We start from the raw sequence: 55,736 nt of genomic DNA on the forward strand, positions 1-55,736 counted from the left end.
GGGCGGCGGGGAACGCCACAACGAGCGTCTTCAGGTTCAGCATATGCGTTTCCTCCAGGCTTGTTATTGGGATGCGCTTTCAGGTCCGCCGCCGGCCGATCATGTCGAGCCAGACCGCGAGGACGACGATCACGCCCGTCACCAAGGGCTGCCAGCTCGCATTCACAGCGAGCAGGTTCATACCGTTGAGCACGAGCGTGAGGATCAGGGCGCCGACGAACGTGCCGAACACGGTTCCGACACCACCGAACAGGGATGCGCCGCCGATCAGCACCGCGGCGACGGCGGGCAGCGTCAGCGCCTCGCCGATATCGCCCTCGGCTGAGTTCAGGCGGGCGAGGAAGACGAGCGAGGCCACGCCGGCCATGGCGCCGGAGAAGGCATAGACCAGGATCAGCCGGCGATCGACCGGGATGCCGCATAGGCGGGCCGCCACGGGGTTCGCGCCGATGGCGTAGATCTGCTGGCCCCACACCGTGCGCTGGGCGAAGAAGGTTCCGGCGGCGAGGAAGCCGAGCATCAGGTAGACCGGGATCGGGATGCCGAGGAAATAGCCCGAGCCGATCTGCCGGAAGCCCGGCGGGAAGCCGTGAATGGTCTCGCCGCCCATGTAATAATAGGTCAGGCCGTGCAGCACCCAGAGCATGCCGTAAGTGGCGATGAAGGAGGGGATGCGCAGCTTCGCCACCATCAGCCCGTTGCAGACGCCCACCAGCGTGCCGCTTCCTAGCCCCGCCAGCGTGCCGAGGACGGGCGAGCCGGTGGCCTTGATGACGGTGGCGGCCAGGCAGGCGGAGAGGCCGATATTGGCGCCGACCGACAAGTCCAGCCCCCCGCTCAGGATCACCAGGGTGAGGCCGGAGGCGAGGAAGAACAAAAGGCTCGCCTGCCGCAGCACGTTCAGGATGTTGTTCGTGCTGAGGAACGAGTCGGTGACCACCGCCAGCACCACACACAGCAGCCCTGCGGCGAGCAGCCGGTAGATGACCTGGACCACGTCCTTCGAGAGATGCAGGCGGGGCGTGGCCCCCGCCGTCTGGCTGCTCATGCTCATGGCTTGCGGCTCCTCAGGCCATCGAGGAAAAGGGCGACGATGACCAGCGCGCCGGTGGCGGCCACCTGCGCGGAGGACGGCACCGCCATGAGGTTCAGGCCGTTGCGCAGCACGCCGACGGTCAGCACGCCGAGCAGCGTGCCGAAGATCCAGCCGTTGCCGCGTTCGAAGGAGGTGCCGCCCAGCGCCACGGCGGCGATGGCGTCGAATTCCATGCCGATGGCGGCGGTGGGGTGACCGGCATTGATGCGCGCGGTCAGGAGCAGCGCCGCGACGCCCGCCATGGCGCCGCCCAGCATGTAGACGGCGACCAGCATGCGCTGCCACTTCACGCCGGCCAGCGTCAGCGCATCCCGGTTGCCGCCGAGTGCGCGGATATAGACGCCGAACTTCGTGTGGTAGAGCAGCACATGGAACAGGGCATAGAAGGCCGCGCCGATAAGGATGGGGTTCGGAATGCCCGCCGTCTCGCCGGAATAGACCTGCCGCAAGAAGCGCGGGATGCCCACCACGCTCTGCCCGTCGCTGACGATGAGCGCGAGCCCCTGCGCCACACCCAGCGTGCCCAGGGTCGCGACGAAGGGCGGGATGCGCAGCGAAGAGACCAGCCAGCCGTTCACGAAGCCGAAGGCGAGGCCGACGCCCACCGCGCCGGCAAGGCCCAGCACGAGGGACTGGGTGGACACCACCGTGAGCGCCAGAACGAGGGAGGCCAGCGTCAGCACCGCGCCCATGGAGAGGTCGAGGCCCTCCGTCATGATGATCAGCGTCATGGGCATGGCCAGGAGCAGCAGGATCACCGACTGGACGAGGATGTTGGAAAGGTTGCCGGTGGAGAGAAAATTCGGGCTGATGGCCGCGAACACCAAAGCCAGCGCCACGAGGACGATGGCGACGCCGGGGATCGCGGGAAGGCGCGGGCGCGGCTGCGCGGCGCTGAGGGCATGATCACTCATCGTGCATCCCCATTCTGACGATGTTCTCTTCGGAGAGTTCGGAGCGGGAAAGCTCGCCCACGATGCGGCGCCCGCGCATGACATAGGCGCGGTCGCACACATGGACGATCTCGGCCTGCTCGGAGGAGATCATGAGCACGGCGGCTCCCTCCGCCACGAGTTGGTCGATGAGCGCGAAGATTTCGGATTTCGCGCCCACGTCGATGCCGCGGGTCGGCTCGTCGAAGATGAAGAGCCGGGCGCCGGCGGCGAGCCACTTGCCGATGACCACCTTCTGCTGGTTGCCGCCGGAGAGGAGGCCCACGCTCTGGTTCGGCGAGGGGGTGGCGATGCGCAGGCGCTTGATCAGCGCTTCGGCGGAGCGCCGCGCGCGGCCGGGGCTGAACAGGTGGTTCGGGAACAGCTTGGGTAGGCCGGCGACGGCAAGGTTGTCGCTCACCGTTCGGATCAGCGCGAGCCCTTCCGTCTTGCGGCTTTCCGGGATGAGGGCGATGCCCTCGGTCGCCGCCACATCCGGCCCGCCTTGCTTGATGCGACCAAACACGCGCACCTCGCCGGAGGTGATCGCATCGGCGCCAAACACGGCGCGGGCCACCTCCGTGCGGCCGGAGCCCACGAGCCCGCACAGGCCGACAATCTCGCCGGCGCGGACCACGAGGTTGATATCGGCAATGCCGGTGGTGGCGGAGATGTCTTTCAGTTCCAGCACCACATCGCCGGGCGCGCGGAAGTTGCGCGGATAGCTCATATCCACGGTGCGGCCGACCATCATGCGCACGAGCTGGTCGGGGCTGGTCTCGCCGGGAACGGCGTGGCCCACATTCTTGCCGTCGCGCAGCACGGTGATGCGGTCGCCGAGCGCGAACACCTCGGCCATGCGGTGGGAGATGTAGACGATGGCGGTGCCCTTGGCCTGGAGCTGGCGCATCACCGCAAACAGACGCTCGGTCTCGCGGTCGGAGAGCGCGGCGGTGGGTTCGTCCATGACCAGGATCGAGGCATCCTGCGAGAGGGCCTTGGCGATCTCCACCATCTGCTGCTGGGCGACGCCCAGCGTGTGGACCTTGGTGCGCGGGTCCACCTCGAGGCCGATGCGGTCGAGCACCTTCTGCGCCTCGGCATAAAGCCGCCTGCGGTCGAGGAGGCCGGGGATTTTGGACTTGAACTCGCGCCCCAGGAAGATGTTCTGGGCGACGTCCAGATAGGGGACGAGAGAGAATTCCTGGAAGATCACGGCGATCCCGAGCTTCTTCGCATCGGTGGGCGTGCGGATCTCCACCTTTTCGCCCATGTGGAAATACGCGCCCGTATCCGCCTGGTAGGCGCCGCAAAGGCACTTCATGAGGGAGGACTTGCCGGCCCCGTTCTCGCCGAGGAGCATGTGCACCTCGCCGGGCCAGATGGCGAAGGAGACATCGTCCAACGCCTTCACGCCGGGGAACTGCTTGGAGATGCCCTTCAGCTCCAGGAGCGGGGTTCCGAGGTCGGGCTTTTCTTCCACCACCTCCGGCGCGGGCGGGCTCTTCACGGCGGCCCTCATGGGTGCCCTCCTTCCTGTCCCGGCGCCTTGAAGATCTTGCCGGGATTCATGATGCCGAGCGGGTCGAGCGCCAGCTTGACGGCGCGCATGACATCCACGGCCTCGCCCAGCTCCTTTTCGAGGAACTCGATCTTGCCGAAGCCGATGCCGTGCTCGCCGGTGCAGGTGCCCTCCAGCGACAGCGCGCGGTCCACGAGGCGTTCGTTGAACGCCTTGGCGCGGGGCAATTCCTCCGGCTTCTCGGGGTCCATGAGCACGAGGAGGTGGAAATTGCCGTCGCCCACATGGCCCACCACGGGGCAGATGAGCCCGGTCTCCGCGATGTCTTTCGCCGTCTCCACCAGGCATTCCGCAAGCCGCGAGATGGGCACGCAGACATCGGTGATCATGGCCTTGGCGCCGGGGCGCAGCGCAAGGCCCGCATAGAGCGTATTGTCGCGCGCCTGCCAGAGGCGGCTGCGCTCCTCGGGCGTCGAGGCCCATTCGAAGCCGAGGCCGCCATTCTCCCCGGCCAGCGCCTGCGCCGTCTCCGCCTGCTCGGCCACATAGGCTTTCGAGCCGTGGAACTCGAAGAAGAGGTGCGGCAGCTCCGGCAGGCCGAGCTTCGCGTGCAAATTCATGCCCCGCATCATCACCGCATCCAGCAGCTCGATGCGTGCCACCGGCACGCCGGACTGGATGACCGAGATGGCCGTGTCCACCGCCGCCTTCAAATCGGGGAAGGCGCAGACGGCCGAGGAAATGGCCTCCGGCTGCGGGTGCAGCTTCAGCGTCACTTCGGTGATGACGCCGAGGGTTCCTTCCGCCCCCACGAACAGGCGGGTGAGGTCGTAGCCCGCCGCCGACTTGCGGGCGCGCCTGGCGGTGCGGATTACGCGCCCGTCCGCCAGCACCACTTCCAGCGAGAGAACATTGTCCTTCATGGTGCCGTAGCGCACCGCCATCGTGCCGGAGGCGCGGGTGGACGCCATGCCGCCGATGGAGGCGTCCGCGCCGGGATCGATGGGAAAGAACAGGCCGGTGTCGCGCAGATGCGCGTTGAGCTGCTTGCGGGTGATCCCGGGCTGGACACGCACGTCCATGTCCTCGCCATTCACCGCGAGCACCGTGTTCATGCGGCTGATGTCGAGGCAGACCCCGCCTTCGAGCGAAGCCGCATTGCCCTCCAGCGAGGTGCCGGCGCCGAAGGGCACGATCGGCATCCTCAAATCGCGGCAGAGGCCGACAATGGCCTTCACCTCGGCCGTGCTCTCGGGGAACACCACCACGTCCGGCGGGCGCGCGGCATGGTAGGCCTCGCTGCGGCCGTGGCCGTCCAGGATACCGGGGACGCGGGTCGCCCGCTCGCCGACGATCTGCGTCAGGCAGGCCATGGCCTTCTCTATGCGCATGTGCGCCGTCATCTTTTCCTCCCTCCGCAACAGGCCCGTTTTCCGGGCTCTCCGCGTCTGCGGTCTTTCTGGTCCTCAGGCCGCCCGCGAGGCGGTCTTCGTGCTCGGCTTCAGGTGAAAGTCGTAATTGAGGTGGCAATAGTCCCGGTCTACCTGCCGGCCGTCCGGGGCCTGCCCCGCGGGCTCAACCTGGAAGTCGCGGATGAGTGAATCCTTCACCCCGAACACCGCGTCGGAATCCAGATACTGGTCGCCGGAAACGAAGACGTGGGTGACGAGGACCTCATAGCCGGGCGCCTCGATCATGAAATGCACATGGGCCGGCCGCCAGGGATGACGCCCCTGCGCCTGAAGCATCTTGCCCACGGGGCCATCGTGCGGAATGGGATAGGCGGCGGGCTTGATGCTCCAGAAATGGAACTTGCCGTAGGCGTCCGTGCGGAACCGCGCGCGGCCCGCAAGGCCCGCATCGTCCGCCGTGCTCTGCACGTCGTAATAGCCGTCATCGTCCGAGTGCCAGACATCGACGATGGCGTCTTCCAGCGGCATGCCGTCCGGCGCGCTGACCGAGCCCGTCACCAGCATGGGCTGGCCCACAAGCCCGCCGGAAATGTCGGCGCCGGCCGAAAACTCCGGCGGCTCCGGCACATAGAAGGGGCCGAGCACCGTGCTTTCGGTAATGGTGCCGCCGGCCTCGTGGTTGATGGCATCCACCAGCATGGAGACGCCCAGTGTGTCCGAGAGCAGGATGAATTCCTGCCGCGATCCGGTGCACATGTGTCCGGTGGCGGTGAGGAAATCGATCCCCGCCGCCCATTCCTCCTGGGTGGGGCGCACCTCGCGCACGAAGGCGTGCAGGTGGCGCACCAGCGCCTCGCTGATCTCTTTGATCCGCGGGTCCGGCGCGCCGGAGATGCGCTCCAGGACGGCGTCGGTGATGGTGAACTGGTTGAAGTTCCGCATCATAGCCTCCTATTTGCCGAGGTCCGGCTCGCCGAGCCCGGCCATCCATTCCGAGAGCCGCACCGTGGCGCTGAAATCCGCCTCGCCTTCGCCGCGTCCGATGAGGGCGCCGTAGAGTTCCCGGGTCATGCTGGCGAGCGGCATGGACATCTCCGCCGCCTGCCCGGCCCCGACGATGAGGTCGAGATCCTTCGCCATCTGGCGGCAGGAGAAGGAGGAATTGAAATCGCGCTTGGCCAGGGTCGCGGCCTTGTAATGGACCATGGGCGAGCCCACGGCGCTGTCCTTCAGCACGTCGAGAATATCCTGCCAGCCGATATTGCCCTTGCGGCCGAGCACGATGCTCTCGCCCATCATGGCGGCGGAGACCGCGATCATGAGGTTCACCGAGAGCTTGGCGTAGCGGGCCTCCTCCGCCTCGCCGAGATATTTTTGCGCCCGCGTATAGGCGGTGAAGACCGGCAGCAGCGTGTCGAACGCCGCGCGCGGGCCGGAGACGAAGCAGGTGAGGTTGCCGGTATGGGCAATGGAGGCATTGCCCGAGACCGGCGCGCGCAGATAGGCGATGCCGCGCCCCTCCGCCGCCCGGCCCACCTGCGCGGAGATTTCCGGGCTCACGGTGGAGGTCTCCACCAGGATGGCACCGCGCCGCAAGGCGGAAAGCAGTCCGCCCTCCGCCATGGTCACGGCAGCGAGGGCCTTGTCGTCGGGCAGCGAGGTGAAGACGATGTCGCTCTTGGCGGCGTCGGCCAGCGTCGCCACGGGCGAGACGCCCTTGCCGGCGGCGGTGGAGATGGCGCCCTGGTCGCGGTCAAAGCCGGAAAGGCGGAGCCCCTGCTCCACCATGCGCCCGGTAATGGGAAGGCCCATCTTGCCGAGGCCGACCCAGCTTATGCTTGGCGTCTCACCCATCTTCATCTCCCTACGCGGCCGTTTGGCGAAGGCCGAGATCGTGCACGATGCGCGCGCCCGAGGCGGCCAGCTCGGCCAGCTTGGTGTCGAGGCCCGGATAATCGAGGCGCCCCGCCCGCTTTCTGAACCGGCCCGCGATCATCACCGCTTCGATGTCGCCGCGCCCGGCCTGCATGACCACGGTGGCCACCGGGTCGTGCACCGGCTGGAGGTGCAGCGACCGCGCATCGACCAGCACGATGTCCGCCTGCTTGCCCGGCGTGAGCGAGCCGATGCGGTGTTCCTGGCGCAGCATGCGCGCACCCTCAACGGTGATCCAGGAAAGAGCCTGACGCACACGCACCGTTGACGTCGCCGGGATGGCGCCCGTCGCGGCGCGGCTTTTGGCATTGTCCAGCGCCCGCTGGGTGGCAAGCGCAATGCGCGCGACACCCAGCATGTCGCCGGCCAGAACAGATTCGATGTCGACGCCCACCGAAGGCGCGGCGCCCAACGCCAAGAGGCGGCCGGTGACCGGGAAGCCGTGGCCCTGGCTCATCTCATTTTCCGGCGTCGCGGAGAAACTGGCGCCGCAGGCGACCAGCCGGGCGAACAGGTCGTCGGACAGGTCGTTGCCATGGACGATATTGATCGAGCGATCCACCAGCCCCTCGTCCAGCAGCGTCTCCCAGGCGCCCGGCGTCTTCGCCGGCCCGCCGCCCTGGTGCATGGAGGTGACAAGGCCGAACTCCTGCGCGAGGCGGAAATCGGAGAGCGCCACGGGCAGCGTGGAATAATGCGGGCCGAGAATGGCGAGGCCGAGGGTCATCAGCCCCTCATCGCTGGAGAAACGCCCGCGCCGCAGGCGCTCCACCTCGTGGCGGGGGTGCGGCACCTCGGAGAAATGCGGCTCGCCGGGCTTGGGATCAGGCTTGGGCGAGCCGTGGAAGAAGGCGGCGCGGATGCCGCTTTCCGCGAGGGCCTCCACGGCCGCATCCGTGTGGTCCGGCGTCGGGTTGTTGTGGCACCAGTCCACCAGGGTCGTGGCGCCGGCATCGATCTGGCCGAGCGCGCCCACCAGGGTCGCGATGCCGATATCCTCGGGCCGGAAGCGGGTGGCGAGGCCCGCATGCACCCAGCGGAAATATTCCAGCAGCGTCCAGTCCGCCGCGAGCCCGCGCAGGCCGGTCTGCCATGTGTGCATATGCGCGTTGATGAGTCCCGGAATGGCGATGCGCCCCGCCGCATCCACGCGCTCGGCGTCTGGCGCCGCGATATGCGGCGCGATGGCGGCGATGCGCTCGCCCACCACCAGGATGTCGCCGCGCGCGAGATCGCCGACCGTGTCGTCCATGGAGACGATGGTGGCGCCGGAGATGAGGATGGGGCGCACCATGGCTCAGGCCGCCCGTTGCGCGGGGGCGCCGGGCCGCTCGCCGGCATAGGCGCGGGCGATCAGGTCGCGGACGGCGTCGCGCGCGATGGGGCGCGGGTTCCAATACGGCTTCTCGACGGCGATGTCTGCCGCCCGCTCGATGCCGTCCGCCGGCATGCCGATCTGCGAAAGGGCTTGCGGCACGCCCAAGGCCCGCACCAGATCGAACAGGCCCCGTGCCGCGTCCGGAGCACCCAGCGCGCGGGTGATGGCCGCCATGGCCTCGGGCGCCGCGGCGGCGTTGTAGGCCACCGCGTGGGGGAGGACGATGGTGTGGGTTTCGGCATGGGGCAGGTTGAACGAGCCGCCGAGCGCGTGGCAGAGCTTGTGGTGCAGCGCCATGCCCACCGCCCCCAGCACGCAGCCGCACAGCCACGCTCCGTAAAGCGCCTTGGTGCGCGCCTCCACATTGTGGGGCTCGTGGACCAGGATGGGCAGCGCATCCGCCAGCGTCCGGATGCCATCCTCGGCCATCAGCGAGATGACCGGGTTCCGGTCCTGCGCATAGAGCCCCTCCACCGCATGGGCGATGGCGTTGACGCCGGAGGTGGCGGAGAGCGCCGGCGGCAAAGTCAGGGTGAGGTCGACGTCGTAGATGACGGATTCGGGCAGCACATCCAGGGACCTGATGGTGGTCTTCAGCCCGTCCTTGGTTTCGCCGAGGATGGGGGTCATCTCCGAGCCCGCATAGGTGGTGGGGATACACACCTGCTTCACTCCGGTGCGCAGCGCGAGTGCCTTGCCGAGCCCCGTGGTGGAGCCCCCGCCCAGCGCCACCACGCAGGTGGCATCGGAGGATTTCAGCGCGTCCAGCGCCGCGTCGGTCACATCCGTCGGCGTGTGCATGGCCGCGCCGGGGAAGACGCCCGCGAATGCGCTGCCCAGCAACGCGCCGATGCGCCGGCCTTCGGTCTCCTGCTGGGGCGTGGTGAGCACCAGCGCGCGGGTCGCGCCCAGATGCGCCACTTCGGCGCCGACCGCCGAGACCATGCCGCGCCCGAACCGGACCCGGATGGGCAGCGCCTCATAAATGAATGTGTCCATCATCCGTTCGTCCCCGTGGCGGGTGCGGCCCGAAGGCCGCGCCGAGGAAAATCAGCCGCGCACGCTTGCCTCGATGGCGTAGTCCACCTGAAACCGCGCGGTGCGCAGGTCGCCCAGCTCCTGGCGCACCCGCAAATGCTCGGGATGGGTGGCATAGGCTTGGAGATGGGCGGCGTCCGTGAACTCGGTCACCAGCACCACGTCGCAGGCATAGTCCACGTCGGAGACGTCCACGCCCACCTCGATATGGTTCAGCCCGTCGATGCGGCCCTTCAGCCCCTCGAACGCGGTCTTGACCTTGAGGCGTGCCGCAGCGCGCTCCTCTGCGGTTTCACCACGCAGGCGCCACATGACGATATGCCTGACGGGACCGGACATCCGGCGTTCCTCACCCAAATTGGTTCTTTGTTGGCGAAGAGTTTTGGCTTGCGGGACGCGGAAATAAACACGTATTTTTGCAACGGTCTTTTCCACTAGGCGGAAAAATTGGATCGCCTCACCCAAATCGAGGTCTTCGTGAAGACCGCAGAACTCGGCAGCCTGTCGCGCGCCGCCGAAGTGCTGGGCATGTCCAACGCCGCGGCGAGCCGTCACCTCGCCGCACTCGAGGAACGCCTCTCCGCCCGCCTCATCGAGCGCAACACCCGCCGCCTCTGGCTGACCGAGGCGGGGCAGGAATTTCTCCAGCGCAGCAGCGCTGTCTTGAACGAACTGACCGACGCGGAAGAGGCCATCAATGCGCGCACCCTCTCCCCCACGGGCCTGCTGCGGGTGACGAGCTCGCTCTCTTTCGCACTGATCTATCTCGCGCCCATGCTTCCGGCGTTCCGCGCCCTCTATCCCAAGCTGAACGTTCATATCGCGGCGGCGAACCGCTATCCCGATTTCATCGAGGCGGGCATAGACGTCGCCATTCGCACCCGCCTGCACGAGCCGGACACCAACATCATCGTGCGGCGCCTCGGCCGCATGCGCCGCGTGCTTGCCGCCTCTCCCGCTTATCTCGAACGTTGCGGCATGCCCAAGGAGCCCGCCGACCTTACCCGCCACGACATGCTGGTCTACAACCTCGCCGCCGATCCCTTCTCGCTGCGCCTCACCAAGGGCGACATCGAGCGCATCGTGCGCATCTCCGGCGCGCTCGACAGCAATGACGGGCAGATCATCCGCGAGGCGGCGCTCCACGGCCTCGGCATCCTCATCCAGCCGCTCTACATCGTGCAGGGAGACATCGAGGCGGGAACCCTCGTGCCGGTGCTGCTGGACTGGGACCTGCCCATGCTCACCATGAACATCGCGTACCAGAACCGGGTGCAGCTCCCCGCCAAGATCCGCGTGTTCACGGACTTCCTGGTGAACTATGTGCGGAAGAATTCGAGCAGCCAGATCTGGGCGGGATAGGCGGCAGCATTTCCGCCGAAGACCCGGCGTCGGAGGACGGTCATGCCTCGGCTAAGATCTCTCCCTTTTCCTTCAATACGTTCCGCCTGAAGAGCCGGTTTGCAAACTCACGGGCGGGCGTTTCTGCGGGCGAGATTGCCGCCATGGCAACGAGGATCACGTGTCGTAATATTCATTCTAAAATTTTGTTTTGATGTATTGATTTATACGAAATCAAGTTTAGCCCCAAAGGGGGTGCCGCGGTGTGAGAAAGTCGTCGGTGAACTCTCCGCGAGAAATCTTGACGGGAATTTCTCCCTCCACGCCGAGTTCGAAGATATCCGAGCCTGAGCGGTTCGTCGGCGCGGTGAGGGCCTCCAGGCGCAAGGCGATCTGCGTCGCCTGCCACGCATTGAGCCGCCATTCGAAGCCGTCCGCTCCCTGGCGCAGGCCGTATCGCCGATCGTCGTCGCTTTCGGGAACAAGAACCAGCGGCGACCGCCCCATAGCTCCCGCGATGCGCTCGTGCACGGTGATGGGTTTCAGTTCCCGAGAGAAGACCCGAAGCAGGCCGGCCAGCGCCGTAAGATCCTTCACGTCTCCTAGCACCAGGAAGACCGGATGAAAATCGCTGGGCATGTGGGCGAAGCGCAGCATGTCGTCCTCTCGCGGGCTCGGGAATGAAGGTGGGCGTCAGCCGGCGGGCGTGAGCAGGCGCACGATGTCCTGGGCATGGCAGAGCTGCGGCTCCTCAGAGGGATCGGGCTCCGCCGTCGCGGTCTCAAGCGTGCGCACCTCCACCCACATGCCGTCTTCCATGTTCGCCACCACCTGCGCGAATTCCCCTTCGCGCAGCTGCAGCCGGTCTCCCGGCTTGAGATCGAGCATGTTGATCATGGACTGTCCTCCCGGCTGGTTGTTCTTGCGCGTCAGAAGAAAATGGTGAGGTTCTTTGCCAGAAGGATATTCTGGTCGAGGATAATCTCACGGCGTGCCACCTTGAAGCCGTTCGCCGTCCGGCGCAGCGTGTCGTAGCGTTTGCCGACGAAGAAATAGGTCTCGTACTCGACCCGGTTCTGATAGACGAGGAAGCGCGAGCGCACCTCCACCTCTTCGCCCGTCGGCGCATCGGGCCGCACGCCGACCACCTGCACGTTGCTTACCATATGGCAGACCCGCGAGAGCGGTTCTTCCGCGTAGTGCACGCCGGTGAGAATCTGCTCTACGCGTTTGGTCAACGTCCATTTGTCCTCGTCGAACCAGCTTATGCCGACACCGAGCTTGGTGTTTTCACGCTCGGCGTGCTGGCCGAACTTCACGTTGCGGCGGATGGGCATGAAATAGACGATGTCCTCCGCCAGGAGGTTGAGCCAATCCTTGAACCGACGCTCGTCGAGCAGATCCGCCTCCATGTAGAGGAAATCCTCCACGTCGGCTTTCAGACGATAATAGTCGGCGTTGCGGGCGAGCGGGGCTGGCGTCTCGACGGGAGCCGGCGCCTCGGCGCTGGTGATGGTCATGGTTGGGTTCTCCTTGGCTGGCGCGACATCAGGATTGCGCGGGCTTGGCCGGGACGGGCCCGCCCTGGTGGGCGAAGCAGCCCACGTCGATCACGGTGCCGGAGAGGGTTTCCGCCTCCGGGCTCAGCAGGAAGGCGCAGACATTGGCGACGTCATCCCCGGTCACGGGCCGGCCGGCGGCTGATCCCACCGCCCCCTTGCCGAACAGATGGGCGTTCTCTCCCATGCGGCCGAGGCTCATGCCGGTGATGATGCCGCCGCCGCCGGGAACGACCGTGTTCACCCGTACCCGCTGATGCAGATGGTCGTAGGCGAGCGCGGCGCTCAGGGCGAGGAGGCCGCCTTTGCTGGTGCTGTAGGCGGCCATGTTGGGCTTTCCCCAGCCGGCGCCGGAGCCGATATTGACGATGGCGCCGCCGCCCGCCGCGATCATGTGCGGCAGCACCGCGCGCGCGGTGAGATAGGGCCCGCGCAGGTTCACGGCGCAGATGCGATCGAACATGGCCTCGTCGGTGTCCAGTACCGTGCCCAAGGGGCCAATGGCGGCGTTGTTGACGAGCCCGTGGATGGTGCCGAAGCGCGCCAGCGCCCGCTCGGTCACACGGGCCACGTCGCCAGCGCAGGAGACGTCCGCCTCCATGAGCTCGGCATCCAGGCCCTCGCCGTCCATCACCGCGCGTAGCTCGGCGATGCCGCTCGCCGCGGTGCTTGAGACCTGTGGCGCCTCAAGGCCGAAGGCCACCACGCCGTAACCGCGGCGCGCCAGCCCCAGCGTGATAGCGCGCCCGATGCCGAAGGTGCCGCCGGTGACGATGACGGCCTTGTGCTTGTCGTTCATTCAGCGGCGTGCCGCGCGGCACCCTTCCGATCTCCGCCGGTAATCTCGTCCCACGAGGCATTGCGCATGAAGGCGGCCCAGCCGTTGTAATAGCCGCGCGCGATCTGCTCGGTGACCTGGAGGCTCACGTCGCCGCCCAGCGGGTGGTCGCTGGTATAGGCACCGAGCGACTGCTGATAGTTGAAAGGATAGCGCCGCGCCACGGTGCCCATGCTGGCGGAGGTGGCGTAGAGCCAGTTCTCCAGGTCGTCCTGCTCGGTCATGCCGGCGGGGCCGGAATAGCGCATGTAGTAATGGCGTAGATAATCCTTCACCTCCTGGGGCGCGTCCTTGTCGACCAGGAAGAAGCGCCAAGCCTCCGTGGAGGTGGGGCTGTGGGGATGCCAGGCGCACAAGCCCCGTGGCTGGCGGCCGTGATACGACGTGTTGGGGAAGATGGTGCCCACGAAGGGCAGAAGTCGCGCGCCGTCCCCCAGGCGACGCTTTCGCTCCTCGTAGCAGTGGCGGAAGTATTCCTCCAGCACAGGATTGTCGAGGAAGGATTCCACGTATTGGTTCTGCTCCGGCTGGATGGCGCTATGCACGCCATGACCGACCGGGAAGCTCACCCATACGTGCTGGGCGACGGCCAGCTCATCGTCGCGCCGGCCCTTCTTGCCGGAGGCCGCGCTCGGGCCGATGCCGATGAGGTCCACCGAGCGGTGGCTGGGATTGTGATAGGTGTCGCCCAGGAAGTTCTCCGAGGCGAACTTCCAGTTGGCGGGGAAGATCCATTTGTGAACCCCGATGACTTCGGAGCCCCCCTCGCGCCCGTCGCGGCAGTCGAGCGCCTGGTCGAGGTGGATCTTGGCATCGCCCAGATAGGTGAGAAAATCCGGTGCTTCCGGATCCCAGGTGGCCCAGATGGTGCCCTTGTAGTTGGCGAGTTTGGCTACCGAGACCAGGGAGTTGGCTTCCCGATCCAGCACCCCGTCATAGAGGGACTTGTAGAGCGGCACGCCCTGGAGCCGGCCGTCCGTGGTGTAGGTCCAGGAATGGTAGGGGCAGGTGAAGAGCGAGGTGTTGCCGGATTCGTAGCGGCACACTTTCATGCCGCGGTGGCGGCAGGAATTCAGGAATACATGGATGATGCCGGCCTTGTCCCGGCACAGGATCACCGATTCCTCGCCCATGCGGGAGGTGTAGAAATCGCCCGGATTGGGCACGAGGCTCTCGTGGCCCACCATGAGCCAGGCTCGGGTGAAGATCTTCTCCAGCTCGGCCTTGTAGATGTCGGAATCGACGAAGAGCTCGCGGCTGATAAAGCCGTCCTGGGTGTTGACCAGTTTGTCGATGGAGTCGAAGCGATATCCACTCATCGGGCGTTCCTCCAAAGGTTCTTGAATTCTTGGGTCTGCGGTTGCGCCTCACGCCGCCGTCGGCAAAGCGGCGACGAAGGCTTTCAGATCGAAGCCGGGCGTGGCGACGACCTCCATGGAAGGGGTGCCGCCGCTCTGCAGCAGTTTGCGCATGGCCATGTGGTCGGCTGCCCGGTTGACGGATTCAACACAAGCCAGTCGCCCCCTGTGGAAGCGGCAGACGGAGAAGCGCCCCGTGCTGGGATCGCCCAGCACCAGTGTTTCGTCGTCCGGCCGGCCGAGGCCGGCGATCTGCAATTTGTGGGCGCCTTGGTCACTCCAGAACCACGGCACCGCACCATAGGGCGCCGGCCGGCCGCACAAGCGCCGGGCCACCGCTCGGGCCTGATCGGTGGCGTTCTGCACGCTCTCGATGCGCACCGGCCCATCGGCGAACGGGCTGGGGGATGAGGCGCAATCGCCGATGGCCGAAATGGACGGATCGGACGTGAGGAGGTCGGCGTCGGTGCATATGCCGTTGCCGGTGGCGAGCCCCGCCGCCTCGGCCAATTCCACGTTGGGGATCACGCCTATGCCCACAACCACGAGGTCCGCCGCCACGCGCCGGCCGCTGGTGGTGTGGACCTCGGCCGCCTCGCCGTCCGCGCCGGTGATCGCAAGGACGCCTTCCGCGAAATGGAAGACGACGCCCATGTCGCGATGTGCCTGCGCGAAGAACACGGACATGAAGGGCGAGACCGCTCGCGCCATGACACGCTCCGCCGCCTCGATCACCTCCACCGCACATCCGCTCTTGGCGGCCACCGCGGCAAATTCCAGGCCGATGAAGCCGGCGCCCACCACCACCGCCCGGCGGGCGGTGGTGAGGCGCGCGCGCAGGCGGCGGGCATCCTCCAGGGTGCGCAGCATGAAGACGCCGTCGAGATCCGCGCCGCGCACCGGAAGCGCACGGTTGCGCGCGCCCGTGGCGAGGATGAGGTGGTCGTAAGCCAGCTCCCCTCCGCAGGCGAGCGACACGCGGCGCGAGGCACGGTCGATGGCCTCTACCCGCTCGCCGGTCACCACGCGGATGTCCTGGGCCGCATAAAGGTCCGGCTGACGCACGCGCAGGGCGGCTTCGTCTGCCTTGCCCAGCATGTAAGCCTTGGACAGAGGTGGGCGCTGATAGGGCTGCTCGGACTCTTCCCCGACCAGGGTGACGGGGGCCTGATACCCTCCGTCTCTCAGGCTCAGCGCGGCCTGCGCCGCCGCCTGGCCCGCCCCGACGATGACGACGCCGCTCATGCCTGCGCCTCCGGCAGGTGCACGATGAGGCCATCCAGTTCGTCAGACATCTCGATCTGGCAGCTCAGCCGGCTGAGGGAGGTGCGCGCGGAGGCCGTGCAGTCGAGCATGGCGTCCTCATCCTCGCCGCACGGCCCGACGCGCTCGCTGAAGGCAGCATCCACATAGACGTGGCAGGTGGCGCAGGAAGCGGCGCCGCCGCATTCGGCGAGGATTCCGGACACCCCGCTTGCGAGCGCCGCGTGCATGACGCTGACGCCATCAGCCACCTCGACGCACTGCTCGGTGCCATCCGGCTGGATGTACGTGATCCTTGGCATTCCTTCCCCTGACCGTGTCTTGCGAAGAAAGCCCGATGAGGCGGGCCGTCGATCTATGTCCATCAGGTGGACTCAATTCTCATTAAATGAAATAAAAGAAGATCCCGGGTTCGGTTGTCAAGCGGCCGAATCCCAATCGAGGAAGAAAATGTGGGTCGACGCCGTCTGTTCGCCGATCGCTGAAGCAGCCAAAAGAAAAGGACATGAGCAACGCGGACGCGCGACGAGAGAGCGGCGCCCGAATGCATCGCCATGTCGCGCACATTTGAGCAAGCCGGCGGTGAGGCCGAGGACGCGAGAGGCGGCATTCACCTCCGGAGAAGGTGACGAAGCGGGTTTTATCGTGCGGCCCACAAGGACAGTGCGCGCGATGTGTGGTGCGCGCTACGTCCGCTTTTAGGTCCCATTAGACAAGGATCTTCCCCGGATTGAGTAGGCCTGCGGGATCCAACGTGCTCTTCAGGGCGCGCATCAACTCCAGCTCCACCGCGCTTTTCTGGTGCACCAGCTCTGCCCGGTGGAGTTGGCCGATGCCGTGCTCGGCGCTGATGCTGCCGCCCAGTGCCCATACCACCGCGTTCACCGCCTCCTCGATGGCTCCGCGCCGCATGGCAAGTTCCGCCGCTGCCATGCCAGGCGGCTGGCAGGCGCTGAAATGCAGGTTACCGTCACCCAGATGCCCGAAGCCGAACGGCACGAAACCTGGCGCAAGAGGCATGATCGCCGCGCACAATCTGGTGTAGAGCTCCCCCACGTGCGCCAGCGGCACCGAGAGGTCGAAGCGGAAGGAGAGGCCCAGATGGCGATGCACGTCCGAGAACGCGTCGCGGATGGCCCACAGCTCCTCCTCCTGCGCCTTGGAGCGCGTGAGCACAGCATCCAGCGCCCACCCGTCCTGCACGGCGCGCGCGGCGAGCACCTCCAGCGCTTCGTCCACTGGATCAGCGCCAGCCATGCGCACCAGCAGATACCAGTCGGCCTCCAACGCCATGGGTGGCCGGCACCGCACCACATGGGTGCACGCCTGTTCGATCCCCATGCGCGGCATGAGCTCGAGGGCGCAGATGCGCCCGCCGCCCGCCACCAGCACCTCTTCCGCTATGGCCGTACACGCCTCGAGCGAGGCCATGGCGAGGAGCGCCGATCCACTTTCCCGCTCCAGGGGATGAAGCCGCAGCGTCGCGGCGGTGATGATGCCCAGCGTGCCTTCCGAGCCGATGAAGAGATGCTTGAGGTCGTAGCCCGAATTGTCCTTGCGCAGCGCCTTCAGGCCCGGCCAGAGGCGCCCGTCGGGCAGCACGACTTCCAAGCCGAGCACGAGGTCGCGGCAGCTGCCATAGCGCAGCACGTTCACGCCCCCCGCATTGGTGGCGATGAGGCCGCCCACCTGGGCGGAGCCGCGTGCGCCGATGTCCAGGCCGAAATGCCGCTCATGGGCGCGGGCGGCCTCCTGCACGGCAGTCAGCGTCGCGCCCGCTTCCGCCACCAGGCTCCAGTCAGATGGCGTAACCGAGCGGATGGCATTGAGGCCGCCGAGCGAGAGCACCAGGGCCGGCGCCCGGTCGCCTGCAGGAATCGCGGCGCCGCAAAGGCTGGTATTGCCCCCCTGGGGCACCATTGCGATGCCGTTTGCCGTGCAGAAGGCGGCGAGCGCCTGCACCTCCGCTACCGTATTCGGTCGGGCCACCGCCAAGACCGGGCCGGAGAACCAGCGCCGATAGTCCGTCCCGGCGGCCTGACGTTCGTCCTGGCCGTCCCGGATCAGGCCGGGGCGCGGAAAGGCGTCTCTCAGGGCGTCGCGCCGGGCGTCGACGGACGGGCTCATGGGGTTTCTCCCTAATAGACCGAACCGGTGGCCGGCTTTTCCCGAGCGGAACCGTGGAACGCCGCCAAGTGCCGTGTGGTGGCCTGGCCCAGCAGACCCACGTCGGTTCCGATCGCGAGGAAGCTCACCCCGTCGGCGAGATAGCGCCGCGCCAGCATCAGGTCGGAGGTGAGGATGCCCGAGGGCTTGCCCGCGCCATGGATGGCCTCGAGCCCGAGGGCGATGGCCTCCAGCACCTCCGGCGCCCCGGGGCGGCCGAGAAAGCCCATGTCGGCGGCAAGGTCTGAGGGGCCGATGAAGACGCCGTCCACGCCGTCCACGGCCGCGATCTCGGCAGCCTTTTCGAGGGCGCTCAGGGTCTCCACCTGCACCAGGAGACAGATCTCGGCATTGGCGGTCTGGAGATAGTCGGGAATGCGGTTGAAGGCCGAGGCGCGGGCCAGCGCGGCGCCCACTCCGCGCATGCCGTGGGGTGGATAGCGCACCGCCCGCACCAGGGCCTGCGCCTGCTCGGCGCTCTCCACCATGGGCACGAGCAAGCTCTGCGCGCCGATGTCGAGCACCTGCTTGATGAGCCACGTCTCGCCGATGGGTGGGCGCACCACCGCATGGCTCGCCGTGCCGATGGCCTGGAGCTGGGACAGCAGGCTCGGAATGTCGTTGGGCGCATGCTCGCCGTCCAGCAATAGCCAGTCATACCCGGCGCCGGCGCAGATTTCCGCAGTATAGGGGCTGGTGAGGCCGAGCCAGAGGCCGATCTGCGGCCGCCTCTCGGCGAGGGCCTGCTTGAAGAGGTTCTTGGGAGCGGGCATGGCGGACCTCAGGCGAAGTGGCAGCTGAGCGTGCCGAGGGGGCCGAAATCGGCGAAGATGGTGTCGCCGTGGCGGGCCTCAACCGGGCGGATGAAGGAGCCGGCCAGCACGATCTGCCCCGCCTCCAGCGCCCCGCCATAAAGGGCGAGGCGGTTGGCCAGCCAAGCGATGCCGCGCGCTGGATGGTTGAGCACCCCGGCGCCCAGACCGGTCTCCTCCACCTCGGCGTTGCGGAACACGATGGCGCCGGCCCAGCGCAGGTCGTCCTTGGGCGAAACCGTGCGCGCCCCGGTGACGATCCCCGCATTGGCCGCATTGTCGGCGATGGTATCGATGATGGTGCGTGCCTTGCCGGTGGCCGCGTCCACTCGGTGGATGCGGGTGTCAAGGATTTCCAGGGCCGGCGTCACATAGGCGGTGGCGTCGATCACGTCATAGAGGGTGACGCCGGGGCCCTTGAGCGTGTCCTTCATCATGAAGGCGAGCTCCGCCTCGATCCGCGGCTGGATGAAGCGGTCCGGCAGGACGGTGGCGCCGTCGTCGAAGGCCATGTCGTCGAGCAGCACGCCGGAATCCGGCGTTGCGATGTTGAGCGCAGATTGCATGGCCTTGGAGGTGAGGCCGATCTTCCAGCCGATGACGCGCCGGCCGGCTTCGCGCTTCATGCGCACCCATTCCGCCTGGATGGCGTAGGCGTCGTCCATGGTGGCGCCGGGGTGCTTCAGCGAGATGAGGGCGGTTTGCGTTCGGGTGCGCTCGGCCTTGTCGAGGCACGCCGCCTCGGCGGCGATCTGCGCCGGCTCAAGCAAGGTCCGCCTCCTCGTCGATCACGGTGTTGCGCAAGGTGCCGAGGCCTTCGGCCTCCACGTCGATCACATCGCCCGGCTTCAGCCAGACCGGCGGATCGAGCCGCGCGCCGGCGCCCGTGGGCGTGCCGGTGACGATCACGTCGCCGGGCACCAATGTGGTGAAGGTGGAGATGTAGGAGATGATGTTGCGGAAGGAAAAGATCATCCGCGAGGTGCGGTCGCGCTGGCGCACCTCGCCGTTCACCCGCGTCTCAAGGGCGATGTCGGCGATCTGGCCTTCGCCGGTGAAGGGGATCAGCCAGGGGCCCATGGAGCCCGAACCGTCGAAATTCTTGCCCTGGGTCACGTTGAATTTGGCGTGGCGCGCCCAGTCGCGCAGCGTGCCTTCGTTGCACAGGGAAAGCGCGGCCACATGGCCGAGCGCCTCCGCCTCGCGGATGCGCCGCCCGGCCTTCCCGATGACGAGGACGATCTCGCCCTCATAATCCAGCTGCACGGATTCCGACGGCCGCACCAGCGCCTCGCCATGCCCGACGAAGGAGCGGGCGAAGCGAATGAACAAAGAGGGCTTGGTGGGCGCCGCCTGGCCGTCCCTGTACTCGGCATTGCGATCCGGGAAGTTCACGCCCACGCAGATGATCTTTTCCGCGTCGGGCACCGGGATCTCGTAGCGTATGGCGTCCAGCGGCATGTCCGGCGAGAGGCTGTAAGCCGCTTCCGCGAGCTGGCCTAGCGCGCCGTCGGCGATCGCCGCGCGCAAGCTCGGCCATCGCGCGCCATGGCGTGCGGATAGGTCGACCAGTCCGCCATCGCGCGCGAGGCCATAGCCTCTTTTCCCATCGATGCTGAAGGTGACGAAGCGTGTCATGACATCTCCCTGCCCGCCGCCGGGGCGATGGGCTGTGCGCGAGGCGCTGCGTGCGGAAGCGCTCAGGGCGCGATGATGGGCTGGGCCTTCAGGATGGGCTCGCAGACCTCGGCGCCGTTGAAGAGGCTGCCATGCTCGAACCAGGAGCGCGGCGCAGGCGCGCCCCATAGGGTCTGCCGCTGCGGATCCTTCAGGTCCCACTTGATGGGCTCGAGATCGGGGTCCACCGTCTGGTAGTCGGAGCAGTAGATCTCGATGCGGTGGCCGTCCGGGTCCAGCACGTAGAGGAAGAAGGCGTTGGAAATGCCGTGCCGCCCCGGCCCGCGCTCGATGTTCGCCAGATAACCGGTGGTGGACATGAGATCGAGCAGGTCGATGATATTGAGTGGCGTCGGCACCCAGAAGGCGGTGTGGTGGAGGCGGGGGCCACGACCGTTGGTGAAGGCGATGTCGTGCACGCCGCCTTTACGGTGCATCCACGCCGCCCACAGGCGCTTGCTCTCTTCGTCCTCGGTGTATTCGGTGACGCGGAAGCCCATCTCATTATAGAACGCAACGGAGGCGTCCACGTCTTTGGTGAAGCAGTTGAAATGATCGATGCGCAGCGGCTTCACGCCGTGATAGAGCGCATATTTCTGGTGAATGGGCGCGAGCCGATCCATCTTGAAGTAGAACTCAAGTGGCGTGCCAAAGATGTCCTGGGTGCGCAGGGTGCGGCCCTGGAACGGCCGCTCCACCCAGCGGGCGGCCAGGCCTTTGGCCTCGAACCAGTCCTTGGCCTTATCAAGATCCTCTTCCGAATAGACCTTCATGCTGAGCACCTCCACCTTGGCCTCCGTGCCCTTGCGCAGCACGAGGCAATGGTGGCCGCGCTCCTCCATGGCGCGCAGATGGATGGTGTCCTCATCCGCGTGGGTGATTTGAAGGCCCAGCGTGTCGGCATAGAAGGCGCGGCTGCGGGCGAGGTCCGTCACGACCAATTCCACATGGCTGAGCCGGACCACGTTGAAGCTCGGATAGAGATTCGGGGCGGGAATGGGCACGTCTTCCTCCAGACTTCTTTGATTGAGGCGCCGTCTGCTTGATGCAGTCGGTCATTTCCTGTGACGTGCGCGGACCGGTCAGGCGCGAGCCGCGCATGTATGCATTGGGTGCAAGGCGGCGATCAGCCCCCTAGGCGGGGGATGGGGTGGTCCGCCGTGGCAAAGGCCACGTTCTTCGTTTCCATGTAGAAGTCGAAAGACCAGTCGCCGCCGTCGCGGCCGATGCCAGAGCTCTTCACCCCACCGAAGGGGGTGGGGAGGTGACGCACGTTCTCCGAATTCACCCAGAGCATGCCGGCCTCCAGGCGCTCGGTCATGCGCAGGGCGCGGCCGAGATCTGAGGTCCACAGATAGCCGGTCAGTCCATAGGCCACGTCATTGGCGAGGGCGAGGGCATCGGCCTCGTCGTCGAACGGAATGGCGGTGAGGACGGGGCCGAAAATCTCTTCCTGAGCCACACGCATCTTGTTGTTTGCATTTGTGAAAAGCGTAGGCGCCACGTAGCAGCCGCCGCCCGGACCTTCCACCTTGCCGCCGCCGGCGGCGATGGTGACGCCCTCCTCGCGGGCGAGGCGCATGTAGCTCAGAACCTTCTCCTCATGCACCGGGTGGATGAGCGGACCCACCACGGTCTCCGGGTCGAGCGGGTGGCCCACCTTGATGCGCTTCGCCTTCTCCGCCACTTTCCGGGTGAAGGCGTCGTAAATGCTGCGCTCCACCAGGAGCCGCGAGGACGAGGTGCAGCGCTCGCCATTGAGCGAGTAGATCATGAAAACGGCCGCATCGGCGGCGCGCTCAAGGTCCGCGTCGGCGAACACGATCACCGGATTTTTGCCGCCCAGCTCGAAATGCACCCGCTTCAGCGTGGCCGCGCCCTGGCGCATGATGTGCGAGCCGGTGCGGCTCTCGCCCACGAAGCCGATGGCCTTGATGGCGGTATGCTCCGTGAGCGCTTTGCCCGCCTCCTCGCCGAGGCCGTTCACGAGGTTCCACACGCCCTTGGGCAGGCCTGCGCTCTCGGCGATCTCCACCAGCAGGCGTGCGGTGAGCGGCGAAAACTCCGCGGGCTTGTGCACCACCGTGCAACCCGCCGCCAAGGCCGGCGCGATCTTCCACGTGGAGAGCATGAAGGGCGTGTTCCACGGCGTGATCACGCCCACCGGGCCAATGGGTGAGCGGCTCGTAATATTGAGCTGGCCTGCGGCGCGCAGCGATTGCCCATCGCGCGCTTCCGGCGCGCGGTCGGCGAAGAAGCGGAAATTTTCCGCCCCGCGCAGTGCCGCCTTTGACATGAAGCGCAACGACTGGCCGGTGTCCATGCATTCGACCAGGGCGATCTCTTCGGCCCGCGCCACGATGGCGTCGGCAATGCGGTGAAGCAGTGCTTTGCGCTTTTCTCCCGGCATGCCCGCCCACGCTTCGAATGCGCCCTTGGCGGCCGCGGCGGCGCGCGCGACATCTTCGGCCCCGCTTCGCGCCACCCGCGCCAGCGGCTTGAGATCGACCGGTGAGATGACCTCGAACGTCTCTCCGCTTGCAGCGGGCACAGCTTCGCCGTTGACCTGATTCAACACGCCATCATTGCGGAATCTCTCCAGATGGATTTCCGCCTTGGAGAGATTTTCTTCGAGCGTGGGCATGCGATCCTCCGAGCCCGTCTTGGTGCGGGGCCATATGGTCTCTTTGGGTATCAGGCGCCGGCTACGACCCGCAGCCGCGGATGAATGGCATTCTTCTTCCAGCTGAGCGCCGAATTGATTTCGTTGACCTCCAGGGAGAGCGCGAAATGTGAGGTCGACAGCAGGGGCGCAAGATGTCGGGAGGCCGTCTCGAAGAGATGCTCTCCAACTTCCTTGATGTCCCCCAAGGGGCGCCCTTCGCCGATGCGCATCTGGATGTGAAGGAAGCTGTTGCGCGGGTCGAGGTCGGCAACTGCGTAATGACGCGCAACCATGGCCCGCACCCGGATCGCACCGAGCTCAAACATTCCGCTACTCAACACGGCAGCGTGAAGCGCTCGGCACAGGGTGTCGAGGTCGGTCGCCGTTTCGAGGTTCTCGGAACATTCAAGTGTGATGTGCGGCACAGTTGTCGGCCTTTCAAGTTTGATGTACATAACATGTTAAATATCTTCGGGCCTGTCAATACGGGCCCCGTGACGTGTCGGTGTCGGCGATGCCGGAGAGGGGCCGCGACGAGTGAAAAAACGCTTTATATAATAAAGCTATAGGTTGATCGACGAAGCCGGAAAAGAGGCGTCGCAGGGAGGGTCAATATGCGGAAGGGCGGTTCCCAAACGCAGGACAACAGCAAGCCGTCGGCGCGGGGTGCGCGCGCCGCGAAACCTGCTGCGGGGTCGACCTTGCGTGGCTTCTCGCAGTCTCTTCCCATGTCGCTGTTGCGCGCCCGTGAAGCGGTGATGGTGCACTTTCGGGCCCATCTGAACGGCGTCAATCTCACCGAGCAGCAGTGGCGCGTCTTGCGTGCGCTCACTGCCACCGAATCGACGGAAGTCCAGTCGCTAGCCAAGGCGGCGTTCCTGCTGGGTCCCTCGCTCTCGCGCATCTTGAAAGATCTGGAGGCGCGCGGCCTCGTGGTGCGTCGCGTGTCGAAAGAAGACATGCGACGCGGCCATATTTCCATTAGTGCGACCGGCCGCCGCCTCGTGGCGGAGGCCGGCGTCCGATCGGAGGTCATCTACGCCGAGATCACACGCCGGTACGGAGCAGAAAACCTCGCGGCGCTCCAGGCCATGCTCGGTGAACTGGAGGCCGTGCTGGCAGACCCCATTCCCGACGAGCCGGTGCCCAGCAAAGCCGCCCGCCACAACGACGCCAAACCGCGTGCGAAGAGGAGCTGAGCATGCAGCAAGTCTGCACGTCGACGCCTATTCGCGTTGGATCCCGCGCGCACTTGTGCATCTGCGCCGATTGGATTTTTGGGATCTGGATCCGTCTAACAGAAACCGGTTTTGCCGGGCGAAAGCTGGGCATCGTGGCTTCCAGGTCTTCGCATCACCCGCGCACGCGTCTCGCTGAGGATGATGAACAGGTCGTTCTCGCCCGCTCTTCCAACATCAAGAAGAAACATCGTTCTGCGGCCCCTGGCCGGCTGAACGAGAACCATCAAGTGGCAGGCCGGTCGCACCGCGCCATCCGCCACGCCTAGGGGAGGATCCAAACAGCCATGCCCGAAGTGATGAAAACCGATGTTCTAATCGTGGGCGGCGGCCCCGTCGGCGCAACCCTCGCAATTGACCTCGCACAGCGCGGCGTCTCGGTGATCGTGCTGGAGATGCGCCATCGCGGCGAGCCTCCGAGCGTGAAGTGCAATCACGTCTCGGCCCGCTCCATGGAACTGTTCCGGCGCCTCGGCCTGGCCGGAAAACTGCGTGATGCGGGCCTGCCGGCCGACTATCCCAACGATGTGGCCTATCGCACCACCATGGTCGGCCGCGAGCTCACCCGCATTCCCATTCCCTGCCGACGTGACCGCTTCAGCGCCACCGGCGGGCCGGACACCTGGTGGCCGACCCCCGAGCCGCCCCACCGCATCAACCAGATCTATTTGGAGCCCATCCTGGTCGAGGCCGCGGCGGCGACGCCGGGGGTGACTCTGCTCAATCGGGTCATGTTCGACCGCCTGATCGCCGCCGACGACCACGTGGACGTCGAGGCCCATGAACTGGACGGCGGAGGCCCGCTCCGGATCCAGGCGCGCTACATGGTCGGTTGCGACGGCGGGCGCTCTGAGGTGCGACGGCAGATCGGCGCGAAGCTGCAGGGCGATGCTGTGGTCCAGCGGGTGCAGTCCACCTTCATCCGCGCGCCGAAGCTCATCGACATGCTCACCACTGCGCCAGCCTGGGGCAATTTCTCCCTCAATCCGCGGCGCAGCGGAAACGTTTATGCGATCGACGGGCGCGAGACATGGCTCGTGCACAATTATCTGCGCCAGTCTGAGCCGGATTTCGATTCGGTGGACCGAGACGCGGCGCTGCGTCAGATCCTCGGCGTGGGTGCGGACTTCTCCTATGAGGTGATGGGCAACGAGGACTGGTTCGGCCGCCGCCTGGTGGTGGACAAGATGCGCGAAGGCCGCGTGTTCGTCTGCGGCGATGCCGCCCATCTGTGGGTGCCCTATGCGGGCTACGGCATGAATGCCGGCCTCGCCGATGCCGCCAACCTGGCCTGGATGCTGGCGGCCGTGGTGACGGGCTGGGGTGACGAGGCGCTTCTTGACGCCCACGCCCGCGAGCGCCACCCCATCACCGAACAGGTGTCCCACTATGCCATGAACCACGCGGAGCAGATGGCGCGGCAGCGTGGCGGCGTGCCCGAAAATATCGAGGAGGAGAGCCCCGAGGGCGCTGCCGCGCGGGCGGAGATCGGCCAATCCGCCTACGACCTCAACGTTCAGCAATATTGTTGTGGTGGACTGAACTTCGGGTATTTCTACGACAATAGCCCCATCATTTATTATGATGGTGAGCAGGCACCCAGCTATTCCATGGCCAATTTCACCCCTTCCACGGTGCCTGGATGTCGAACCCCGCACGTCTTCCTGCCGGGGGGGCGCTCGCTCTATGACGCCATGGGTTCTGACCATGTGCTGCTCCGCTTCGACCCGGAGGTGGAGGTGAACAACCTGGTGCAGGCGGCGCGTGCGCGTGCCTTGCCGATGAAGGTGCTGGATGTGCCGAAAACCAAGGATTGCGAAGTGTTTGAACACAAGCTCGTGCTGTCCCGGCCGGACCAGCACGTGGCGTGGCGCGGGGATGCACCGCCGGGCGACGCACTGGCGCTCGTCGACCACTTGCGGGGGGCGGGCGCGTCCCGCCACTGAGCTTTTAAGTCGTCCCTCCCTGGGTGCGCAACTGCTGCGTGCCGTGGAGCGGTGCTGTCTGCCAATCGTCTCGGAATCGTTCTCAGAAATAGTCTTGACAAGACGTCTTGCAGATGGCCATTGTTTAAAAAATGATACTTATGTCCACTCTGCGGACATATAAGTAGATGCAAGGATAGTCTTCTTGCCTCGACTTCAGCCGAGCAAGAACGACTCGGGCCGGTCAAAACAAGCAGATCAATGGGAGGAATCTATGACGGAACGTCATCCGACGCGGCGCGCCGTGATATCCAAGATGGCCATCGCCGCTGGCCTCATTCTCGGTGCCGGGGCCATGCAGCCCGCTTGGGCACAGGCCGGCCGCATCACCATCGGCACCAATCCTACGGGCTCGTCTTATTACGTGATCGGCAGTGCCCTCGCGAGCGCGCTGACGGAAAAGCTGGGTGGCATCGCCGTCGCCCAGCCCGCCACCGGCTCTTCGGTAAACCTGCCGCTGATCGCTTCGGGCGAACTGACCATGGCGGTCTCCTCCAGCCTCGACGGCGGCCTGTTCTATCGAGGCGGGGAGGGCATCAAGCCACATTCGTCGCTGCGCACCCTCGTGCGGCTGACGGACTTCCCCTACGCATATCTGGTGCGCGAGAATTCCGGCCTGCGCACCATCGGCGACCTCAAGGGCAAGCGCGTCGCCATGAAGCTCTCCGGCAACCTTGCGCTGGAATCGGCCAATGTTGCGATGCTCGCCAGCGCGGGCCTCAGCGAGAAGGACATCACCAACATCACGATGGCAGGCCTGACCCAGGGGTTGAAGGCGGTCGCGGACGGCACCATCGACGCCGCGCCCATGAGCACCTCTATGCCGATCGTGCAGGAGCTGAACGCCACCATTCCCGGCGGCGTGCGCATTCTCACCCTGGATGGGCCCAACGCCACCACCACCTTCCTCTCCAAGGAGGTGCCGGGCCTCTACGCCTTCCCCATCGAGCCCGCGCCGAACCGCCCGGGCGTGCATCGGGGCACCGTAGTGACGGGCTTCGACGTGTTCCTGCTCGGCAGCGCGGACATGCCTGAGGCGCGGGCCAAGGCGGTGGTGGAGGCCCTGCTCGCCAGTTGGGACGACATGCGCAAGAAGTACCCCCAACTTGCGCATTCGACCGTCCAGGACCTGTCGCTACCCACCAATGCCGTCCCCTACCATCCCGGCGCCATTGCAGCGTTCAAGGCTAAGGGCATGTGGAGCGCGGCGAATGTCGAACGTGAGCAGCAGTTCGCAACCAAAAAGAACTGATCTCCTGAAGCCAGAGAACTCCGCCGCGTGCCTGGCGCGTGGCGGCGCTTCATCGGGCGCTCTGCCTGACTCACCTGCCCAAATTGCGGAAGCTGCAATGTCTCACCACGCCAAAGACGGACATCGGGTCGCCACGTCGCAGAGCGACCGGCCTGCAGCCGGGCTCGCCGGCTTCATCCGCGCTGGCCTGCTGACGGCCATGATCGCCTTGAGCATCACTTGGGTGCTCGACATTCCGATCATGTTCAATCTTGGATTGCTGCAGGAACAATTCCTGCTGATGATCGTCGCCCTGAGCGCGGGTGCCGCCTTCCTCGGAGGGCGCGCCGCGCCGGGCCCCCTGGACAAGCTGCTTGCGGTGGCTGCTGTGGCCTCCTGGTCCTATGGGGCCTGGCAGTTTCCCCATTGGATCGTGGACGCCTCCCGCGCACCCGATAAATGGATCCCGGCGGTCATCGCGCTGCTGACGCTTCTGCTGGCCGTGCGCCGTCTGTGCGGCACCGCCATCGCCATCGTTGCTCTTGCGTGCATTGCCTACGGCCTGTTCGGCCATTTCGCCCCCGGCCTGCTGCAGGCAAACTATACTGAGCCGCGGCGGTTGATGATTTATCTCTATACAGACGCCAATGCTGTGGCGGGCGTGGCCTTGCAGGTGGCGGCGTCCGTCGTCGTGGCGTTCCTGGTGTTCAGCCGGGTGCTTCAGACATCCGGGGCCGGCAATTTCTTCGACGACGTCGCGATGTCCTTGCTTGGCCATTATCGCGGTGGTCCCGCCAAGGTGGCGGTCGCCTCCAGCGCCATGTTCGGCATCATCAACGGCTCGACGGTCGCCAATGTGGTTTCCAGCGGCGTCGTCACCATTCCGCTGATGATCAGGAACGGCATGCGCCCGGCCTTCGCCGCTGCGGTCGAGGCCGTGTCCTCCAATGCCGGCCAGATGACACCGCCGGTGATGGGCGCCACCGCCTTCCTCATCGCCGACTTTCTCCAGGTGCCCTATTCGGACGTGGTTATGGCCGCCGCCATTCCCGCCTTCATCTTCTACGTGGTGATGTATGTCCAGCTGGACGCCTATGCGGCGCGCAACAAGCTGGTGGGCCTGCCGCGGAGCATGCTGCCGCGGTTCGGCGCAGCGATCGCCGCGGGATGGATCTTTATCATTCCAATCGCGCTGTTGACCGGGCTCATGTTCTTCTTCGCCGTCGCCATCGAGAAGGCGGCGCTGCTGTCGGCTGTGGTGATGGTGCTCGTCGGCGCCATCAAGCAACGCCGCCTCGACTGGCGCGGCCTGCTGAAGGGTGTGACGGTTGGTGCGGGGGACGATGCGCTGGCGGTCTTGCTGGTGAGCGCGGCGGCGGGCATCGTAGTGGGTACGTTGAACATTTCCGGTCTCGGCTTCCTCATTACCCTGGTTCTGGCGGCGGTGGGCAAGGCGGGTGGGCTGGTCCTGCTGTTGCTGGTCACGGCATTCGTCGCACTGGTGCTTGGCATGGGCATGCCCACGGCCGCCGTCTACGTCCTACTGGCGGTGCTGCTGGGTCCCACCATGGTGCAGCTTGGGGTAGAGCCCATGGCCGCGCACTTCTTCATCTTCTACTTCGGGCTCCTGTCTATGCTGACGCCGCCCGTGGCCATCGCCTCCTTCGCCGCGGCAAGCTTGGCGCGGGCCGGTCTCGGGGAGACCTCCATCGAAGGGTTGAAGTTGTCCGCTTCCACCTATCTCCTGCCCTTCATCTTCGTGATGAATCCCGCACTCCTCGGCATCGGCAGTTGGAGCGAGGTCCTGGTGGCCATTGCCACCACCCTCGCCGGCGGAGCACTGATCGGCTGGAGCGCTGTCGGCGCGGTGGGCTCACGGGCGCTGCCGGGCTGGCGGGCGGCGGTGGTTGTCCTGGTCGGAGCTGTCACCTCCTTCTCCAGCATCTGGGCGCACGACACCCCTGTGGGGGCCTGGATTGCGGCGCTCGGGGCGCTCGGCTTCGCCTACGCCATCAGCGTGCCCTCACGACAGGCGGAAAGCGCTCGGGTGCCGCGCGGAACGGCTTCGGCGCGGATGCGATCGGAGCGGGCGCCCTGAGGCACGCTGCGACGAGCAGGCAATTCGAAGCCGGGCGAGGCGGGTGCGTCGCTCACAGCCGGCCGACAGAAAAGGTGGACCATGAAGCTGACGGGTGGAGAAGCGCTCGCGCACCAATTGGTGCGCGAAGGCGTGAGGGACGTGTTCGGCATTCCCGGCGTGCAGCTCGACTGGGCCACCGATGGGCTCCGCAAGGTGGAAGCTTCCATTCGCTTGATGGTGGGCCGGCACGAGCAGGCCGCCTCCTACATGGCTGATGGCTATGCCCGCACGACCGGGAGGGTGGGCGTGTGCATGGTGGTGCCCGGCCCCGGCCTTCTGAACGCCATGGCGGGCCTCGCCACCGCCTATGCCTGCAATTCACCGGTCCTGTGCATCTCAGGCGACATCTATTCTCCCGCCCTCGGCAAGGGGCTCGGCCTGCTGCACGAGGTGCGCGGTCAATCGCAGATCCTGGGCGCCGTTACCAAATGGCAGGGGCGCGCCAACCGCCCGGAGGAGATTCCGGGCGTGGTGAGCGAGGCGTTCCGGCAGATCCGGGCCGGTCGACCACAGCCAGTCGGCATCGAGATCGCCCACGATGTGCTGAGCGCCAGCGCGGACATGGAACTGGCCGCGCCTCAGACCGGCGATGGCCGCCTCCGCCCCGATCCGAAAGCCGTGGCGGCGGCAGCCACCCTGATTGCCGCCAGCCGTTGCCCGGTCATCTATGTCGGCGGAGGCGCCATCGCGGCCGATGCCGGCGCCGCTTTGGCCGCCTTCGCCGAGAAGCTCCAGGCGCCGGTGGTCATGGGCGAGAACGGCCGGGGCGCCATTTCCGACAGGCACCCCCTGGCGCTGGACACGTTGGAAGGGCGCGCCGTCTTCCCCCATGCCGACCTCTGCGTGGTGGTGGGCAGCCGCTTCGTGGAGACGGCGCAGGGTCAGCCCGCCTGGCCCACCGGATCCATGAAATACGTGTACCTCAATGCCGACGTGGCCGCCTGGGGCCCGCCCCGGCGCGCCGACGTGGCGCTGCATGCGGACTGCGCGCTCGGCCTGGAAGCGCTGGGCGCGGCCATCGGCCAACGCCCGCCGATCGCACTGGAGCTCGATGCGGTGCGCGCCTGGGCCGCCGCGCAGATGGCCGACATCGAGCCGCAAGGCGCCTGGGTGCGGGCGCTGCGGCGGGCCATTCCGGACGACGGCATTCTGGTCAACGAACTGACGCAGGTGGGCTATTTCGCGCGCCTCGCCTATCCCGTCCATGCGCCACGGACCTTCATCGGCCCGGGCTATCAGGGCACGCTCGGCTACGGCTTTCCCACTGCTTTGGGAGCGGCCGCAGGCAATCCGGACAAGGCGGTGGTGAGCATCAACGGGGATGGCGGCTTCGGCTGGGGCATGCAGGAGCTGGCCACCGCCCGCAAATACGGCCTGAACATCGCCATCGTGGTCTTCAACGACGGGCATTTCGGCAATGTGCGCACCCTGCAGGAGGGTCAGTTCGGCACCGCCTTCGGCGTGGAGCTGGTCAATCCGGATTACAGCACCCTGGCCGCCGCCTTCGCCATTCCCTACCGCTCGGCGGACACGCCGGAAGCGCTGGAAGCGGCATTGAAGGACAATTTCGCGGCCGGCGGTCCCATGCTCATCGAGGCACAAGTGGGGCGCATGCCCAGTCCCTGGCATCTGCTACGCCTCGTGCCACCTCCCTTCGCCGCGGGCCGGGCGGTTCCGCCCAATCCCCTGGGCGCGCCGCCCGCGCAAGGATGAGGCCGCCATGAGGGCCTACCCTGACAGCTTCATCGCCGGTACCGTCGTGCCGGCGCGGGGCGCGGAGAGGGTGACGCTCATCGATCCCACCACCGAGGGGCCGTGTGGATTGGTAACCTTCGCCAGCCCTGCGGACGTTGATTCCGCTGCCATCGCCGCGGCCTTCCCGGCCTGGTGTGGCCATGCCGATAGCCCTCGCGTCAATGGGTGCGGGGCCGGTGCATGCCACCGTGAGCACCATCACCGCCCTGCCTCAGGTGGTCGAGACGGTGGCTGGGCGCTGCGAGGGGTGGCTGGATGGGGGCATCGCCTGCGGCCATCTCCGCCGCCTGCCGCTTCCGCGGGGAAGCGGTGAGCCGGCGCGATTGCACCCACCCCAATGCCTGCGGTACTTTCGGTGCCATCAGGCGAAGAGATAGAGCAGGCTGCCGTCCCCTCTCGCCGGACAGCAGAGCCTGGCGGAGGACAAGGATTTGGCCCGCATGACGGCGAAGACGAGCCCAGCGCCTGCAAGGGACGAGGCGGACGGCGAATCGAGCGTACGGGCCGTGGATCGGGCGGTGGCCATCCTCACCTGCTTCACGCCGGATAGGCCCTCCATGAGCGTCATGGAGATCCAGAAACGCATCGGCCTCAGCCGCCCCACTCTCTATCGTCTGCTGCAGACGCTGGTGGCCAACGGCATGATGGTGTCGGAGGGAGACCCCCAGCAATTCCGCCTCGCCCACAGCGTCCTAAAGCTGGCACAGGCCTACCTGTCAGGCATCAATCTCGTGGAAATTGCCGGCCCCCACATAGCCCACCTGCGCGATGTCTCGGGAGAGACGGCGGCCCTCTTCGTGCCGCGCGACGCCCAGCGCCTGTGTGTGCTGGAGCACAAGAGCCGACATGTACTCGCCATATCCCGTGGCGTCGGCGAATTGCTCGCCCTGCATCAGGGCGCGAGCGGACGGGCCATGCTCGCCTTTATGAGTGAGCCGACGCAGAACGCGCATGTTGCCGGGTTGAATTCTGCCGAGCGAGCCCAGGTCGGCAAGCTCCTGAAGCATACGCGCGATGCGGGTTTTGCCCGCAGCTGCAACGAGGTCATTAGAGGCGCGGTCGCGATCGCTGCACCCATTTTTGACCATTCTGGCGAGGCGATCGGTTCAGTGGGGCTTTTTGGTCCAACTGCTCGCCTTTCGGATCACGATATCGATCGATTGGCGCCGGATGTCATGAATACTGCGAGCGCCATCTCAGCCGAACTCGGATTCGTCGCACGGCCGGCCCAGGTCACACCGCACAGTAAACGCACAGGACGGCGAGTTCCGCTTAGCTAGGTGTTCAGTCCGGGCATTGATGGATTGGATCGATGGTGAATCGTTCAGGTTCTGAAGTCCAGCATTTGCAGATGAATTCGTAGGGCGTTAGCCCTCTGAGGGTCTTCAGGCGCCGGCCGAAATTGTAGGCGGCGACGAAGGCATCGCCTCGATCAGGGCCATGAGGAAGGCCGAGGCCCGGCCCGTCTTCCCGACGACCTGCACAAAGGCGAATTTGCTCGTGCGATCAATGGCGAGATAGAGGTACAACTTTCCCTCGGCGGTCTGCACCTCGGCGATGTCGATGTGAAAAAAAGCCAATTGGATAGGACTTGAACCGCCTCTTCGACTCCTTGTCGCCTCACCTCCGGCCGCCGCCTGATACCGTGGCGCTGAAGGCAACGATTGGGGGATGACCGTGTCAGGTGCGGGATCATCGCCTGCAAGGCATAGAGGCCGTCGTCGAAAGGCAGCAGCGTATGCCGCCGGAAAGCGACCATGATCGCCTCTTTCTCGATCGACAGCACGGTCGATGTCGGGTCCCTCGGACCCGTCGGCAGATCGGCGACCGAGATCCGCTTCTTCCTCTCGGCCACGGTCTTTTGGTTGATCCCTTAGCACTTTGCCAGAGCCCTCAGGCTCTCTTGACTATGCTGTATCGCTCGACGGACCGCCCCCGTCCTTGGGCGCTCCCATGAAGAACCCGGCCCATAGTGCTTCCTTCCACTCCTGCGAAAAGACTGCACCATCAAAGCCCGGGATCAAACATGGCGTCGCGTGCAGTTTCGCCGGCAACCCTTAAGGGCCGAAGCGCGCGGGCGCGTGCTCGCCGAGGCGGGCCGCTATCTCTCCGCGCCGATGCCGCCCCTATGACCGGCGCGCGGTCCTCGATCGATTTCGGCTCGTCGGCGGCGAAATCAAGGGAGGGGGTCGAGCCTTACGAGAGCCCGAATGCGTCAACGGCGTTTCACACAATTGGCGGGAGGGGATTGTTTCGGCGCACAAGGAAAAAGGCGGGATCGTGAAATGGCGCCACGCCTGCATCTCCGGCGTTCTAGACCACTTAATTAATACACTGCGCTCGCAGCATCACTTCATCACTTCGACTGCGCGCCTCTCCGACAAAATTGTGTCCAATCGTTAAAAATTTCCCACCACAGGGTATTATCGTATATCGAGAATTGTTAAAAAGTTGGGGGGAGGCGGCGTCAACGTCTGGCGACGCTTAGGGGCAATGAGGGGCGATTTCGATGGTGCTCGGGCGGGATCTGACGGTCGTGGCGCGTGCGCGTCCGGGTGCGGGGCGTGGCCTCAAGGGTTTCCTTCTGGCGTCGGTCGCCGCTGCGCTGGTGATCAATTGCGGCACTGGCTCGGCTTTCGCTGCGCCCGTCTCGCCGGTTACACCTTATTCGGGCGGCGGCGGCGCGGGCGGCTCTGCAGCAGAGGCCGGGGCAACCGGTGGGGGCGCCTCGCACGTGATTTTAGGTGAAGACGGAGATGCCGGGGCAACACCGGATGCCGGTGGTGGCGGCGGCGGCGCCAATCGACGCAACGGGGGCGAAGGCGGCAACGGCGCGCTCGGCGGGGCCGGGGGCAGTGTCGACGGGGCAGCCGGCTCGGACGGCGAACCAGGTTCGACGAACATATTCGGTGGCGGCGGTGGTGGTGGCGGTGCGGGCGTGTATGGATATAGCGGCGCTCTGACCGATCTCTCCACGTCCTACACGGGTGGTGCCGGCGGCGCCGGCGGTTCGGCGGCGGGCGGAAGCCAGGCCCCTGCCGGGGCGGGCGGTGGCGGTGGCGGCGGCGGTGGTGCAGGCGCCGTTCTTACATCAACCTCATATTCCGGCCGTGTGACAATCTCCGCCGATCAAACGGGCGGGATCGGCGGGGCCGGTGGGGCCGGCGCGGGCGAGGGCTATGGCGGCAATGGCGCCACCGGCGGGGCCGGCATCGTCCTCTACAGCACAGTCAAGACGCCCCTCGCCGCCTACGTGACGATCAGCAGCACGACAACGATCACAGGCGGCGCCGGCGGGGCGGGCGGCACCGCCGGCTTGTCGGCACCGGCTAACGTAGGGATCGCCGGCAACGGCGGCGCCGGCATCGAAGTGGCAGAAGGCACCGGCAAATATGCGATCACGGTCAGCGGGACGGTGACGGGCGGCGCCGCAGGTGGTGACACGGCGTCCGGCGGGCCGGGCATCGTCGGCGCCAATTTGTCTGTTTTCATCATGGACGGTGGCACCGTAAGTGGCGGCGCCGGCGCGACCCCGGGGGCCGCGATCCTGTTCACCGGCGGCTCCAATGTCGTGGATTTATCGACCGGCGGGACCCTGGTGGGGAACGTCCTTGGGGCCGGGGCTGGCGACATCATCGAGTTGATCGGCGAGGGCCAAGCCACGCTCAATATGTCCCAGGTCGCGGGCTTCGGCTCGTACAATATGGCGTCGACGGGAACCTGGACCCTGAACGGGCCGACGAGCGGAGCGACGCAGTGGTATTTCCAGGCCGGCACCCTCGCGATCTCGGATTTCGCGTCGCTCGGCTCCGAAGCCAGTCTGTTGACATTCTATGGCGGCACGCTCGCGGTGACCGCGTCATCGTCGACAGCGATGACGGTGTCACTCACGACGTACGGCGGGGGCGGCACCATTCAGGTGGCGAACGCCGCGACGGCGACCATGTCCGGCGTGATCTCGGGTGAAGGCGCGCTTACAAAGACCGGCGCCGGCACGCTGATCCTGCTCGCGGACAATACGTACACGGGCGGCACCACGATCTCGGAGGGCACGCTCCAGCTCGGCAATGGCGGCACGACGGGTTCGGTCCTCGGCACCATCGTCAACAACGCCGCGCTCATCATCAACCGTTCGGGCACCTACGACTTTCCCAATACCATCACCGGCTCCGGTTCGGTGGAGATCCTCGGCGGCACGGTGAACTTCACCGGCGCGGGCGGCTATAATGGTACGATCAGCGTGGTTGATTCCTCGTTCGTGCTGTCCCAGGGCTCAACCAGCGCCTCGACCTTCACGATCGGCTCCGACGCGACGATCAGCGGCACGGGCACCATCGGCGGCCTGACGGTTCTGAATGGCGGCACGGCCGCGCCGGGCTATTCGCCGGGCACGCTCACGGTCAACGGCAACGTCGTGTTTGCGTCGGGCTCGGTCTACCGCGTCGACATTACGCCGGAGGGCGCCACCGATCTCATCACCGCGACCGGCACGGCGACGATCTCGGGCGGCACGGTACAGGTCGTGGCGAGCGAGGGGACCTACGCGCCGGGCACGACCTACACGATCCTGACGGCGCAAGGCGGTGTCACCGGGCAGTTCTCCGGGCTCACCGTGAACTACGCCTATCTCGATCCCTCGCTGACCTATGACGCCAATAACGTCTACCTGCTCTTCGCGCGCAACGCGACGGCGTTCCCCGACTCTGCCTACACGCCGAACCAGAAGGCGGCGGCACGGTCGGTCGAAAGCCTCGGGGCGGGCAGTTCGGTCTATGATGCGGTGCTGCAGCTCTCCACATCGGCGGCACCGGCGGCATTCGATGCGTTGTCTGGCGAAGTTTATGCCTCGGCGTCCTCCGTGATGCAGCAGCAATCGATCTATCTGCGCGAAGCGGTCGGCTCGCGGGTGCGGCAGGGCCTCGCCGGCGAGAAGGCGCCGGGCCAGGCGACGGCGCAGCTCGCGCCGGGCTATGACGCGACGGTGTGGGCCTACGGCTACGGCGGCTGGGGCCAGTTTTCCGGCGACGGCAACGCCGCGAGCGTCGATTCTTCGATCGGCGGCTTCCTGATGGGCGTCGATGCGGCGGTCACCCCGTCGACACGGGTCGGCCTCGTTGGCGGCTACAGCCGCTCGACCTTGACCGTCGATGCCCGCTCATCCTCGGGCGACATCGATAATTATGATGTCGGCGTCTATGGTGGGGCGGAATTCGGGGCTTTGTCCCTGTTTGGCGCGGTGTCCTACACGTGGCATGACCTCTCCGTCGACCGCACGGTGGCGTTTGCCGGCTTCTCGGGGCTCAACTCGGCCAATTACGACGCGGGCACGGCCCAGGTGTTCGGCGAGGCGGCGTGGCGGATCGGCCTCGACACGATGCTCGATCCGAAGACCTTCGGGACGGCGTCGGTGACGCCGTTCGTGAACCTCGCTTATGTGAACCTGTCGTCGGACGCCTTCACCGAGACAGGCTCAGCGTCGGCGCTGACGGGTTCGGCCGACACCGAGAACACGTTCTATTCGACGCTCGGAGTGCGGGCTGCGACGCGGATCGAGATGGCGAACGGGGCGGCATTGACGCCGCATCTGAGCCTCGGCTGGCAGCACGCCTTCGGGGACGTCAACGCGAACGCGAACCTCGCGTTCGTGGCTGGCGGATCGGCGTTCACGGTGTCGGGCGTTCCGATTGGCCGCGACAGTGCGCTCGTCGGGGCGGGTGTCGAATATGCCTTCTCGAAGACGGTCGCGGCCTCGCTCGCCTACAGCGGGCAGTTCGCGTCCGGCATCGAATCCAACGCCTTCAAGGGCGCCATGAGCATCAAGTTCTGAGACAGGGCACACCGCGCCGCGTGGTGCTGTGATGAAGGCGGCCGAGGCGTCCGGAGGACGCTTCGGCCGCTTTGCTTTTTTCGGGCCCAACGCCCCGCCGGCGCTGCTTGCGTCCCTGCTCGGCGGCGGTCGCGTTCCGCCTCGGACAGCGCCGCGGCGCGCCCCTTGGTGGACATCACCGCGATTAGGTCGGAGAGCTGCTGCGACTGCAAAGCGAGCAATTGGTGGCCGGCCTGCGTGGCCTGAATCGGGCCCGTGGCACCCTGACTCTGGCCGATGAGGGTCGCCATCTCGGCCTTGTTGGCGTCGAGATTGCCGACGATGCCGGCCTGGACTGCAGCGCATCCTGCGGGGCGCGATGGCGCGGCTCTGCCGTGAGCGATAGGACGGCTATCTATCAATCACACATTCGCTACTATGTGAGCTATAGCGGGAGGCTTTATCGCTCATGGTGTGGATCTGGACGCAGCCCGGCTGGCCGCATTTTGCCTATGATCCGGTTGCCCTCGAACCGCTGGAGCGGCGGTTCCTCCTGCTCACCGGCGAGGTGATCGGCGCGATCCGGCATGTGAGCGACGGCGAGCGCGACCTGCTACGGATCGAACTCCTCAGCGACGAGGCCGTCAAGACCAGCGCGATCGAAGGAGAGACGCTGGATCGCCTCAGCGTGCAATCCTCCCTGCGCCGTCAGCTCGGCCTCGACACTGACAATCGCAACGTGAAGCCGAAGGAACGTGGCATCGCGGAGATGATGGTCGATCTCTATCGGAGCTGGGCGGATCCCCTTGACGCTGACGCGCTGTTCCGCTGGCACCGCATGCTGATGGCGGATAGCCGGCATCTGGAGACCATCGGCGGCTACCGTCGCCATGAAGACGCGATGCAGATCGTGTCCGGCCGCCAGGATCGGCCGACTGTGCATTTCGAGGCGCCTCCATCTTCTCGGGTTCCGGATGAGATGTCTGCCTATCTCACCTGGTTCAATGGCTCGGCCCCGAACGGGGACGCGCCCTTGCCAGCACTTACCCGGGCCGGGATCGGGCATCTTTATTTCGAAAGCATCCATCCCTTCGAGGACGGCAACGGACGCATCGGCCGAACCCTCGCTGAAAAATCCCTCGCCCAAAACATCGGGCAGCCGACCCTGATCGCGCTCGCCCACACCATCGAGCAGCATCGCAAGGCCTATTACGATCAGCTCGAGGTCCATCAGCGGACGCTCGATGTCACGGGCTGGCTGGTCTATTTTGCGGAAACGATCATCGCGGCCCAGCAAACGACGCTCGGCCGCGTCGCCTTCCACATCTCCAAGGCACATTTTTACGATCGCTTCCGCGACAAGATGAACGAACGGCAGGAAAAGGTGATCGCCCGCATGTTCCGTGAAGGCCACGGTGGCTTCACGGGAGGCCTGAGCGCGGAGAACTACCTCGCAATCACCGGCACCTCACGCCCCACCGCCACGCGCGACCTGCACGATCTGGTGGAGAAAGGCGCCCTGACGCGAACCGGGGAACGCCGGTATACGCGCTACCAGCTGACACTGCACGGTGCGGCTGGATAGGTACGGGCGGCAACGTCAGTGGCGCAACCGTTCTGTCCTTTCGGTCGCCCACGGCGCATCCACCTCAACCTGCGGGATGCACCATAAGCGGAAGGCCGCTGCAGCTATCACGGATGGCCGGATTGGTGCCGATTCCAGACTGGCCGCTAGCGGGGACTTCAAACGAGAAGCGGACATATCGCCGATGAATGTCTCAAGCCGATACTGACCCCAAAGCTGAGGCCCTCAGTGGTCCTTGAGATCGGGCAATTCGTAACAGAAGTGGTCGTCACCCCGGAGGAGATCGCGTCCGCCCGGGAAGAGCGCCAGGCGCATGGCTGCAAATCCGCGAGCATGTCCTTTCTGGAGGCGCGCTTGCAGCGGCCGAAGGTGCCGTGACCAGCTTCGAGGCGAGCGTCAGTCAGGTCGATGAGGCGCTGGAGCTCCGTTTCGCCCTTGCCGATGCCGCCAGCCGCCTTTCGCTGCTTCCACAGACGAAGGCAAAGCACGAGCTTGAAGCCGAAAATGCACGGAGCCGCGCAGCAGAAGTTTGGCGCCGTTACGAGGGCGCCTTGGAGGCTTGGCACAGTCAGATCTCCGCGATGGGCCTGCCCGCATGGAGCTGTCGCAATTGCTCACATGGCAGGCCGACCGTGAGGTCTCCGATATCGCCCACCGGGAATACCTCGATCTGCGCTTGGATCTCGATGGGCTCATCGAGCGCCGCGACGCCTGCCGGGAGGCGCTCGCATCCGCGCTTGGTGCCGCCGGTACGGACGTTCCGCTCTCTCCCCTTCTTGCAGCCTCCGCTCACGGCCCTGTGGCGGCGGGCGTGCCGGCCGAAGGGGGCGGCCTCGCGGCGTTGGTCACGGGATCGACGCGGCCGCTCTCCGCGGAACCTTCATCGCCCAAGCCCTCGCCCGTCGGTGAGGCCGATTGCGCGCGGGCGCGCCGCATTTGGCCCGCCTGCTTCACAAGATTGACACGCACACTATAGAATATCGCGGCGCGCCGAGATGGACCGGATCGATTCGGCGCGGAAGGGTAAGGAGTTCCGACCCTTGACGGCAGCCATAACCCCTGGTGCTTGGCCGGCTCTGGTGCTCAATGCGGATTACCGTCCCTTGAGCTATTACCCCTTGTCTGTCTGGTCATGGCAGGATGCGATCAAGGCTGTATTCCTCGACCGCGTCAACATCGTGGAGTACTATGACAAGGCGGTACGAAGTCCGGGCTTCGAAATTCGACTTCCTAGCGTCGTTTCGTTGCGAACCTTCGTCAAGCCATCGCGACAACCCGCCTTTACCCGGTTCAATGTCTTCCTCCGCGACCGTTTCACCTGCCAATATTGCGGCGCCCGCGAAGACCTGACCTTCGACCATTTGATCCCGCGCGCCCGGGGCGGGCAAACCACGTGGGAAAACGTGGTCGCCGCCTGCTCGCCCTGCAATCTGCGCAAGGGCAGCGCGATGCCCGGCGATGCCGGCATGTGGCCCGCTCAAATGCCGTATCAGCCCAGCGTGCACGATTTGCACCAGAACGGCCGGCATTTTCCCCCGAACTATCTGCACCAGAGCTGGATGGACTATCTTTACTGGGACACCGAGCTCGACCCGTAGGGTTTTTGGCGCGGCGCCGTGGCGCCCCAGACGGCGATGCCGGCGAGCGCGCATGCGATCAGGGCGTTCCATCCGGCCATCGAAAGCCCCATCAGGCGCCAGGCGGCTTCGTCGCAGCGCGGCACATGGGCGGTTTTCAGGGCGGACATAATGTCGCTGACGGCCACCGGCGTCGCCCCCGAGCAGGTGGTGGGGCCTTGCCAGAACTGCCATTCGATGCCGGCGTGATACATCGCGATGCCGGCATCGACGAACATCAGCGCCGCCAGCAGCCAAAGTCCGGCGCGGGGCGCGACGCGATAGCCCCGTGCACCGAGGATCGTCGCGGCGAAGGAAATCGGGATCGCCGCATAATAAGGCAGGCGCTGATAGAGGCAGAGCGGGCAGGGCGCGAGCCCGACGACGATCTGAAAATACCACGCTGCACCAAGCGCGAAGACCGCGCCGAGGGTGACGATCAGGCAGGCTGTGCGCGGCGATCGGTCGATCATTGGCAGTCCGAATTAGAGCGGGCGCGAGCCAAGGGCGGAGGCGCGCGACGGCGAATCCGCACGGACTTGACCTGTGCGGTTCGGCTCTAGCGGGGGCCTTCAGGCCTGTCCACGCTCGCGAGTCTCACAAGTAAGGCATTGGCCCTGTTGAATTACATTGTCATAACTACAATCTATAACGGTAGCAATCGGCAGTCCGTCACGCTATACCTTATGCCAGCTACTGGCCGTTGGGGGCTTCTTGGCCTCCCGTTCGGCTCGGATCGAGATTTTAGAGACGACGATGACCCAGACGACACGTATTCGAACCAGCTTCGGCGAGAGCATTGCGGTGCGCAGCGTTGCGGTGGAGAACGAAGCGGTTCTTCCGGTGGCGCAGTTGCGTGACGTGTCGTCGTCGCGGCGAACCGGCTGTCCGTTCCATGACGTGCGTGAAATGCTGCGCGAGGTCGGCTTGCGGCCGACCCGTCAGCGGCTCGCTCTGGGGTGGCTCCTGTTCGCCAAGGGCGACCGGCACGTGACAGCGGAAATGCTGCACGAGGAGGCGATTCGCGCCCGATTCCCGGTTTCTCTCGCCACCGTCTACAACACCTTGCACCAGTTCACCGAGGTGAGCCTGCTGCGCGAGGTCGCCGTCGACGGGTCGAAGACCTATTTCGACACCAACGCCTCGGACCACCACCATTTCTACGTGGAAGGCCATAACGAGCTGGTGGACATCCCCGAGCAGCAGGTCGCCGTCGACCGTCTGCCCGAGCCGCCTGAAGGCTTCGAGGTGGCGCGCGTCGACGTCGTCGTGCGCCTGCGCCGGAAGACCGGCAAGGCCTGAGGCATCGGAACGGGTGGCGGTGATCCCCGCCTCCTTTAGGCCGCCCGACTTCTGACGTGTCCCGCAAGACCCCTGGGGGCAACCTTAGGCGGGGGGCCTTCCCGTATCGCGACGGCGCTATTCGATCTTTTCCCCCGGATAGACGCCCCAGAGCTGGCCCTGCTCGACAAATCCCTCGAATCCGGGACCGTCGAAGCGACACCATTGGCCGTCGCAGCTCTTCAGAGCGCCGAGAACGCCACGCTCCAGCTTCGCGACCACGGCGGCGTCCAGGGTCGGCCGCTCGCGCAGCGAGACCGTGCCGGCCTTCAGCCACGGTGCCACCAAAGCGGTCCGGCGGCCCGACAAAAGGGAGTGGTAGACCCACCCTTCGGCGCCCTCGGAATCGCGGATCCGACGCCAGGTCTCGAACTCCGCGGTGATTTCGACCGGCAGCCCCGCGCGTGAAAAGATCCAGGCGACGTCCTGGTCCCGGTTGGGGCCGATCCGCACATTCACCTTGTCCGCCTTCAGCGAAACGAAGCGCGGTACCGGCAGGCCGGTGCCTTCGTCCGCCGCGACCGCGCGGTCCGCCACCAGAACCGACAGCGCGAGGGCGAGCATGCACCCGAGCACGGGGGCGAGGCGCGCGCGCAGCCTTGCGCCGCACGTCCGGGCTGCACCGGGGTAAAGGGCTTGCCGCCTCATTTTCCGCATCCGTCCGCCTCGTCCTTCGCCTGTAAATTTGATCTGCGCCCCGGCCCGGAGCGGGTCAAGGCCCCGGTCTCTCCCATCCCCATTGTGTTTCCCCGCCTCTCTGATAGACGGAACGAGAAGGGTTAAGAAACGGGGAACGGGAAGCCATGGCGCGTCGCAAACCGCTCGTCGTCGTCACGCGCAAATTGCCGGACATCGTCGAGACGCGCATGCGCGAATTGTTCGATGCGCGGCTCAATGTCGACGATGTGCCGATGGATGCGGCACAGCTCGCCGAGGCCGTCCGCGTCGCGGACGTGCTCGTCCCGACCGTGACCGATCGCATCGATTCCGCGCTGTTGTCGCATGCCGGCGAGAATCTGCGCCTGATCGCCTCGTTCTCGAACGGCATCGACCATATCGATGTGGCGAGCGCGCTCAATCGCGGCATTACCGTCACCAACACCCCCGCCGTCCTGACCGAAGACACCGCCGATCTGACCATGGCGCTGATCCTGGCGGTGCCGCGGCGCCTGACGGAAGGTGCGCAGGTGCTCGGCGGCGGCGAGGAGGAATGGAGCGGCTGGTCCCCCACTTGGATGCTCGGCCGGCGCATCTGGGGCAAGCGGCTCGGAATCATCGGCATGGGCCGGATCGGTCAGGCTGTGGCGCGGCGCGCCCGCGCGTTCGGCCTCCAGATCCATTATCACAATCGCCGGCCGCTGCCCCACGCCATCGAGGAAGCCTTGGAGGCGACCTATTGGGAAAGCCTCGATCAGATGCTCGCCCGGATGGACATCGTCTCGGTGAATTGCCCCCACACCCCCGCCACCTATCATCTGCTCTCGGCGCGCCGGCTCAAGCTCCTGAAGCGCGATGCCTATGTGGTGAACACGGCGCGCGGCGAAGTGATCGACGAAAATGCGTTGATCCGCATGCTGGAGGCCGGCGAGATCGCCGGCGCCGGGCTGGACGTGTTCGAGCACGAGCCGGCCGTGAGTCCGAAGCTGGTCCGCCTCGCCAAGCAAGGCAAGGTCGTTCTGCTGCCGCACATGGGGTCGGCGACCCTCGAAGGGCGGATCGACATGGGCGAGAAGGTGATCGTCAACATCAAGACCTTCATGGACGGCCATCGCCCGCCCGACCGGGTGCTGCCCTCCATGCTCTGAGCGGGACCCGTCCGTGGTCGTGCGACCGGGCTGCGACACCGGTTGCGGTCGCACCGGCCGCCCGCTATTTAGGCTCCCACTTCGCAAGACCCGGACGGACCATCGGCCGGGGAGGGGGAGAGATGTGGGTCCCGGCCATGACGAACGCTGCTTCGGCGCGCACCCCCTCGGGTCGCGGCGGGCTTCGCGCGCGAAAATGACGCAGCGCCCCGCGGGCTGACGCCCGCAGCCTTCCGACGACCCCTTCCTTTTTCGAGAGAGATACGAGCCATGGCTCGGCTGGTAATGAAGTTCGGCGGCACCTCCGTCGCCACCATCGACCGCATCCGCACTGTCGCGCGCCATGTGAAGCGCGAGGTGGCGGCGGGCTATGAGGTCGCCGTCGTGGTGTCCGCCATGTCGGGTAAAACCAACGAACTCGTCGGCTGGGTGCGCGAGGCCGCCACCCTGCACGATGCGCGCGAATACGACGCGGTGGTCGCCTCCGGCGAGCAGGTGACCTCCGGCCTCCTTGCCATCACCTTGCAGAACATGGGCATTTCGGCTCGCTCTTGGCTGGGTTGGCAGATCCCGATCGCAACCGACGACGCCCACGGCTCGGCCCGCATCCTGTCGATCGACGGCACCGCCCTCACCGACCGCATGGCGCAAAGCGAGGTGGCGGTGATCGCCGGCTTCCAGGGCATCCATCTGCCCTCGGGTCGGCTGACGACGCTCGGACGGGGCGGGTCGGACACCAGCGCCGTCGCCATCGCCGCGGCGATCGGTGCCGAACGGTGCGATATTTATACCGATGTCGACGGCGTCTACACGACCGATCCGAGAGTCGTGCCGCGCGCCCGCCGACTCGACAAGATCGCGTTCGAGGAAATGCTCGAAATGGCCTCTCTGGGGGCGAAGGTTCTCCAGGTGCGTTCGGTGGAACTCGCCATGGTGCATCAGGTCCGCACTTTCGTGCGGTCGAGCTTCGAGGACCCGGACGCGCCCCATATGGGGGCGGCGGAAGCGGCGGGCACGCTGATCTGTGACGAGGAGGAGATCGTGGCCAACCAGATGGAATCCCAGGTGGTGACCGGCATCGCCTTCGCCCGCGACGAGGCGCAGGTCTCGATCCGCCGCGTCGCCGACAAGCCCGGCATCGCCGCCGCCGTGTTCGGCCCGCTTGCCGACGCCCATATCAATGTCGACATGATCGTGCAGAACGTATCGGCTGACGGCTTTACGGACATCACCTTCACCGTCCCCACTGCCGATTTCGAGCGTGCCAAGGATGCGCTGGCAAAGGCGCGGGGCGCCATCGGCTACGAAACCCTCGAAGGCGAGGCGGACGTCGTGAAAGTCTCGGTCATCGGCATCGGCATGCGCTCGCATGCCGGTGTCGCTGCGGAAGCCTTCAAGGCACTGGCGGCAAAGGGGATCAATATCCGCGCCATCACCACGTCCGAGATCAAGATCTCGATCCTGATCGATGCGGCCTATACCGAGCTTGCGGTGCGGACTCTCCATTCGCTATACGGACTCGACAGCTGACTCTGATCCGGCGCGGGGGGCGCCAGCCGCGACCCAGCCGGGCCCGCGGTCCCCAGTCTACTCTTAAAGGATGCGGCCGATGCGTGGCGCGCTCGGCGGCCCCCGCGTACTTCTGAGGCGCCTCCGCGAGGTGATGGCGGAGCCGGTCAGCGCGCAGGACCGCCTGGACAAGATCGTGGTGTTGATCGCCGCCAATATGGTGGCGGAAGTCTGCTCGGTCTATGTGCTGCGCGTCGACCAGACGCTCGAACTCTATGCTACCGAGGGCTTGAACCGGGACGCAGTGCACCAGACTGTGATGCGGGTCAGCGAGGGTCTTGTCGGCCATGTGGCACGGGAAGCCGAGCCGGTCGCCATTTCCGACGCCCAGCACCATCCGGAATTTTCCTACCGCCCGGAAACCGGCGAAGAGATCTACAATTCCTTCCTCGGCGTGCCGATCCTGCGCGGCGGCAATACGCTCGGCGTCCTGGTGGTCCAGAACCGTGCCCGCCGCACATATGCCGAAGAGGAGATCGAGGCGCTCCAGACCACCGCCATGGTACTCGCCGAGATGATCGCTTCCGGCGAGTTGACCGTTCTGGCCAAGCCCGGCGCGGAGCCGGCGATCCGCCGCGCGGTGCATCTGAAGGGTGTCGCCCTTGCCGACGGTCTCGGCCTCGGCCATGTCGTGCTGCACGAGCCACGCATCGTCGTCACCAATGTGATCGCCGACGACGTGAATCGCGAAACCGCGCGGCTCGACGGCGCGATCGGCAAACTGCGCGCGTCGATCGACCTGCTGCTCGAGGATGACGGGCTCTCCAAGGCCGGCGAGCATCGCGAGATCCTCGAAGCCTACCGGATGTTCGCCCATGATCGCGGCTGGATGCACAAGATGCGCGAGGCGGTGCATACCGGCCTCACCGCCGAGGCCGCGGTCGAGCGCGTCCAGTCCGACACGCGCGCCCGGATTCTGCGCGCCTCCGATCCCTATCTGCGCGAGCGCCTGCACGATCTCGACGACCTCGCCAACCGTCTGCTGCGCGAACTGACCGGGAAGGGGCGCGGCGCGGACAGGCAGGATCTGCCGGAGAATGCCGTCATCTTCGCCCGCAACATGAGCCCGGCGGCCCTGCTGGACTACGACCGCAGCCGCATCCGCGGCCTCGTGCTCGAGGAGGGCAGCACCACCAGCCATGTCACGATCGTCGCCCGCGCCCTCGGTATTGCCGCGGTCGGGCAGGTGGAGAATGCCAGCGGTCTGGTCGAGCCCGGAGACCCCGTGATCGTCGACGGTCAGGCCGGAGAGGTGCATTTGCGCCCTCCCGGCGATGTCGAAGCGGCATACGCGGAAAAGGTGCGCTTCCGGGCCCGCCGCCAAGCGCAATATGCGGCGCTGCGCGATACGCCCTGCGTGACGCTGGACGGCGTCAAGATCGACCTGCATCTCAATGCCGGGCTCCTGGTCGATCTGCCGCACATTCCGGAGACGGGGGCCGCGGGCATCGGCCTGTTCCGCACCGAACTGCAGTTCATGATCGCCTCCACCTTTCCGCGCATCTCGGAGCAGCTGAAGCTCTACCGGGCGGTGCTCGATGCCGCCGGGGCGCGGCCGGTCACGTTTCGCACGCTCGATATCGGCGGCGACAAGGTGCTGCCTTATATGCGTGCCGTGGAGGAGGAAAATCCCGCTCTGGGGTGGCGCGCCATCCGCCTCGGGCTGGATCGGCCGGGCCTGTTGCGCAGCCAGGTGCGCGCCCTCCTGCGCGCCGGTGCGGGCCGCGAATTGCGCATCATGTTCCCGATGGTGGCCGCCGCAGGGGAGTTCGATCAGGCGCGCGCCATTCTCGAGCGCGAATTGACCCATTTGCGCCGCCATGGTCACGGCCTGCCGGAACGGGTGTTCGTCGGCGCCATGGTGGAGGTTCCCTCGCTGCTGTTCCAGCTGGACGAAATCCTCTCCCGGGTCGACTTTCTGTCGGTCGGCTCCAATGATCTGGTGCAGTTTCTGTTTGCCGCCGACCGGGGCAATGTGCGTGTCGCCGATCGGTTCGATCCGCTTTCCCCGCCGGCCCTGCGGGCGTTTCGTATGGTGGTGGAGGCCGGCGGCCGCCACGGCAAACCGGTGACGCTGTGCGGCGAGCTGGCCTCGCGCCCGCTCGAGGCGGTGGCTCTCGCCGCGCTCGGCTATCGCGCCCTGTCGCTCTCGCCGGCTGCCATCGGCCCCGTGAAGGCAACGCTGCTGAAGCTCGACGTGGGGGCCGCCCGTCAAATTCTTCTGCCCTTGATCGACGACATGTCGGGCCTGTCGGACGTGCGCGCCACCCTGCGCGCCTTTGCCGATCTCAGCGGACTACCCCTTTGAGCGCCGACGACGTCCTCTCGGGCCTTCCGCTCGCCAAGCTCGACCAATTGGTCGCCCGCCACGCTGAGGTCGAGGCGATGCTGGCGGCCGGGGCGGAGGGCGAGGAATATGTCCGGCTCGGTCGGGAATTCTCCGAACTGTCTCCGGTGGTCGAAGAGGTGCTGGCGCTGCGCGCTGCGGCACGCGACCTCGACGAGACCCGGGCCATGATGGCCGATCCCCGGACCGAGCCCGATATGCGGGCGCTCGCCGAAAGCGAAGAGCAGCGTCTCTTGTCGGAACTGGAGCGCCTCGGCGCGGCGGTGCGGATCGCGCTCCTGCCCAAGGATGCGATGGATGCGCGCGGGGTGATCCTCGAAGTGCGCGCCGGAACCGGCGGCGACGAGGCGGCTTTGTTCGCTGGCGATCTGTTCCGGATGTATGCCCGCTACGCCGCCGACAAGGGCTGGTCGGTGGAAATCCTGTCCGAGAGCGAGGGCACGATGGGCGGCTACAAGGAAATCATCGCTGCGATCCACGGCGCCGGCGCGTTCGCGCGGCTGAAATTCGAATCCGGCGTGCACCGCGTCCAGCGCGTCCCCGAGACCGAAGGGTCGGGGCGGATCCACACCTCGGCTGCGACGGTGGCTGTCCTCCCTGAGGCCGAGGACGTGGATGTCGACATCAATGAGAGCGACCTGCGCATCGACGTCTACCGCGCCCAGGGCGCGGGCGGACAGCATGTCAACAAGACCGAGAGCGCGGTGCGCATCACGCATCTGCCGACGGGCATCGTCGTCGCGGTGCAGGACGAGCGCTCGCAGCACCGCAACAAGGCGCGGGCTCTGTCGCTGCTGCGCGCCCGCATGCTGGACGAGGAGCGCCAGCGCGCCGAGGCGAGCCGCGCCGCCGACCGCCGCGGCCAAGTCGGTTCCGGCGATCGGTCGGAGCGGATCCGCACCTACAATTTCCCCCAGGGCCGCGTGACCGACCATCGCATCAACCTCACTTTGTACAAGTTGGAGGAGGTGATCGCCGGGATCGCGCTGGACGATATCGTCGACGCCCTCGTCACCACCCACCAGGCGGAGCTCATGGCTTCCGCCGAGGCCTGAGCCATGGCGATGCGCTCCGCTTTACGGCGCGACATGGCGGCACGATTGCGCGCCGCCGGCATTCCGGGCGCGGATCTCGATGCCCGCCTATTGACCGCCCACGCCCTCGACATTGCGGCGGCCGACCTCCTGATCGACCGGCCCGTGGCCCCGCACGAGGCGGCGCAGGCCGCGGCGTTGATGGCGCGCCGGCTGGCCGGCGAGCCGGTGGCGCGGATCCTCGGCGAAAAAGAATTCTGGAGCCTGCCCTTCGTGCTCGCGCCGGAGACGCTGGTGCCCCGTCCGGACACGGAAACCGTGGTCGAGGAGGCCCTGTCGGGCGTCTCCGACCGCTCCGCGCCGCTCTGCCTGCTCGATCTCGGCACGGGAAGCGGCGCGATCCTCGCGGCGCTTCTGACCGAGCTTCCAGGGGCTTTCGGCATCGGGGTGGACCGGGCGTTCGGCGCGGCCCGCGTGGCGCGCGACAATCTGGCGCGTCTCGGCCTCGGCGCCCGGACTGCGATCCTCGTCGGCGATTGGGCGGGGGCGCTCAAGCCGCGGTTCGACCTGGTGGTCTCGAATCCCCCTTATATCCGCAGCGACGCGATTGCCGGCCTCGACCGGGAGGTGCGGGAGCACGATCCGATCGACGCGCTCGATGGCGGCGCGGACGGGCTCCAAGCCTATCAGGCGATCGCACGAGACCTTCCGCGCCTGCTGGCACCTGGCGGACGTGTGGTGCTCGAACTCGGGGTCGGACAGGAAGATGCAGTGTCGGCATTGCTCGCGCAGTCCGGCCTCACGGTGTCGGCGGCGGCGCGGCGCGACCTCTCGGGCATTGCGCGCGCGCTTTCGGCCACGCTGCCGCTGGACGCGCCGGCTTGAGCAACGCCAACGAAACGCCGTGGAAACGGCCACGAAAAAATCGCTTGGAAGGGCGCGGCGAACTGGCTAGTGTCCTGTCCTAGGAGTCGAACCGATGCTTCGGCCGGTGGGAAGGACCACAGGGCTGGGGCGCGCTCCCGAAATCTGAAACGGATCATTCGGGTGTGCGAGGGGCAAGGCGGTGGCGCGCCGGGATCGTGCCGCGCGCTCCTTGACGGGACGATCACATTGCCAAGTCGCACGCGGGGCCGGAAGCGGTCGCACGTCGGGCGGGGGCTGACCGCGCGGAAGCGCGGAGCGGGGCGGATGGTCGAACGGATCCTTATTCTTCTCGAGGTGACGCACCGGGCGCTTCCCGGGCGGGTGGGTGCAGCCTGCCCGCAGTGTGCCGCCCCCGATTCAAGTGCTTGAATATGGTTGTCCTGCATCGCATCGATCTGGGGACCATGTGCGGAGCCGGGCTCGCGCAGGACAGACTGCTCGGGCGTCCGGTACCAGAATTGAACGACGGGCCCATCTGCCGGCCGGACGATGCCATCCGGATGGAACGGGTTCCAGCGGCCAGGGACGTCGCCTGCGGTCGAGAGCCGGTGCGCCACGTCTTGTCTTACCCGGCACCGGCAGGCGGCCTCGGTCGCTGCGCTTTTGCCGGCAGCTAACCGGTGGCGATGCCGCCGAGCGAGTAGAGAACGATCCAGATGAGAAATGGTCAGCAGAAGCGCATGCGCGGTCGGAACAACAACCGCCGTGGCTCCAATCCCCTGACGCGGGTTTACGAATCGAACGGTCCCGACGTGAAAGTGCGTGGCACCGCTCACCATATCGCCGAAAAATACCAGCAGCTCGCGCGGGATTCCCACTCCTCCGGGGATTACGTGGCGGCCGAGAATTATTATCAGCACGCCGAGCATTATCTGCGGCTCATCGCATCGCTGCAGGCGCAGTTCGCGCCTCAGCAGGGCTTCGGGCGTTCCGACGACGACCTCGACGACGATGACGGCGACGACGCGTCCGGCCTGGAATCGCCGCAGCCCTATCAGCGCGAGACCTTCCAGCCACGCGAGCCGTTCCAGCAGCGGGATGCGTATCAGCCGCGCGAACAATATGCGCCGCGTGAGCCCCGCCAGGCCCGCGACGACCGGGGTCAGCGCGACGATCGGGGTCAGCGGGACGACCGGGGTCAGCGGGACGACCGGGGCCAGCGGGACGATCGGGGTCAGCGGGACGATCGTGGCCAACGGGATGATCGCGGCCCGCGTGAAGATCGCGCGCCGCGCATGGAAGGTGGCCGGGACACGCGCCAGAACGCCCAACCCCGCCGCCCGCGCGGCGAGGAGGAGACGGGCGAAGGCGCGCCGCAGCGCGAATATCGCGGGCGCCGCGAGGATGAGGGAAGCGGCTTTCAGCCGCGCCCGCCGCGCGAGGAGCGTGCCCCGCGTCCCGAACGGGCCGAGCGTCCTGAACGTGTGGAGCGTCCGGAGCGGGCCGAGCGGGTGAACGAGCGTCCCGAGAGATTGGCCCCGCAGGACGAGCCGCCGCTCGGCCTGCCCTCTTTCATCACGGGAGGCCTCCGGCCCGAAGGACGTGAGCCCGTGGTCGAAGCCGAACGGGTCGAGGCGGCGCCGGTCGAGGCGACGCCGGCCGCAGCTGCGGCGCCGGAAGGCGAGGATGCCGTGGCGAGCGCACCCGTCGCCCGCCGCCGTCGGGCCCGTTATCGCCGGGCTGAGCCCGCGGAGGGGGCAGAAGAAGCAACAGCGGCCGCCGAGCAGCCGTCTTTCGGAGAATAAGCGCGCGACGCTTATGCCGGAAATGAAGTCGGGCGGAATCGCGACGCGGTTCCGCCCGATTGCGTCGCGGGGCGGGAGCGCAAAGGTCGCGCCCTCCCACACCGTCAGAGTTTGCGGAGGCTGACCTCGGCGACCTCGTGGTCGCCGGCTTTGCGCAGGATGAGGTCCGCGCGCTGCCGTGTCGGCAGGACGTTTTCCTGTAGGTTCGGCAGGTTGATGCGGTTCCAGATCGACAGCGCCGTGGCGCGCGCCTCGGCATCGGTCAGCTTCGAATAGCGATGGAAGTAGGACAGGGGATCGCGGAATGCGGTTTCCCGCAACCGCATGAAGCGCTCGACATACCAGCGCTCCAGAACCTCGTCGTCGGCATCGATATAGACCGAGAAATCGAAGAAGTCGGAGACGAAGGGGATGCCCGTCCCGTCGCGCGGCGGCCGCCCGGTCTGCAGCACGTTCAGCCCTTCGACGATCAGAATGTCCGGGCGGTCCACTTCGACGCTCTGATCGGGCATCACGTCATAGAAGAAGTGGCTGTAGAGCGGGGCGCGCACCGGCCGGCGGCCGGCCTTGATGTCGGTGAGGAAGCGCAGCAGCAGGGGCAGATCGTAGCTTTCCGGGAACCCCTTCTTCTCCATCAGCCCCTCGCGCTCCAGCACGGCATTGGGCAGGAGAAAGCCGTCGGTGGTCACGAGGTCGACCTTGGGCGTGTTCGGCCATCGGGCGAGCAACGCCTGGAGCACGCGGGCGGTGGTCGACTTGCCGGCCGCGACCGATCCGGCGACGCCGATAATATAGGGCATCTTCCCGTCGCCATTGGTGTGGCCATGGTCGAGGAAGTGGCTCATCGCGCGGAACAGCTTCTGGGTCGCGCCGACATAGAGCGAGAGCAGGCGGGACAGCGGGAGGTAGATTTCCTCCACCTCGTTCATGGACAGGCTGTCGTTCAGCCCTTGGAGCCGGGCGATCTCGTCGGGCCGCAGCGTCATGGGCGTGTCCTGGCGGAGCGTCGCCCATTCGTCGCGCAGGAAGGTCCGATACGGCGAAAGGCCATAGCCGACGCGCTGGTCCATCATCTGCTTTCCCGGCATCCGACTCAGCCTCGCGCCGCCTTTTCCGCCAGTCCGGATTGCCGGGTGCGTCGCCCCAACTCGGCATGCACCTCCTCCAGGGCGATCCCGCGCGCATGGAGCAGCACGGCAAGATGATACAGCAGGTCGGCGGTTTCGCCGACCATTGCCGCGTGGTCCCCCGACAAAGCGGCGATCACCGTCTCCACGGCTTCCTCGCCCAGCTTCTGCGCGCATTTCGCGACGCCCTTGTCGAGCAGGGAGCGGGTATAAGAGGACCCGGCATCGGCGGCCGCCCGCTCCGCGACGATGCGCTGGAGCTCCTGGAGGGTGACGTGCGCCTCAGCCATGTTCCGCTCCCGTCACAGGTCGAGCCGGACCGGGAGGCCGGCCGCGGCAAGACACTCCTTGGCCTCGCGCACCGTAAAGGCGCCGAAATGGAAGATCGAAGCGGCGAGAACCGCCGAGGCCCCGCCGTCCCGGATGCCCGCCACCATGTGGTCCAGCGTGCCCACCCCGCCCGAGGCGATCACCGGAACATGCACCGCATCGGCAACCGCGCGGGTCAGCGCGGTGTCGAAGCCGAGGCCGGTGCCGTCGCGGTCCATCGAGGTCAACAGGATTTCCCCGGCGCCGAGGTCCACGACCTCGCGGGCAAACTCCACCGCGTCGAGGCCGGTCGGCTTGCGTCCGCCATGGGTGAAGATCTCCCAACGGTCGCTTTCCCCAGGGGCACTCACCTTCTTGGCGTCGATGGCGACGACGATGCATTGCTCGCCGAACTTCTCCGCGGCTTCTCCCACGAAGGCGCGGCGGTTCACGGCGGCGGTGTTGATGGAGACCTTGTCGGCACCGGCATGAAGCAGCGTGCGCACATCATCCACGGTGCGCACCCCGCCGCCGACCGTCAACGGCATGAAGCATTGCTCGGCGGTGCGCTGCACGACATCGAGGATGGTGCCGCGATCCTCGTGGCTGGCCGTGATGTCGAGGAAGGTGAGTTCGTCGGCGCCGGCCGCATCATAGGCCCGCGCCGCTTCCACGGGATCGCCGGCATCGCGGAGGTCGACGAATTGGACGCCTTTGACGACGCGGCCGTCCTTGACGTCGAGGCAAGGAATGACGCGGACTTTCAACATGCTCAGCGGCCCGCCACGAGGCCGAGCGCGGCCTGCGGATCGAGCCGTCCGTCATAGAGCGCGCGCCCGGTGATCGCGCCGGCCAGCTTGCGCGCCCTGGGCTCCAGCAGGGCTTCCACGTCCTTCAGCGAGGCGAGACCACCCGAGGCGATGACCGGGATCGTGACCGCGTCGGCGAGCGCGACAGTGGCCTCGATATTGAGGCCCTTCATCAGTCCGTCGCGGGCGATGTCGGTATAGATCAGGGCCGCCACGCCGGCGTCCTCGAACCGGCGCGCGATGTCGTGCGCCGGCACGTCCGACGTCTCGGCCCAGCCCTGCACCGCCACCCGACCGTCGCGCGCGTCGAGCCCGACCGCGACCCGGCCCGGATGCGCGCGCGCCGCCTGCTTCACGAGGTCCGGATCGCGCACCGCCGCGGTGCCGAGGATGACGCGGGTCACGCCCTTTTCGAGCCAGGCCTCGATCGTGGCGAGATCGCGGATGCCGCCGCCGAGCTGAACCGGGATCGATACGGTTTCCAAAATCCGCTCCACCGCCGCCGCGTTCACCGGGCGGCCGGCAAAGGCGCCGTCGAGATCGACCAGATGGAGATAGCGGAAGCCGATCGCCTCGAATTCCGCCGCTTGGCCGGCGGGGTCGCGGTTGAACACGGTGGCGCGCGCCATGTCGCCCTGTTCCAGGCGCACGGCGAGGCCGTCCTTCAGATCGATGGCGGGAAACAGGATCACGGGTGCCACTTCAGGAAATTGGCGAGAAGCGCAAGGCCCAGCGTCTGGCTCTTCTCGGGATGAAACTGGGTTCCGGCCACATTGTCACGCGCGACGACGGCGGTGAGCGTGCCGCCATAGTCGGTGGTCGCCACGAGATCGTCCGGGTCGGCGAGCCGCATGTGGTAGGAATGGACGAAATAAGCGTGCAGCCCGTCGCCTCCGGTCGGGATGCCGGCGAGAAGCGGGTGGGGGCGCGCGAGGGTGAGCGTGTTCCATCCCATGTGCGGGATCTTCAGGGCCGGATCTGACGGCGCGATGCGATCGACCACGCCGCCGATCCAGCCGAGGCCGGAATGCGCGCCGTGTTCGAGGCCGGTCTCGGCAAGGAGCTGGAGACCGACGCAGATGCCGAGAAAGGGGCGGCCCTTTTCATGTACCGCCTCGTCCAGCGCCGCCACCATTCCGGGAACCGCATGGAGCCCCCTTCGGCAATCGGCGAATGCGCCGACGCCGGGAAGGACGATGCGGTCGGCGGTGCGCACCACGTCCGGGTCGCTGGTCACGGCCACCCGGGCGGCTCCGGTCTGCGCCGCCGCCCGCTCCAGCGCCTTGGCGGCCGAATGCAGGTTTCCCGAGCCGTAATCGACGATCGCGACGGTCATGAGGGACGCGGCTCCATGAAGGAGCCGATCACGCCCACCTGGCCGCCACCGGGGCGGCCGGCGGGACGCGGCGCAGCCTGCAAGGGCGTGGGCCGCTGAGGGGGCGCGGCCGCATCGAGGTCGCGCGCAAAGAAGCGCCGCTCCGCGGCGTCACGGTCGCGCGCCACCACGGCGCCGGCCTCACGATAGCCGATGCGGCGCAGTTTCCAGGCGCGCAGGGCCGGCAATTCCAATGCGACGATCAAGTGGAGGCCGGCTGTGATCGCGAATTCCAAGAGAGCCGGCATCCCGATCAGGCGCGCGGCCGCCTCGCTCGCTCCGGCGATCAATGCGTAAGCGAGCAGCGCCAGCCACAGCCGGAAGCGCAGCAAAGCCAGCGGCGCAAACAGCAGGGCGGCGAAGGACAGTCCCTCGCGGACGAACACCGCGTTTCCGCCCCGGTCCGTGACCGTCGGCTTGATGAATACGTTCCAGATCGCCATGCCCGTCTCCGTCCGACCTCTCGGTCACACCCCCAGGGCGCCCTTGGTGGATGGAATTTCGCCGGCCGCCGCAGGGTCGATGGCGAGCGCCGTGCGCAATGCCCGGGCGAGCCCCTTGAAGCAACTTTCGGCGATGTGGTGGCTGTTCTCCCCGTAGAGGGTCTCGACATGCAGCGTCACCCCCGCATTCGAGGCGAAGGCCTGGAAAAATTCCCGCACCAGCTCGGTATCGAAGGTGCCGATCTGCGGCGTAGGAAACCGCGTCCGGAACACCAGGAAGGGACGGCCCGAAACGTCGAGCGCGACGCGCGTCAAGGTCTCATCCATCGGCAGGTGCACATCGGCATAGCGCACGATGCCGCGCATGTCGCCGAGCGCGCGCCGCACGGCTTGGCCGAGCACGATGCCGACATCCTCGGTCGTGTGGTGAAAGTCGACATGGAGGTCGCCTTCGGCCGTCACATCGAGATCGAACCGGGCGTGGCGGGCGAGCAGATCCAGCATGTGATCGAGGAAGCCGATCCCGGTAGACGCGCGCGACCGACCCGTCCCGTCGA

53 protein-coding genes and 2 pseudogenes (2 of these 55 only partly in view) are annotated in these 55,736 nt (G+C 66.6%); 19 read left to right on the top strand and 36 right to left on the bottom strand.

What is annotated here, in order from left to right; translation table 11 throughout:
• The 10 genes from EDC64_RS19595 to EDC64_RS19640 all read right to left on the bottom strand — a co-directional run.
• Positions 1-43, bottom strand: partial view of a sugar ABC transporter substrate-binding protein gene (locus tag EDC64_RS19595; protein WP_132034541.1) — the 5' portion only. The gene continues 932 nt to the left of window position 1, outside the view; only the first 43 of its 975 coding nucleotides appear in the window; it begins with the start codon at positions 41-43; its stop codon lies beyond the left edge, outside the window.
• A 36-nt stretch (positions 44-79) separates the two neighbouring features.
• Positions 80-1,048 carry an ABC transporter permease gene (locus tag EDC64_RS19600; protein ID WP_420808971.1) on the bottom strand — a complete coding sequence of 323 codons (969 nt, stop codon included), beginning with the start codon at positions 1,046-1,048 and terminating at the stop codon, positions 80-82.
• Between the two features lie 2 nt (positions 1,049-1,050).
• Positions 1,051-2,010 (bottom strand): ABC transporter permease, encoded by a 960-nt coding sequence (locus EDC64_RS19605; protein ID WP_132034545.1) that lies wholly within the window; start codon positions 2,008-2,010, stop codon positions 1,051-1,053.
• The gene (locus EDC64_RS19610) at positions 2,003-3,550 is read right to left on the bottom strand and encodes a sugar ABC transporter ATP-binding protein (RefSeq protein ID WP_132034547.1); all 1,548 of its coding nucleotides are present in this window, start codon (positions 3,548-3,550) and stop codon (positions 2,003-2,005) included. Before EDC64_RS19610 ends, EDC64_RS19605 begins: the two co-directional genes overlap by 8 nt.
• Positions 3,547-4,953, bottom strand: a complete 1,407-nt coding sequence (locus tag EDC64_RS19615; RefSeq protein WP_132034549.1) for an FAD-linked oxidase C-terminal domain-containing protein — start codon at positions 4,951-4,953, stop codon at positions 3,547-3,549. The genes EDC64_RS19610 and EDC64_RS19615 overlap by 4 nt, the downstream gene beginning before the upstream one ends.
• Before the next feature lie 63 nt (positions 4,954-5,016).
• Complete coding sequence (locus tag EDC64_RS19620; protein WP_132034551.1) at positions 5,017-5,904, bottom strand: intradiol ring-cleavage dioxygenase; 888 nt, start codon at positions 5,902-5,904, stop codon at positions 5,017-5,019.
• Positions 5,905-5,913: 9 nt separating this feature from the next.
• Complete coding sequence (locus tag EDC64_RS19625) at positions 5,914-6,816, bottom strand: NAD(P)-dependent oxidoreductase (protein WP_132034553.1); 903 nt, start codon at positions 6,814-6,816, stop codon at positions 5,914-5,916.
• A 10-nt stretch (positions 6,817-6,826) separates the two neighbouring features.
• A complete protein-coding gene (locus EDC64_RS19630) occupies positions 6,827-8,188 on the bottom strand; it encodes an amidohydrolase family protein (protein WP_132034659.1) in 1,362 nt (453 codons plus the stop codon).
• A 6-nt stretch (positions 8,189-8,194) separates the two neighbouring features.
• Complete coding sequence (locus EDC64_RS19635) at positions 8,195-9,277, bottom strand: maleylacetate reductase (RefSeq protein ID WP_132034555.1); 1,083 nt, start codon at positions 9,275-9,277, stop codon at positions 8,195-8,197.
• A 48-nt stretch (positions 9,278-9,325) separates the two neighbouring features.
• Positions 9,326-9,652 carry a Dabb family protein gene (locus tag EDC64_RS19640; protein ID WP_132034557.1) on the bottom strand — a complete coding sequence of 109 codons (327 nt, stop codon included), beginning with the start codon at positions 9,650-9,652 and terminating at the stop codon, positions 9,326-9,328.
• 108 nt (positions 9,653-9,760) lie between these two features.
• Here EDC64_RS19640 and EDC64_RS19645 point away from each other — a divergent pair, with 108 nt between their 5' ends.
• Positions 9,761-10,675: a LysR family transcriptional regulator gene (locus EDC64_RS19645; RefSeq protein ID WP_132034559.1), complete on the top strand. Its 915-nt coding sequence runs from the start codon at positions 9,761-9,763 to the stop codon at positions 10,673-10,675.
• A gap of 219 nt (positions 10,676-10,894) precedes the next feature.
• Here the strand turns inward: EDC64_RS19645 and EDC64_RS19650 are convergent, their stop codons facing one another.
• From EDC64_RS19650 to EDC64_RS19715, 14 genes are all read right to left on the bottom strand, one after another.
• Positions 10,895-11,311, bottom strand: coding sequence for a hypothetical protein (locus EDC64_RS19650; protein WP_132034561.1), 417 nt, complete (start codon positions 11,309-11,311; stop codon positions 10,895-10,897).
• 36 nt (positions 11,312-11,347) lie between these two features.
• Positions 11,348-11,551: a hypothetical protein gene (locus EDC64_RS19655; RefSeq protein ID WP_132034563.1), complete on the bottom strand. Its 204-nt coding sequence runs from the start codon at positions 11,549-11,551 to the stop codon at positions 11,348-11,350.
• A 32-nt stretch (positions 11,552-11,583) separates the two neighbouring features.
• Entirely contained in the window at positions 11,584-12,174 is a 591-nt protein-coding gene (locus tag EDC64_RS19660) for a 3-phenylpropionate/cinnamic acid dioxygenase subunit beta (protein WP_132034565.1), read from the bottom strand.
• A 28-nt stretch (positions 12,175-12,202) separates the two neighbouring features.
• A complete protein-coding gene (locus EDC64_RS19665; RefSeq protein ID WP_132034567.1) occupies positions 12,203-13,012 on the bottom strand; it encodes an SDR family NAD(P)-dependent oxidoreductase in 810 nt (269 codons plus the stop codon).
• A complete protein-coding gene (locus EDC64_RS19670) occupies positions 13,009-14,370 on the bottom strand; it encodes an aromatic ring-hydroxylating oxygenase subunit alpha (protein ID WP_132034569.1) in 1,362 nt (453 codons plus the stop codon). The genes EDC64_RS19665 and EDC64_RS19670 overlap by 4 nt, the downstream gene beginning before the upstream one ends.
• Positions 14,371-14,418: 48 nt before the next feature.
• Positions 14,419-15,654, bottom strand: a complete 1,236-nt coding sequence (locus EDC64_RS19675; RefSeq protein WP_132034571.1) for an NAD(P)/FAD-dependent oxidoreductase — start codon at positions 15,652-15,654, stop codon at positions 14,419-14,421.
• Positions 15,651-15,974: a 2Fe-2S iron-sulfur cluster-binding protein gene (locus tag EDC64_RS19680; protein ID WP_132034573.1), complete on the bottom strand. Its 324-nt coding sequence runs from the start codon at positions 15,972-15,974 to the stop codon at positions 15,651-15,653. The genes EDC64_RS19675 and EDC64_RS19680 overlap by 4 nt, the downstream gene beginning before the upstream one ends.
• Positions 15,975-16,380: 406 nt before the next feature.
• A complete protein-coding gene (locus EDC64_RS19685) occupies positions 16,381-17,799 on the bottom strand; it encodes an FAD-binding oxidoreductase (protein WP_132034575.1) in 1,419 nt (472 codons plus the stop codon).
• Between the two features lie 11 nt (positions 17,800-17,810).
• Positions 17,811-18,611 (bottom strand): 4-hydroxy-2-oxoheptanedioate aldolase, encoded by an 801-nt coding sequence (hpaI, locus tag EDC64_RS19690; RefSeq protein WP_132034577.1) that lies wholly within the window; start codon positions 18,609-18,611, stop codon positions 17,811-17,813.
• A gap of 8 nt (positions 18,612-18,619) precedes the next feature.
• Positions 18,620-19,420, bottom strand: coding sequence for a 2-oxo-hept-4-ene-1,7-dioate hydratase (hpaH, locus tag EDC64_RS19695; RefSeq protein ID WP_132034579.1), 801 nt, complete (start codon positions 19,418-19,420; stop codon positions 18,620-18,622).
• A complete protein-coding gene (locus EDC64_RS19700) occupies positions 19,413-20,288 on the bottom strand; it encodes a fumarylacetoacetate hydrolase family protein (protein ID WP_132034581.1) in 876 nt (291 codons plus the stop codon). Before EDC64_RS19700 ends, hpaH begins: the two co-directional genes overlap by 8 nt.
• Positions 20,289-20,350: 62 nt before the next feature.
• Entirely contained in the window at positions 20,351-21,331 is a 981-nt protein-coding gene (hpaD, locus tag EDC64_RS19705; protein ID WP_132034583.1) for a 3,4-dihydroxyphenylacetate 2,3-dioxygenase, read from the bottom strand.
• A gap of 122 nt (positions 21,332-21,453) precedes the next feature.
• Positions 21,454-22,971 carry a 5-carboxymethyl-2-hydroxymuconate semialdehyde dehydrogenase gene (gene hpaE, locus EDC64_RS19710; RefSeq protein WP_132034585.1) on the bottom strand — a complete coding sequence of 506 codons (1,518 nt, stop codon included), beginning with the start codon at positions 22,969-22,971 and terminating at the stop codon, positions 21,454-21,456.
• A 50-nt stretch (positions 22,972-23,021) separates the two neighbouring features.
• Entirely contained in the window at positions 23,022-23,417 is a 396-nt protein-coding gene (locus tag EDC64_RS19715; RefSeq protein ID WP_132034661.1) for a 5-carboxymethyl-2-hydroxymuconate Delta-isomerase, read from the bottom strand.
• Positions 23,418-23,606: 189 nt separating this feature from the next.
• On the opposite strand from EDC64_RS19715, the gene hpaR reads away from it, so the two are divergent.
• The 6 genes from hpaR to EDC64_RS19745 all read left to right on the top strand — a co-directional run bounded on the left by hpaR (position 23,607) and on the right by EDC64_RS19745 (position 31,299).
• Positions 23,607-24,191, top strand: coding sequence for a homoprotocatechuate degradation operon regulator HpaR (hpaR, locus tag EDC64_RS19720; protein WP_165933826.1), 585 nt, complete (start codon positions 23,607-23,609; stop codon positions 24,189-24,191).
• 2 nt (positions 24,192-24,193) lie between these two features.
• Positions 24,194-24,499, top strand: coding sequence for a hypothetical protein (locus tag EDC64_RS19725; protein ID WP_132034587.1), 306 nt, complete (start codon positions 24,194-24,196; stop codon positions 24,497-24,499).
• Positions 24,500-24,517: 18 nt separating this feature from the next.
• Positions 24,518-26,176 (top strand): FAD-dependent oxidoreductase, encoded by a 1,659-nt coding sequence (locus tag EDC64_RS19730; protein ID WP_132034589.1) that lies wholly within the window; start codon positions 24,518-24,520, stop codon positions 26,174-26,176.
• A 253-nt stretch (positions 26,177-26,429) separates the two neighbouring features.
• A complete protein-coding gene (locus tag EDC64_RS19735) occupies positions 26,430-27,467 on the top strand; it encodes a TAXI family TRAP transporter solute-binding subunit (protein WP_132034591.1) in 1,038 nt (345 codons plus the stop codon).
• Positions 27,427-29,544 carry a TRAP transporter permease gene (locus EDC64_RS19740; protein ID WP_165933828.1) on the top strand — a complete coding sequence of 706 codons (2,118 nt, stop codon included), beginning with the start codon at positions 27,427-27,429 and terminating at the stop codon, positions 29,542-29,544. Before EDC64_RS19735 ends, EDC64_RS19740 begins: the two co-directional genes overlap by 41 nt.
• 81 nt (positions 29,545-29,625) lie before the next feature.
• Positions 29,626-31,299 carry a thiamine pyrophosphate-binding protein gene (locus EDC64_RS19745; protein WP_132034595.1) on the top strand — a complete coding sequence of 558 codons (1,674 nt, stop codon included), beginning with the start codon at positions 29,626-29,628 and terminating at the stop codon, positions 31,297-31,299.
• A gap of 15 nt (positions 31,300-31,314) precedes the next feature.
• On the opposite strand, the gene EDC64_RS23620 is transcribed toward EDC64_RS19745, so the two are convergent.
• A complete protein-coding gene (locus EDC64_RS23620; protein WP_165933829.1) occupies positions 31,315-31,452 on the bottom strand; it encodes a hypothetical protein in 138 nt (45 codons plus the stop codon).
• A 329-nt stretch (positions 31,453-31,781) separates the two neighbouring features.
• Between EDC64_RS23620 and EDC64_RS19750 the strand changes: the two genes are divergently transcribed.
• Positions 31,782-32,621: an IclR family transcriptional regulator gene (locus EDC64_RS19750; RefSeq protein WP_132034597.1), complete on the top strand. Its 840-nt coding sequence runs from the start codon at positions 31,782-31,784 to the stop codon at positions 32,619-32,621.
• A 4-nt stretch (positions 32,622-32,625) separates the two neighbouring features.
• On the opposite strand, the pseudogene EDC64_RS19755 reads toward EDC64_RS19750, so the two are convergent.
• A pseudogene (locus EDC64_RS19755) lies at positions 32,626-33,312 on the bottom strand (transposase family protein).
• A gap of 538 nt (positions 33,313-33,850) precedes the next feature.
• Here EDC64_RS19755 and EDC64_RS24060 point away from each other — a divergent pair.
• A complete protein-coding gene (locus EDC64_RS24060) occupies positions 33,851-37,168 on the top strand; it encodes an autotransporter outer membrane beta-barrel domain-containing protein (protein ID WP_132034599.1) in 3,318 nt (1,105 codons plus the stop codon).
• Here the strand turns inward: EDC64_RS24060 and EDC64_RS23900 are convergent.
• A pseudogene (locus EDC64_RS23900) lies at positions 37,158-37,503 on the bottom strand (TrbJ/VirB5 family protein); the annotation flags it as partial. The gene EDC64_RS24060 and the pseudogene EDC64_RS23900 sit on opposite strands and share 11 nt — an antisense overlap.
• Before the next feature lie 113 nt (positions 37,504-37,616).
• Here EDC64_RS23900 and EDC64_RS19770 point away from each other — a divergent pair.
• The 3 genes from EDC64_RS19770 (at position 37,617) to EDC64_RS19780 (ending at position 40,330) form a co-directional block, all read left to right on the top strand.
• Positions 37,617-38,732: a Fic family protein gene (locus EDC64_RS19770; RefSeq protein WP_132034601.1), complete on the top strand. Its 1,116-nt coding sequence runs from the start codon at positions 37,617-37,619 to the stop codon at positions 38,730-38,732.
• A 595-nt stretch (positions 38,733-39,327) separates the two neighbouring features.
• A complete protein-coding gene (locus EDC64_RS19775) occupies positions 39,328-39,708 on the top strand; it encodes a hypothetical protein (RefSeq protein ID WP_132034603.1) in 381 nt (126 codons plus the stop codon).
• A 19-nt stretch (positions 39,709-39,727) separates the two neighbouring features.
• Positions 39,728-40,330 (top strand): HNH endonuclease, encoded by a 603-nt coding sequence (locus tag EDC64_RS19780; RefSeq protein WP_207916145.1) that lies wholly within the window; start codon positions 39,728-39,730, stop codon positions 40,328-40,330.
• Here the strand turns inward: EDC64_RS19780 and EDC64_RS19785 are convergent.
• Positions 40,303-40,821: a disulfide bond formation protein B gene (locus EDC64_RS19785; protein WP_132034605.1), complete on the bottom strand. Its 519-nt coding sequence runs from the start codon at positions 40,819-40,821 to the stop codon at positions 40,303-40,305. The genes EDC64_RS19780 and EDC64_RS19785 overlap by 28 nt on opposite strands.
• 283 nt (positions 40,822-41,104) lie before the next feature.
• Here EDC64_RS19785 and irrA point away from each other — a divergent pair, with 283 nt between their 5' ends.
• Positions 41,105-41,650: an iron response transcriptional regulator IrrA gene (irrA, locus tag EDC64_RS19790; RefSeq protein WP_132034607.1), complete on the top strand. Its 546-nt coding sequence runs from the start codon at positions 41,105-41,107 to the stop codon at positions 41,648-41,650.
• Positions 41,651-41,767: 117 nt separating this feature from the next.
• On the opposite strand, the gene EDC64_RS19795 is transcribed toward irrA, so the two are convergent.
• Positions 41,768-42,253, bottom strand: a complete 486-nt coding sequence (locus tag EDC64_RS19795) for an SH3 domain-containing protein (RefSeq protein WP_132034668.1) — start codon at positions 42,251-42,253, stop codon at positions 41,768-41,770.
• 239 nt (positions 42,254-42,492) lie between these two features.
• Between EDC64_RS19795 and EDC64_RS19800 the strand changes: the two genes are divergently transcribed.
• From EDC64_RS19800 to EDC64_RS19825, 6 genes are all read left to right on the top strand, one after another.
• The gene (locus EDC64_RS19800; RefSeq protein WP_132034609.1) at positions 42,493-43,494 is read left to right on the top strand and encodes a 2-hydroxyacid dehydrogenase; all 1,002 of its coding nucleotides are present in this window, start codon (positions 42,493-42,495) and stop codon (positions 43,492-43,494) included.
• A 270-nt stretch (positions 43,495-43,764) separates the two neighbouring features.
• On the top strand, positions 43,765-45,024 hold the full coding sequence (locus EDC64_RS19805; RefSeq protein ID WP_132034611.1) for an aspartate kinase: 1,260 nt from the start codon (positions 43,765-43,767) through the stop codon (positions 45,022-45,024).
• A 79-nt stretch (positions 45,025-45,103) separates the two neighbouring features.
• Entirely contained in the window at positions 45,104-47,371 is a 2,268-nt protein-coding gene (gene ptsP / locus EDC64_RS19810) for a phosphoenolpyruvate--protein phosphotransferase (RefSeq protein WP_132034613.1), read from the top strand.
• Entirely contained in the window at positions 47,368-48,465 is a 1,098-nt protein-coding gene (prfA, locus tag EDC64_RS19815) for a peptide chain release factor 1 (protein ID WP_132034615.1), read from the top strand. Before ptsP ends, prfA begins: the two co-directional genes overlap by 4 nt.
• 3 nt (positions 48,466-48,468) lie before the next feature.
• A complete protein-coding gene (gene prmC / locus EDC64_RS19820; RefSeq protein ID WP_132034617.1) occupies positions 48,469-49,329 on the top strand; it encodes a peptide chain release factor N(5)-glutamine methyltransferase in 861 nt (286 codons plus the stop codon).
• Positions 49,330-50,051: 722 nt separating this feature from the next.
• A complete protein-coding gene (locus EDC64_RS19825; RefSeq protein WP_245504796.1) occupies positions 50,052-51,116 on the top strand; it encodes a DUF4167 domain-containing protein in 1,065 nt (354 codons plus the stop codon).
• Positions 51,117-51,220: 104 nt separating this feature from the next.
• Here EDC64_RS19825 and coaA read toward each other — a convergent pair whose 3' ends face one another.
• The 7 genes in view from coaA to hisB are tightly spaced (at most 24 nt apart) and all read right to left on the bottom strand, a layout consistent with a single transcriptional unit that may run on beyond the window.
• Entirely contained in the window at positions 51,221-52,186 is a 966-nt protein-coding gene (gene coaA / locus EDC64_RS19830) for a type I pantothenate kinase (protein WP_132034670.1), read from the bottom strand.
• A gap of 23 nt (positions 52,187-52,209) precedes the next feature.
• Positions 52,210-52,533, bottom strand: coding sequence for a phosphoribosyl-ATP diphosphatase (locus EDC64_RS19835; protein WP_132034621.1), 324 nt, complete (start codon positions 52,531-52,533; stop codon positions 52,210-52,212).
• A 12-nt stretch (positions 52,534-52,545) separates the two neighbouring features.
• A complete protein-coding gene (gene hisF, locus EDC64_RS19840; protein ID WP_132034623.1) occupies positions 52,546-53,322 on the bottom strand; it encodes an imidazole glycerol phosphate synthase subunit HisF in 777 nt (258 codons plus the stop codon).
• Between the two features lie 2 nt (positions 53,323-53,324).
• Positions 53,325-54,053, bottom strand: a complete 729-nt coding sequence (gene hisA / locus EDC64_RS19845; protein ID WP_132034625.1) for a 1-(5-phosphoribosyl)-5-[(5-phosphoribosylamino)methylideneamino]imidazole-4-carboxamide isomerase — start codon at positions 54,051-54,053, stop codon at positions 53,325-53,327.
• Entirely contained in the window at positions 54,050-54,697 is a 648-nt protein-coding gene (hisH, locus tag EDC64_RS19850; RefSeq protein WP_132034627.1) for an imidazole glycerol phosphate synthase subunit HisH, read from the bottom strand. Before hisH ends, hisA begins: the two co-directional genes overlap by 4 nt.
• Positions 54,694-55,179 carry a DUF2628 domain-containing protein gene (locus tag EDC64_RS19855; protein ID WP_132034629.1) on the bottom strand — a complete coding sequence of 162 codons (486 nt, stop codon included), beginning with the start codon at positions 55,177-55,179 and terminating at the stop codon, positions 54,694-54,696. Before EDC64_RS19855 ends, hisH begins: the two co-directional genes overlap by 4 nt.
• Positions 55,180-55,203: 24 nt before the next feature.
• Positions 55,204-55,736: the 3' portion of an imidazoleglycerol-phosphate dehydratase HisB gene (hisB, locus tag EDC64_RS19860; RefSeq protein ID WP_132034631.1), read on the bottom strand. 61 nt of this gene lie beyond the right edge of the window; only the last 533 of its 594 coding nucleotides appear in the window; its start codon lies off the right edge, out of view; its stop codon occupies positions 55,204-55,206.

Origin of the sequence: Aquabacter spiritensis, from assembly GCF_004346185.1 — a bacterium.
In the GTDB taxonomy this organism is placed as follows: Bacteria; Pseudomonadota; Alphaproteobacteria; order Rhizobiales; family Xanthobacteraceae; genus Aquabacter; species Aquabacter spiritensis.

What these genes read in the sequence shown, in the direction of transcription:
- EDC64_RS19600 (WP_420808971.1), bottom strand. Translation starts at nt 1,048, where the DNA reads ATGAGCAGCCAGACGGCGGGGGCCACGCCCCGCCTGCATCTCTCGAAG.
- EDC64_RS19605 (WP_132034545.1), bottom strand. Translation starts at nt 2,010, where the DNA reads ATGAGTGATCATGCCCTCAGCGCCGCGCAGCCGCGCCCGCGCCTTCCC.
- EDC64_RS19610 (WP_132034547.1), bottom strand. Translation starts at nt 3,550, where the DNA reads ATGAGGGCCGCCGTGAAGAGCCCGCCCGCGCCGGAGGTGGTGGAAGAA.
- EDC64_RS19615 (WP_132034549.1), bottom strand. Translation starts at nt 4,953, where the DNA reads ATGACGGCGCACATGCGCATAGAGAAGGCCATGGCCTGCCTGACGCAG.
- EDC64_RS19620 (WP_132034551.1), bottom strand. Translation starts at nt 5,904, where the DNA reads ATGCGGAACTTCAACCAGTTCACCATCACCGACGCCGTCCTGGAGCGC.
- EDC64_RS19625 (WP_132034553.1), bottom strand. Translation starts at nt 6,816, where the DNA reads ATGGGTGAGACGCCAAGCATAAGCTGGGTCGGCCTCGGCAAGATGGGC.
- EDC64_RS19635 (WP_132034555.1), bottom strand. Translation starts at nt 9,277, where the DNA reads ATGATGGACACATTCATTTATGAGGCGCTGCCCATCCGGGTCCGGTTC.
- EDC64_RS19640 (WP_132034557.1), bottom strand. Translation starts at nt 9,652, where the DNA reads ATGTCCGGTCCCGTCAGGCATATCGTCATGTGGCGCCTGCGTGGTGAA.
- EDC64_RS19650 (WP_132034561.1), bottom strand. Translation starts at nt 11,311, where the DNA reads ATGCTGCGCTTCGCCCACATGCCCAGCGATTTTCATCCGGTCTTCCTG.
- EDC64_RS19655 (WP_132034563.1), bottom strand. Translation starts at nt 11,551, where the DNA reads ATGATCAACATGCTCGATCTCAAGCCGGGAGACCGGCTGCAGCTGCGC.
- EDC64_RS19660 (WP_132034565.1), bottom strand. Translation starts at nt 12,174, where the DNA reads ATGACCATCACCAGCGCCGAGGCGCCGGCTCCCGTCGAGACGCCAGCC.
- EDC64_RS19665 (WP_132034567.1), bottom strand. Translation starts at nt 13,012, where the DNA reads ATGAACGACAAGCACAAGGCCGTCATCGTCACCGGCGGCACCTTCGGC.
- EDC64_RS19670 (WP_132034569.1), bottom strand. Translation starts at nt 14,370, where the DNA reads ATGAGTGGATATCGCTTCGACTCCATCGACAAACTGGTCAACACCCAG.
- EDC64_RS19675 (WP_132034571.1), bottom strand. Translation starts at nt 15,654, where the DNA reads ATGAGCGGCGTCGTCATCGTCGGGGCGGGCCAGGCGGCGGCGCAGGCC.
- EDC64_RS19680 (WP_132034573.1), bottom strand. Translation starts at nt 15,974, where the DNA reads ATGCCAAGGATCACGTACATCCAGCCGGATGGCACCGAGCAGTGCGTC.
- EDC64_RS19685 (WP_132034575.1), bottom strand. Translation starts at nt 17,799, where the DNA reads ATGAGCCCGTCCGTCGACGCCCGGCGCGACGCCCTGAGAGACGCCTTT.
- hpaI (WP_132034577.1), bottom strand. Translation starts at nt 18,611, where the DNA reads ATGCCCGCTCCCAAGAACCTCTTCAAGCAGGCCCTCGCCGAGAGGCGG.
- EDC64_RS19700 (WP_132034581.1), bottom strand. Translation starts at nt 20,288, where the DNA reads ATGACACGCTTCGTCACCTTCAGCATCGATGGGAAAAGAGGCTATGGC.
- hpaE (WP_132034585.1), bottom strand. Translation starts at nt 22,971, where the DNA reads ATGCCCACGCTCGAAGAAAATCTCTCCAAGGCGGAAATCCATCTGGAG.
- hpaR (WP_165933826.1), top strand. Translation starts at nt 23,607, where the DNA reads ATGCGGAAGGGCGGTTCCCAAACGCAGGACAACAGCAAGCCGTCGGCG.
- EDC64_RS19725 (WP_132034587.1), top strand. Translation starts at nt 24,194, where the DNA reads ATGCAGCAAGTCTGCACGTCGACGCCTATTCGCGTTGGATCCCGCGCG.
- EDC64_RS19730 (WP_132034589.1), top strand. Translation starts at nt 24,518, where the DNA reads ATGCCCGAAGTGATGAAAACCGATGTTCTAATCGTGGGCGGCGGCCCC.
- EDC64_RS19735 (WP_132034591.1), top strand. Translation starts at nt 26,430, where the DNA reads ATGACGGAACGTCATCCGACGCGGCGCGCCGTGATATCCAAGATGGCC.
- EDC64_RS19740 (WP_165933828.1), top strand. Translation starts at nt 27,427, where the DNA reads ATGTCGAACGTGAGCAGCAGTTCGCAACCAAAAAGAACTGATCTCCTG.
- EDC64_RS19745 (WP_132034595.1), top strand. Translation starts at nt 29,626, where the DNA reads ATGAAGCTGACGGGTGGAGAAGCGCTCGCGCACCAATTGGTGCGCGAA.
- EDC64_RS23620 (WP_165933829.1), bottom strand. Translation starts at nt 31,452, where the DNA reads ATGGCAGCGGAATCAACGTCCGCAGGGCTGGCGAAGGTTACCAATCCA.
- EDC64_RS19750 (WP_132034597.1), top strand. Translation starts at nt 31,782, where the DNA reads ATGACGGCGAAGACGAGCCCAGCGCCTGCAAGGGACGAGGCGGACGGC.
- EDC64_RS24060 (WP_132034599.1), top strand. Translation starts at nt 33,851, where the DNA reads ATGGTGCTCGGGCGGGATCTGACGGTCGTGGCGCGTGCGCGTCCGGGT.
- EDC64_RS19770 (WP_132034601.1), top strand. Translation starts at nt 37,617, where the DNA reads ATGGTGTGGATCTGGACGCAGCCCGGCTGGCCGCATTTTGCCTATGAT.
- EDC64_RS19775 (WP_132034603.1), top strand. Translation starts at nt 39,328, where the DNA reads ATGGAGCTGTCGCAATTGCTCACATGGCAGGCCGACCGTGAGGTCTCC.
- EDC64_RS19780 (WP_207916145.1), top strand. Translation starts at nt 39,728, where the DNA reads ATGGACCGGATCGATTCGGCGCGGAAGGGTAAGGAGTTCCGACCCTTG.
- EDC64_RS19785 (WP_132034605.1), bottom strand. Translation starts at nt 40,821, where the DNA reads ATGATCGACCGATCGCCGCGCACAGCCTGCCTGATCGTCACCCTCGGC.
- irrA (WP_132034607.1), top strand. Translation starts at nt 41,105, where the DNA reads ATGACCCAGACGACACGTATTCGAACCAGCTTCGGCGAGAGCATTGCG.
- EDC64_RS19795 (WP_132034668.1), bottom strand. Translation starts at nt 42,253, where the DNA reads ATGCTCGCCCTCGCGCTGTCGGTTCTGGTGGCGGACCGCGCGGTCGCG.
- EDC64_RS19800 (WP_132034609.1), top strand. Translation starts at nt 42,493, where the DNA reads ATGGCGCGTCGCAAACCGCTCGTCGTCGTCACGCGCAAATTGCCGGAC.
- EDC64_RS19805 (WP_132034611.1), top strand. Translation starts at nt 43,765, where the DNA reads ATGGCTCGGCTGGTAATGAAGTTCGGCGGCACCTCCGTCGCCACCATC.
- ptsP (WP_132034613.1), top strand. Translation starts at nt 45,104, where the DNA reads ATGCGTGGCGCGCTCGGCGGCCCCCGCGTACTTCTGAGGCGCCTCCGC.
- prmC (WP_132034617.1), top strand. Translation starts at nt 48,469, where the DNA reads ATGGCGATGCGCTCCGCTTTACGGCGCGACATGGCGGCACGATTGCGC.
- EDC64_RS19825 (WP_245504796.1), top strand. Translation starts at nt 50,052, where the DNA reads ATGCGCGGTCGGAACAACAACCGCCGTGGCTCCAATCCCCTGACGCGG.
- coaA (WP_132034670.1), bottom strand. Translation starts at nt 52,186, where the DNA reads ATGGACCAGCGCGTCGGCTATGGCCTTTCGCCGTATCGGACCTTCCTG.
- EDC64_RS19835 (WP_132034621.1), bottom strand. Translation starts at nt 52,533, where the DNA reads ATGGCTGAGGCGCACGTCACCCTCCAGGAGCTCCAGCGCATCGTCGCG.
- hisF (WP_132034623.1), bottom strand. Translation starts at nt 53,322, where the DNA reads ATGTTGAAAGTCCGCGTCATTCCTTGCCTCGACGTCAAGGACGGCCGC.
- hisH (WP_132034627.1), bottom strand. Translation starts at nt 54,697, where the DNA reads ATGACCGTCGCGATCGTCGATTACGGCTCGGGAAACCTGCATTCGGCC.
- EDC64_RS19855 (WP_132034629.1), bottom strand. Translation starts at nt 55,179, where the DNA reads ATGGCGATCTGGAACGTATTCATCAAGCCGACGGTCACGGACCGGGGC.